Annotated in this window: 57 protein-coding genes (2 of these 57 running past the window's edge); 32 read left to right on the forward strand and 25 right to left on the reverse strand. The window is 63.6% G+C overall.

The features are described 5' to 3' along the window. Positions 1 to 628 carry the 5' portion of a penicillin-binding protein activator gene (locus tag EU803_RS01375; protein ID WP_129680121.1) on the reverse strand. Its footprint begins 548 nt before the window's first position, so 628 of the gene's 1,176 nt are visible here — the first part of the coding sequence; the start codon lies at positions 626 to 628; the stop codon falls past the left edge of the window. Between the two features lie 83 nt (positions 629 to 711). Here EU803_RS01375 and rsmI point away from each other — a divergent pair, with 83 nt between their 5' ends. The 4 genes from rsmI to EU803_RS01395 all read left to right on the forward strand — a co-directional run bounded on the left by rsmI (position 712) and on the right by EU803_RS01395 (position 3,933). Next, positions 712 to 1,578, forward strand: coding sequence for a 16S rRNA (cytidine(1402)-2'-O)-methyltransferase (rsmI, locus tag EU803_RS01380; protein WP_129679062.1), 867 nt, complete (start codon positions 712 to 714; stop codon positions 1,576 to 1,578). Beyond that, positions 1,575 to 2,006, forward strand: coding sequence for a YraN family protein (locus EU803_RS01385; RefSeq protein WP_242494250.1), 432 nt, complete (start codon positions 1,575 to 1,577; stop codon positions 2,004 to 2,006). Before rsmI ends, EU803_RS01385 begins: the two co-directional genes overlap by 4 nt. A gap of 77 nt (positions 2,007 to 2,083) precedes the next feature. Beyond that, the gene (gene gshB, locus EU803_RS01390; protein WP_129679063.1) at positions 2,084 to 3,025 is read left to right on the forward strand and encodes a glutathione synthase; all 942 of its coding nucleotides are present in this window, start codon (positions 2,084 to 2,086) and stop codon (positions 3,023 to 3,025) included. Further along, the gene (locus EU803_RS01395) at positions 3,025 to 3,933 is read left to right on the forward strand and encodes an alpha/beta hydrolase (RefSeq protein ID WP_129679064.1); all 909 of its coding nucleotides are present in this window, start codon (positions 3,025 to 3,027) and stop codon (positions 3,931 to 3,933) included. The genes gshB and EU803_RS01395 overlap by 1 nt, the downstream gene beginning before the upstream one ends. Here EU803_RS01395 and EU803_RS01400 read toward each other — a convergent pair. From EU803_RS01400 to EU803_RS01410, 3 genes are all read right to left on the reverse strand, one after another. Then, positions 3,903 to 5,417, reverse strand: coding sequence for a YifB family Mg chelatase-like AAA ATPase (locus EU803_RS01400; RefSeq protein ID WP_129679065.1), 1,515 nt, complete (start codon positions 5,415 to 5,417; stop codon positions 3,903 to 3,905). The two genes, EU803_RS01395 and EU803_RS01400, sit on opposite strands and share 31 nt — an antisense overlap. A gap of 49 nt (positions 5,418 to 5,466) precedes the next feature. Next, positions 5,467 to 6,339 (reverse strand): glutathione S-transferase, encoded by an 873-nt coding sequence (locus tag EU803_RS01405; RefSeq protein WP_129679066.1) that lies wholly within the window; start codon positions 6,337 to 6,339, stop codon positions 5,467 to 5,469. Positions 6,340 to 6,418: 79 nt separating this feature from the next. Beyond that, the gene (locus EU803_RS01410; RefSeq protein ID WP_129679067.1) at positions 6,419 to 7,006 is read right to left on the reverse strand and encodes a histidine phosphatase family protein; all 588 of its coding nucleotides are present in this window, start codon (positions 7,004 to 7,006) and stop codon (positions 6,419 to 6,421) included. 120 nt (positions 7,007 to 7,126) lie between these two features. On the opposite strand from EU803_RS01410, the gene EU803_RS01415 reads away from it, so the two are divergent. From EU803_RS01415 to coaBC, 3 genes are read left to right on the forward strand one after another with little or no spacing between them, the layout of a single operon-like run. Then, positions 7,127 to 8,005 (forward strand): RNA polymerase factor sigma-32, encoded by an 879-nt coding sequence (locus EU803_RS01415; protein ID WP_129679068.1) that lies wholly within the window; start codon positions 7,127 to 7,129, stop codon positions 8,003 to 8,005. Next, positions 8,002 to 8,766, forward strand: coding sequence for a ChaN family lipoprotein (locus EU803_RS01420; protein WP_129679069.1), 765 nt, complete (start codon positions 8,002 to 8,004; stop codon positions 8,764 to 8,766). The genes EU803_RS01415 and EU803_RS01420 overlap by 4 nt, the downstream gene beginning before the upstream one ends. A 57-nt stretch (positions 8,767 to 8,823) precedes the next feature. Beyond that, the gene (coaBC, locus tag EU803_RS01425; protein WP_129679070.1) at positions 8,824 to 10,023 is read left to right on the forward strand and encodes a bifunctional phosphopantothenoylcysteine decarboxylase/phosphopantothenate--cysteine ligase CoaBC; all 1,200 of its coding nucleotides are present in this window, start codon (positions 8,824 to 8,826) and stop codon (positions 10,021 to 10,023) included. 63 nt (positions 10,024 to 10,086) lie between these two features. Here coaBC and EU803_RS01430 read toward each other — a convergent pair whose 3' ends face one another. The 6 genes from EU803_RS01430 to EU803_RS01455 form a co-directional block, all read right to left on the reverse strand. Further along, positions 10,087 to 11,091, reverse strand: a complete 1,005-nt coding sequence (locus tag EU803_RS01430) for an oligopeptide/dipeptide ABC transporter ATP-binding protein (RefSeq protein WP_129679071.1) — start codon at positions 11,089 to 11,091, stop codon at positions 10,087 to 10,089. Further along, a complete protein-coding gene (locus EU803_RS01435; protein ID WP_129679072.1) occupies positions 11,088 to 12,092 on the reverse strand; it encodes an ABC transporter ATP-binding protein in 1,005 nt (334 codons plus the stop codon). The genes EU803_RS01430 and EU803_RS01435 overlap by 4 nt, the downstream gene beginning before the upstream one ends. Beyond that, positions 12,089 to 13,246, reverse strand: a complete 1,158-nt coding sequence (locus EU803_RS01440) for an ABC transporter permease (protein ID WP_129679073.1) — start codon at positions 13,244 to 13,246, stop codon at positions 12,089 to 12,091. The genes EU803_RS01435 and EU803_RS01440 overlap by 4 nt, the downstream gene beginning before the upstream one ends. A gap of 5 nt (positions 13,247 to 13,251) precedes the next feature. After that, entirely contained in the window at positions 13,252 to 14,256 is a 1,005-nt protein-coding gene (locus EU803_RS01445) for an ABC transporter permease (RefSeq protein WP_129679074.1), read from the reverse strand. A gap of 106 nt (positions 14,257 to 14,362) precedes the next feature. Further along, positions 14,363 to 16,402, reverse strand: coding sequence for an ABC transporter substrate-binding protein (locus EU803_RS01450; protein WP_129679075.1), 2,040 nt, complete (start codon positions 16,400 to 16,402; stop codon positions 14,363 to 14,365). A gap of 318 nt (positions 16,403 to 16,720) precedes the next feature. Next, complete coding sequence (locus EU803_RS01455) at positions 16,721 to 18,235, reverse strand: sulfatase-like hydrolase/transferase (RefSeq protein ID WP_129679076.1); 1,515 nt, start codon at positions 18,233 to 18,235, stop codon at positions 16,721 to 16,723. 235 nt (positions 18,236 to 18,470) lie between these two features. On the opposite strand from EU803_RS01455, the gene EU803_RS01460 reads away from it, so the two are divergent. Then, positions 18,471 to 19,202, forward strand: a complete 732-nt coding sequence (locus tag EU803_RS01460) for an inositol monophosphatase family protein (protein WP_242494251.1) — start codon at positions 18,471 to 18,473, stop codon at positions 19,200 to 19,202. Here the strand turns inward: EU803_RS01460 and EU803_RS01465 are convergent. Then, positions 19,195 to 20,058, reverse strand: coding sequence for a LysR substrate-binding domain-containing protein (locus EU803_RS01465; protein WP_129679078.1), 864 nt, complete (start codon positions 20,056 to 20,058; stop codon positions 19,195 to 19,197). The two genes, EU803_RS01460 and EU803_RS01465, sit on opposite strands and share 8 nt — an antisense overlap. A 98-nt stretch (positions 20,059 to 20,156) precedes the next feature. Between EU803_RS01465 and EU803_RS01470 the strand changes: the two genes are divergently transcribed. From EU803_RS01470 to EU803_RS01540, 15 genes are all read left to right on the forward strand, one after another. Continuing rightward, positions 20,157 to 21,332, forward strand: coding sequence for a 2-aminoethylphosphonate--pyruvate transaminase (locus EU803_RS01470; protein ID WP_129679079.1), 1,176 nt, complete (start codon positions 20,157 to 20,159; stop codon positions 21,330 to 21,332). A 21-nt stretch (positions 21,333 to 21,353) separates the two neighbouring features. After that, positions 21,354 to 22,601, forward strand: a complete 1,248-nt coding sequence (gene phnA / locus EU803_RS01475) for a phosphonoacetate hydrolase (RefSeq protein ID WP_129679080.1) — start codon at positions 21,354 to 21,356, stop codon at positions 22,599 to 22,601. Between the two features lie 12 nt (positions 22,602 to 22,613). Beyond that, complete coding sequence (phnY, locus tag EU803_RS01480; RefSeq protein WP_129679081.1) at positions 22,614 to 24,050, forward strand: phosphonoacetaldehyde dehydrogenase; 1,437 nt, start codon at positions 22,614 to 22,616, stop codon at positions 24,048 to 24,050. Between the two features lie 3 nt (positions 24,051 to 24,053). After that, positions 24,054 to 24,836, forward strand: a complete 783-nt coding sequence (locus tag EU803_RS01485; RefSeq protein ID WP_129679082.1) for a metallophosphoesterase — start codon at positions 24,054 to 24,056, stop codon at positions 24,834 to 24,836. Next, positions 24,836 to 26,179, forward strand: coding sequence for an aspartate aminotransferase family protein (locus EU803_RS01490; RefSeq protein WP_129679083.1), 1,344 nt, complete (start codon positions 24,836 to 24,838; stop codon positions 26,177 to 26,179). Before EU803_RS01485 ends, EU803_RS01490 begins: the two co-directional genes overlap by 1 nt. Continuing rightward, positions 26,176 to 27,012, forward strand: coding sequence for a DMT family transporter (locus tag EU803_RS01495; RefSeq protein WP_129679084.1), 837 nt, complete (start codon positions 26,176 to 26,178; stop codon positions 27,010 to 27,012). The genes EU803_RS01490 and EU803_RS01495 overlap by 4 nt, the downstream gene beginning before the upstream one ends. A gap of 94 nt (positions 27,013 to 27,106) precedes the next feature. Beyond that, positions 27,107 to 27,898 carry a DeoR/GlpR family DNA-binding transcription regulator gene (locus EU803_RS01500; RefSeq protein WP_129679085.1) on the forward strand — a complete coding sequence of 264 codons (792 nt, stop codon included), beginning with the start codon at positions 27,107 to 27,109 and terminating at the stop codon, positions 27,896 to 27,898. A gap of 9 nt (positions 27,899 to 27,907) precedes the next feature. Further along, positions 27,908 to 29,590: a Na/Pi cotransporter family protein gene (locus EU803_RS01505; protein ID WP_129679086.1), complete on the forward strand. Its 1,683-nt coding sequence runs from the start codon at positions 27,908 to 27,910 to the stop codon at positions 29,588 to 29,590. 69 nt (positions 29,591 to 29,659) lie between these two features. Then, positions 29,660 to 30,124, forward strand: a complete 465-nt coding sequence (gene dut / locus EU803_RS01510) for a dUTP diphosphatase (RefSeq protein ID WP_129679087.1) — start codon at positions 29,660 to 29,662, stop codon at positions 30,122 to 30,124. Further along, positions 30,121 to 31,155: a HesA/MoeB/ThiF family protein gene (locus tag EU803_RS01515; RefSeq protein ID WP_129679088.1), complete on the forward strand. Its 1,035-nt coding sequence runs from the start codon at positions 30,121 to 30,123 to the stop codon at positions 31,153 to 31,155. The genes dut and EU803_RS01515 overlap by 4 nt, the downstream gene beginning before the upstream one ends. Then, positions 31,130 to 31,903: a hypothetical protein gene (locus tag EU803_RS01520; protein ID WP_242494252.1), complete on the forward strand. Its 774-nt coding sequence runs from the start codon at positions 31,130 to 31,132 to the stop codon at positions 31,901 to 31,903. The genes EU803_RS01515 and EU803_RS01520 overlap by 26 nt, the downstream gene beginning before the upstream one ends. Positions 31,904 to 31,914: 11 nt before the next feature. Further along, positions 31,915 to 32,445: a prolyl-tRNA synthetase associated domain-containing protein gene (locus tag EU803_RS01525; RefSeq protein WP_129679089.1), complete on the forward strand. Its 531-nt coding sequence runs from the start codon at positions 31,915 to 31,917 to the stop codon at positions 32,443 to 32,445. Between the two features lie 63 nt (positions 32,446 to 32,508). Further along, positions 32,509 to 33,387: a LysR family transcriptional regulator gene (locus EU803_RS01530; RefSeq protein WP_129680128.1), complete on the forward strand. Its 879-nt coding sequence runs from the start codon at positions 32,509 to 32,511 to the stop codon at positions 33,385 to 33,387. After that, entirely contained in the window at positions 33,384 to 34,262 is an 879-nt protein-coding gene (locus EU803_RS01535; RefSeq protein ID WP_129679090.1) for a DMT family transporter, read from the forward strand. Before EU803_RS01530 ends, EU803_RS01535 begins: the two co-directional genes overlap by 4 nt. Before the next feature lie 64 nt (positions 34,263 to 34,326). After that, on the forward strand, positions 34,327 to 34,740 hold the full coding sequence (locus EU803_RS01540; protein WP_129679091.1) for a universal stress protein: 414 nt from the start codon (positions 34,327 to 34,329) through the stop codon (positions 34,738 to 34,740). On the opposite strand, the gene EU803_RS01545 is transcribed toward EU803_RS01540, so the two are convergent. Beyond that, positions 34,684 to 35,055 (reverse strand): metalloregulator ArsR/SmtB family transcription factor, encoded by a 372-nt coding sequence (locus EU803_RS01545; protein WP_129679092.1) that lies wholly within the window; start codon positions 35,053 to 35,055, stop codon positions 34,684 to 34,686. The two genes, EU803_RS01540 and EU803_RS01545, sit on opposite strands and share 57 nt — an antisense overlap. 104 nt (positions 35,056 to 35,159) lie before the next feature. On the opposite strand from EU803_RS01545, the gene EU803_RS01550 reads away from it, so the two are divergent. The 6 genes from EU803_RS01550 (at position 35,160) to EU803_RS01575 (ending at position 38,825) form a co-directional block, all read left to right on the forward strand. Further along, positions 35,160 to 36,056 (forward strand): DMT family transporter, encoded by an 897-nt coding sequence (locus tag EU803_RS01550; RefSeq protein WP_129679093.1) that lies wholly within the window; start codon positions 35,160 to 35,162, stop codon positions 36,054 to 36,056. 168 nt (positions 36,057 to 36,224) lie between these two features. Beyond that, a complete protein-coding gene (locus tag EU803_RS01555) occupies positions 36,225 to 36,596 on the forward strand; it encodes an AtpZ/AtpI family protein (protein WP_129679094.1) in 372 nt (123 codons plus the stop codon). Beyond that, complete coding sequence (locus EU803_RS01560) at positions 36,586 to 37,347, forward strand: F0F1 ATP synthase subunit A (protein ID WP_129679095.1); 762 nt, start codon at positions 36,586 to 36,588, stop codon at positions 37,345 to 37,347. The genes EU803_RS01555 and EU803_RS01560 overlap by 11 nt, the downstream gene beginning before the upstream one ends. Before the next feature lie 52 nt (positions 37,348 to 37,399). Next, positions 37,400 to 37,624 (forward strand): F0F1 ATP synthase subunit C, encoded by a 225-nt coding sequence (locus EU803_RS01565; protein WP_108827259.1) that lies wholly within the window; start codon positions 37,400 to 37,402, stop codon positions 37,622 to 37,624. Between the two features lie 84 nt (positions 37,625 to 37,708). Next, positions 37,709 to 38,260 carry a F0F1 ATP synthase subunit B' gene (locus EU803_RS01570; protein WP_129679096.1) on the forward strand — a complete coding sequence of 184 codons (552 nt, stop codon included), beginning with the start codon at positions 37,709 to 37,711 and terminating at the stop codon, positions 38,258 to 38,260. Positions 38,261 to 38,264: 4 nt separating this feature from the next. Continuing rightward, a complete protein-coding gene (locus tag EU803_RS01575; protein WP_129679097.1) occupies positions 38,265 to 38,825 on the forward strand; it encodes a F0F1 ATP synthase subunit B in 561 nt (186 codons plus the stop codon). A 23-nt stretch (positions 38,826 to 38,848) separates the two neighbouring features. Here EU803_RS01575 and EU803_RS01580 read toward each other — a convergent pair whose 3' ends face one another. From EU803_RS01580 to EU803_RS01640, 13 genes are all read right to left on the reverse strand, one after another. Next, a complete protein-coding gene (locus EU803_RS01580) occupies positions 38,849 to 39,733 on the reverse strand; it encodes a GGDEF domain-containing protein (RefSeq protein ID WP_165352747.1) in 885 nt (294 codons plus the stop codon). Between the two features lie 31 nt (positions 39,734 to 39,764). Next, complete coding sequence (locus EU803_RS01585) at positions 39,765 to 40,367, reverse strand: methanogen output domain 1-containing protein (RefSeq protein ID WP_129679099.1); 603 nt, start codon at positions 40,365 to 40,367, stop codon at positions 39,765 to 39,767. A gap of 23 nt (positions 40,368 to 40,390) precedes the next feature. Beyond that, on the reverse strand, positions 40,391 to 41,161 hold the full coding sequence (locus tag EU803_RS01590) for an FCD domain-containing protein (protein ID WP_129679100.1): 771 nt from the start codon (positions 41,159 to 41,161) through the stop codon (positions 40,391 to 40,393). Between the two features lie 106 nt (positions 41,162 to 41,267). Beyond that, positions 41,268 to 41,927, reverse strand: a complete 660-nt coding sequence (locus EU803_RS01595; protein ID WP_129679101.1) for an OmpA family protein — start codon at positions 41,925 to 41,927, stop codon at positions 41,268 to 41,270. A gap of 139 nt (positions 41,928 to 42,066) precedes the next feature. After that, a complete protein-coding gene (locus EU803_RS01600) occupies positions 42,067 to 42,903 on the reverse strand; it encodes a bifunctional helix-turn-helix domain-containing protein/methylated-DNA--[protein]-cysteine S-methyltransferase (protein ID WP_129679102.1) in 837 nt (278 codons plus the stop codon). Positions 42,904 to 43,085: 182 nt separating this feature from the next. Next, complete coding sequence (locus EU803_RS01605) at positions 43,086 to 43,973, reverse strand: 2-oxo acid dehydrogenase subunit E2 (protein WP_129679103.1); 888 nt, start codon at positions 43,971 to 43,973, stop codon at positions 43,086 to 43,088. A 9-nt stretch (positions 43,974 to 43,982) separates the two neighbouring features. Continuing rightward, entirely contained in the window at positions 43,983 to 45,407 is a 1,425-nt protein-coding gene (locus EU803_RS01610; RefSeq protein ID WP_129679104.1) for an NAD-dependent succinate-semialdehyde dehydrogenase, read from the reverse strand. A gap of 17 nt (positions 45,408 to 45,424) precedes the next feature. Then, positions 45,425 to 46,714: a biotin/lipoyl-containing protein gene (locus tag EU803_RS01615; protein WP_129679105.1), complete on the reverse strand. Its 1,290-nt coding sequence runs from the start codon at positions 46,712 to 46,714 to the stop codon at positions 45,425 to 45,427. Beyond that, positions 46,704 to 47,699 (reverse strand): alpha-ketoacid dehydrogenase subunit beta, encoded by a 996-nt coding sequence (locus EU803_RS01620; protein ID WP_129679106.1) that lies wholly within the window; start codon positions 47,697 to 47,699, stop codon positions 46,704 to 46,706. The genes EU803_RS01615 and EU803_RS01620 overlap by 11 nt, the downstream gene beginning before the upstream one ends. Before the next feature lie 11 nt (positions 47,700 to 47,710). Next, positions 47,711 to 48,697 (reverse strand): thiamine pyrophosphate-dependent dehydrogenase E1 component subunit alpha, encoded by a 987-nt coding sequence (locus EU803_RS01625; RefSeq protein WP_129679107.1) that lies wholly within the window; start codon positions 48,695 to 48,697, stop codon positions 47,711 to 47,713. Between the two features lie 60 nt (positions 48,698 to 48,757). Next, positions 48,758 to 50,056: a Xaa-Pro peptidase family protein gene (locus EU803_RS01630; RefSeq protein WP_129679108.1), complete on the reverse strand. Its 1,299-nt coding sequence runs from the start codon at positions 50,054 to 50,056 to the stop codon at positions 48,758 to 48,760. A gap of 62 nt (positions 50,057 to 50,118) precedes the next feature. Further along, positions 50,119 to 50,928 carry an SDR family NAD(P)-dependent oxidoreductase gene (locus EU803_RS01635; protein WP_129679109.1) on the reverse strand — a complete coding sequence of 270 codons (810 nt, stop codon included), beginning with the start codon at positions 50,926 to 50,928 and terminating at the stop codon, positions 50,119 to 50,121. A 10-nt stretch (positions 50,929 to 50,938) separates the two neighbouring features. Beyond that, positions 50,939 to 52,648: an extracellular solute-binding protein gene (locus EU803_RS01640; RefSeq protein WP_242494253.1), complete on the reverse strand. Its 1,710-nt coding sequence runs from the start codon at positions 52,646 to 52,648 to the stop codon at positions 50,939 to 50,941. A gap of 325 nt (positions 52,649 to 52,973) precedes the next feature. Between EU803_RS01640 and EU803_RS01645 the strand changes: the two genes are divergently transcribed. The 3 genes from EU803_RS01645 to EU803_RS01655 all read left to right on the forward strand — a co-directional run. Next, on the forward strand, positions 52,974 to 53,927 hold the full coding sequence (locus tag EU803_RS01645; RefSeq protein WP_129679111.1) for a sugar ABC transporter substrate-binding protein: 954 nt from the start codon (positions 52,974 to 52,976) through the stop codon (positions 53,925 to 53,927). 85 nt (positions 53,928 to 54,012) lie between these two features. Then, positions 54,013 to 54,807 carry an SDR family oxidoreductase gene (locus EU803_RS01650; RefSeq protein WP_129679112.1) on the forward strand — a complete coding sequence of 265 codons (795 nt, stop codon included), beginning with the start codon at positions 54,013 to 54,015 and terminating at the stop codon, positions 54,805 to 54,807. 34 nt (positions 54,808 to 54,841) lie between these two features. Then, a protein-coding gene (locus EU803_RS01655; RefSeq protein ID WP_129679113.1) for an ABC transporter permease crosses the window boundary here: on the forward strand, positions 54,842 to 55,768 show its 5' portion. It continues 48 nt past the right edge of the window; the window shows 927 of its 975 coding nt (coding positions 1-927); the start codon lies at positions 54,842 to 54,844; its stop codon lies beyond the right edge, outside the window.

Consider the following 55,768-nt stretch of genomic DNA (forward strand, 5'->3'; position numbering starts at 1 on the left):
GATAAGAGGCCACACCGGCAACCGTGCCGCCCGCGCGGGTCACGGCACTGGCGATCGCATCGCGTCCTGCCATGCCGGGGATGTCGTCCGAATGGACGATGGTGATCCGGTCGTCACCCTGCGCCACGGCGTAGCGGGCCAAACGGTTCGCGGTGTTTTCAAAGGTCGCCCCAAGGACAAAGACGTTGCCCCCGGCAATCGCGGTGTTGTTCGAAAAGGCAAGAACGTTGATCCCGCGATTGGCGACCGCAAGGCCCGCCGCATTTGCAGATTCGGCGTAGAGCGGACCAAGGATGATCTTGGCCCCGTCGTTCACGGCCTGGGTCGCGACGGCGGCGGTGGTCGCAGGATCGGCCCCGGTGTTGTAGACGCGCAGGTCGATCTGCGCACCCTGAAGGTCCGCAATCGCCATGCGGGCCGCGTTTTCAAAGTTTTGCGCCAGGAAGGCGTCGGACGAATTTCCGGACCCCGCAGGAACCAGAAGTGCGACCTGCACCGGGCGCGACGTGTTGATGCTGGGGCCGCCGCCGCCCATCGGGATCGGTTCACAGGCGGCAAGCCAGACCATCGCGGCCATGGCAAGGATTCGGGCAGCCGCCTTGCGGGCGGCGGACAAACAGGCAAACATCGACACACTACTCCCCTTGTCGTGGCCCGTCCCCTGGGCCAGATGCGGGTCTATCATAGTGGCGGGGGGCGAAGGGTCTAGGCATGAATTTCGTGAAACAGCGGCTGGCGCCGGGCCTTTACTTCGTCACGACCCCCATCGGAAACGCGCGGGACATCACCTTGCGGGCGCTGGATGTGCTCGCCTCGGCAGATGTGATCGCCGCCGAAGACACGCGGACAGCGCGAAAACTGATGGATATTCATGGGGTTCCGCTGGACGGGCGCAGGGTTGTCGCCTTTCACGACCATTCCGGCAAAGCCGTCACCGACCGGATCATCGCGCAGGTATCCGCCGGGCAATCCGTCGCCTATGTCTCTGAAGCGGGCACGCCACTTGTTGCCGATCCGGGCTATGAACTGGGCCGCGCGGCGATCGAGGCGGGGCTGGATGTGATCGCCGCCCCCGGAGCCTCGGCCGTATTGACCGCGCTGGCGGTGTCGGGTCTGCCGACAGACCGGTTCCTGTTCGCCGGGTTCCTGCCGTCCGGTGCGACACAACGGGACACCGAACTGGCCGCCCTGCGCGATCTGCCCTTCACCATCGTCTTTTATGAATCGCCGAAGCGCGTTCACGACTTGTTAGTGTCGATGTGTAAAATCTTAGGCAATGACCGGGATGCCGTCGTGGCCCGCGAATTGACCAAGAAGTTCGAGGAAATCAGCCGTGGCACCCTGTCCGAACTTGCCGATGCCTTTGACGGGCGGTCGGTGAAGGGTGAAATTGTCGTTCTTGTCGGCCGGGCCGGGGCCCGCGTGGTCGAGGACATGGATATCGAGGCGGCCTTGCGTGACGCGATGCAGACCATGCGGGTGAAGGATGCGGCCACCGCCGTGGCGGGGGCGATGGGCCTTCCCCGGCGGCAGGTCTATCAGCTTGCCCTCAGTCTCGGGAAAGAGGACGACGGGTGACGCACGATGACTTGTTCCACGACTACGCGCCGCGACGGAAGCTGGCCGATCCGGTTGGACGAACGCGCCGCGACAAGGGCAAGACCAGCTATCTGGCCGGGCTCGCTGCCGAAGATATCGTCGCCCGCCACTACGACCGGGCCGGGGCCAGGGAAATCGCGCGGCGCTGGCGCGGCAGGGGTGCCGAGATCGACCTGATCTGCCATGACGGCCAGTCCTACCTTTTTGTAGAGATCAAGACATCACGCAACTTCGAGGCGGCGCAGGCCCATTACACCCGCCGCCAGTCGGAACGGATCGTCCTTGCCGCGCAGGAATTTCTGGGCGGGCGCGAGGGCGGGTTGCTGAACCCGATGCGACTTGATCTTGCCTTGGTGGATCGGACTGGCGCGGTGCGGGTGATCGAAAACGCGGTCTGGTTCGACTGACCGGCCGGGCGCTGGACCATTGAACCGCCGCCGCCCATGCGCCATGTATCAGGCAACCAAGTGAAAGGACCGCGGATATGCCGCTTAAGGTTGCCATACAGATGGACCCGATCGCGCCGATCAACATCGACGCCGACAGCACCTTCCGGATCGCCGAAGAGGCGCAGGCGCGGGGGCACGAGCTGTTCTACTACACCCCCGACCGGCTGGCCTATCAGGAAGGCCGGGTGACGGCGCGGGGTTGGCCGCTGACCGTGCAGCGAGTGAAGGGCGACCATTTCCGGCTGGGCGAGGAACAAGAGGTCGACCTGTCGGACTATGACGTTGTCTGGCTGCGGCAGGACCCGCCCTTCGACATGGGCTATATCACAACGACCCATATCCTTGACATGATCCACCCCGGCACGCTGGTCGTGAATGACCCGTTCTGGGTGCGGAACTATCCCGAAAAGCTGCTGGTGCTGCAATTTCCGGACCTGACCCCGCCCACGGCCATCGCCCGCGATCTCGACACGCTGCGCGCCTTCCGGGCCAAGCACGGCGATATCATCCTCAAACCGCTTTACGGAAACGGTGGGGCGGGGGTGTTCAAGCTGACCTCTTCGGACGGGAACCTTGCCTCGCTTCACGAGATGTTCACCGGCATCAACCGCGAACCGCTGATCGTGCAGAAATTCCTGCCCGATGTCAGCGCGGGCGACAAACGGGTGATCCTTGTCGATGGCGAGCCTGTGGGCGCGATCAACCGGGTGCCGGCGCACGGCGAAACCCGGTCGAACATGCATGTGGGGGGACGGCCCGAAAAGGTCGCCCTGACCGACCGCGACCGTGAGATTTGCGCGCGGATCGGGCCGCTGCTGAAGGAGAAGGGCCAGATCTTCGTCGGGATCGACGTGATCGGCAACTGGCTGACCGAGATCAACGTGACCTCGCCCACCGGCATTCAGGAGTTGGAGCGGTTCGACGGCACCAATGTCGCCGAAAAGATCTGGCAGGCGATCGAGGCGCGGCGCGGCTGATGTCCCTGCGCCTGAAGCTCTATGCCCTTGGCAACCGGCTGACGCTGAAGCCATTGTTCGCGCGGGTGAAGGACCCGGCCCGCGATGGGGCAAGGATCGACAGGCTGGCGGCGATGGCGGGCGGCTATCCGCCGCTGTCCCTGCATTTGCGGCGGCCCTTGGGCGGCAGGCCGGGGCATTGGATTGCCGGGCCGGGGACACGGGCGGACCGGGTTATCCTTTACCTTCACGGCGGGGCCTATTTCGCCGGGTCGGGGATTACCCATGGCCCGATGCTGGCGCGGTTGTCCGGATATGCCGGGGCCCCGGTCTTTGCGCAGGACTACAGGCTGTTGCAGGACGCGCCGTTTCCGGCGGCGCATGACGATGCCCTTGCCGCGTGGGACGACCTGATTGCGCGTGGTTGGTCGCCCGACCGGATCGTGCTGGGTGGCGACAGCGCGGGCGGCGGGCTGATGCTGGCCCTGCTGGCAACACTGTGCGGGCGTGGAACACCACCTGCGGGGGCGTTCGCCCTGTCGCCCTGGACGGACCTGAGCCTTTCGGGCGACAGCATTGGCAAGAACGCCCGTGCCGATGCGGTTCTTCCGGCCCACCGGATGAAAGAGGCGGCGGCGGCCTATCTGGACGGGGCGTCGGCGGATGATCCGCGCGCGTCGCCGCTGTTCGCGGATTTTCCCAACCCGCCCCCGGTTCTGTTGCAGGTGGGCAGCCCGGAAATTCTGGTAGACGATACCTATCGGATGGCCAACCGGTTGCGCGATGCCGGTGGCGACGTTCTGGTCGAAACCTGGGACGGGGCGCCGCACGGCTGGCACATGGGCGCGGCCTGGGTGCCCGAGGCACGGGCGGCGCTGCGCCGGGTGGGGGCCTTCGTTCAGACCTCTTTCGACAGCGCCAACCGGTAGCTGACCGCCTCGGCCATATGGGGTTTGCGCACGGCATCTGCCCCGTCCAGATCGGCGATGGTGCGGGCAACGCGCAGCACCCGATGATACCCCCGTGCGGACAGCCCGAATTTCTCGGCCACACGCACCAGCAGGTCCTTGCCTTCCGGGTCGGGGGTTGCGGCCTCTTCCAGCGCCTGACCTTCCAGATCGGCGTTCACCCGCATCCCGTCTTGTCCCTTGAACCGCGCCGTCTGCACGTCGCGCGCCGCCGCGACCCGCGCGGCGACCGTTTCGGACGCATCCCCGGACGCGGGCAGGTCAAGGTCGGTATAGGCCACGGGGGGCACCTCGACCCGCAGGTCGAAGCGGTCCATCAGCGGGCCGGAAATCCGGCCAAGATAATCCTCGCCGCACTGCGGGACGCGGGCGCAGGCGCGGGCCGGATCCGACATGTAGCCGCATTTGCAGGGGTTCGCGGCGGCGACCAGAAGGAACCGGCAGGGGTATCGGACATGGGCGCTGGCACGGGCGACCATGACCTCGCCCGTTTCAATCGGCTGGCGCAGGGTTTCCAGAACGGTCCGGGGGAATTCGGGGAATTCATCCATGAACAGCACACCGTTGTGGGCCAGGCTGATCTCGCCCGGTTTCGCACCGCGCCCGCCGCCGACGATGGCGGGCATCGACGCGGTGTGATGCGGTTCGCGGAAGGGCCGGGTGCGGCTGATCCCGCCTTCGTCCAGAAGCCCGGCGATGGAATGGATCATCGAGGTTTCCAGCGCCTCGGTCGCGGTCAGGGGCGGAAGGATGCCGGGAATTCGGGCGGCGAGCATGGACTTACCCGATCCCGGCGTGCCGACCATCAGGATATGGTGGCGTCCGGCAGCGGCGATCTCCAGCGCCCGTTTCGCCCGTTCCTGCCCCTTCACATCGCGCAGGTCGCGCCCGCCGGTCATGGTCGCCACCTCGCCGGGTTCGGAGGGGGACAGCGGGGCCTGCCCGGTGAAATGACGGATGGTTTCGGACAGAGAGGCAGGCGCGATCACCTCGGTCCCGCCTACCCATGCGGCTTCGGCCCCAACGCCCTTGGGGCACAGCAGGCGTCGGTCTTCGGCGGCGGCGGCCATGGCGGCGGGCAGGGCGCCGGTGACGGGCACGAGCGTGCCATCCAGAGACAATTCCCCCAGCGCCACGGTTTCGCTGACCAAATCCTTGGGCAGGATGTCGAGCGCGGCCAAAAGGGCTAGCGCGATGGGCAGGTCGAAATGCGATCCTTCTTTGGGCAGGTCGGCGGGCGACAGGTTCACGGTGATCCGGGACGAGGGCAGCGATATCCCAAGCGCGTTGATCGCGGCGCGGACCCGTTCGCGGGCTTCCGACACCGCCTTGTCGGGCAGGCCGACCACGGCAAAGGCGGGCATGCCGGAGCTGACGGCGCATTGCACCTCGACCAGCCGGGCCTCTACCCCTTCGAATGCCACCGTATAGGTGATCGCGCCCATAAACGTCCCCGTTAACCACGTCCTGTGAAATGGTTAACGGGGCTTTGGTTTACGAATGGTAAATGGTCATGAATTCAGGGAAGGCTTCGGGGTCGTTGATGGTCTTTGCGCGACAATGGGCATTACAGAACCCGAACCGCCGCCCGTCCAGCTCCATCACATGGGTGACCGGATCGCCGGAATAGGGGCAGGCGGTGTTTTCGCTGTCGGTCCCGTCGACGGCCCGGGCGGAAAGCGGCACGGGGCCGGGCCAGTCCCGCGTTGCCAACCCCAATTGGTATTGCGCCGGTTCGATGGTTTCGGTCAGGGCCAGTGCGCGCCAGCGGCGGAACGACGGGTGGGCCAGATGGGCCGCGACATACTCCGCCGCCGCCTCGCTGACCGGCAGGCCATATCCTGCGAACCGGGCCGCGACCGGGGCATAGAATGCATCAGCCAGCGAATAGGCCCCGAAAAGCCACGGTCCATGGCCGCCGAAATTCTCGCGGGCATAGGCCCAAAGCTGCTCAATCCGGGCAAGGTCGCGTTGCACCGCGTCGGATGGGGCAAAGCCGACCCAAGAAGTGCGAATGTTCATCGGGCAGTCGCCGCGAAGCGCGGTGAACCCCGAATGCATTTCCGCGACAAGGTTTCGCGCCGTCGCCCGGGCGGCCGGATCGGCGGGCCACAGACCGGCCCCCGGGTGCCGTTCGGCCAGCGTTTCGGCAATCGACATCGTGTCGGTCAGAACGATGCCCGCATCGGTGCGTACTGCGGGCACGGTTCGGGCAATTCCCAAGGGGGCAAGGTCATCCTGCATGGTGCCCGAATAGAGCCCCACCATCTTGAACCGATGGTCGATGCCAAAGGCGTGGTACATCAGCCAGCCGCGCAACGACCAGCTGGAATAGCTGCGGTCGCCGATGAAAATCTCGTCACTCATGATCCGTCTCCGATTGCTTTGGCCGGACCATAGGGCCGGTCCGCGCAACACTGGAAACGATCATTTGTTGGGGTGTCCATCACGGATGGTGATTGATCCGCCCGACGCGCCAGCCGCCGCCCGCGAACGTCATTTCGGTCACGGATAGGGGGTTCACATGCATCTTGATCGCCTCGTCGGGCCGGTTGCCAAGCGCCCGCTGCAGGGCCACGAGGATCACGCCGATGTGGGACACGGCGACAATGTCCTTGCCCTTGTGCGCCATGTTCATCCGGTCGATGAACATGTTCACCCGCAGCGCCACGCGGTTCCAGCTTTCGCCGTTCGGGGCCGCCGCCATGCCGGGGGTTTCCCAGAAGGCCGCAGACAGCTCCGGATCCGCTTCCGCCGCCTCGGCGGCCGTGATCCCGTCCCAGTCGCCAAAGTCGAATTCGCGCAGCTCTGGCGCCATGGTCAGGGGTGCGCGCCCCGCCCCAAGCCGCAGCGCCGTGGCCGAGGCCTGTCGCAGGGTCGAAGTCAGCACGACCGCGCCGAAGGGCAAAAAGGCCGACATCCGCCCGATCGCGGCATGGTTGGACAGGTCGGGGACCACGTCGCGTTGGCCGACGAAACCGTCCTCGTGTGTCGGGCCGTGCCGGACCCAGAACCAGCGGGTTGTTTCCACCATGTCCGCCCCTGAAATCCCTTTGTGAATTGGTCAGAAATAATGATCCGGGCCAAATGTCCCTGCGTAACACCCTGTGACTAGCACGAGACAGGCCAGCGAAACAGCGGGGGAGCGCGAAGAATGGCACTCGATATGGGAAATGACCGGAGAATGTCGCGGGCGGCGATGAAAGCCGAACTGCTGGACGCTGAAACCGAGGCGGCGCTGGCCTATGCCTGGCGCGACCACAGGGACGAACAGGCCCTGCATCGCCTGATCACCGCCTATATGCGGCTGGCCATTTCCATGGCGGCCAAGTTCAAACGCTACGGCGCGCCGATGAACGACCTGATCCAGGAGGCGAGCCTCGGCCTGATGAAGGCGGCGGACAAGTTCGACCCCGATCGCGGCGTGCGGTTTTCGACCTATGCGGTCTGGTGGATCAAGGCGTCGATTCAGGACTATGTGATGCGCAATTGGTCGATGGTGCGCACCGGCTCCACCTCGTCGCAGAAATCCCTGTTTTTCAACCTGCGCCGTGTTCAGGCCCGGATCGAACGCGAGGCGATGGCGACGGGAGAGGAGCTTTCGACCGATGTTCTGCATGACCGCATCGCGACCGAACTGGGGGTGAGCGTGGCGGATGTGGAGATGATGTCGGGGCGTTTGGGCGGGTCTGACTTCTCGCTCAACGCGACGCAGTCCACCGACGACGAGGGGCGCGAGTGGATCGACACCATCGAGGATGACGGACCGGCGACCGAGGACCGGGTCGAACATGCCCATGACACCGAAACCCTGCGCCAATGGCTGCTGACCGCGATGTCGGCGCTGAATGACCGGGAGCGGTTCATCCTGCGGGAACGCCGGTTGCGCGACGATCCCCGGACGCTGGAAAGCCTGGGCGAGGAGATGGGCCTGTCGAAGGAACGCATCCGGCAGCTGGAGGTTGCGGCCTTTGCCAAGATGCGCAAATCGCTTGAGGGTCAGTCGAAGGAAGTGTTCAACTTCCTCGTATGAGGTTCCTTGTCCCCGCTGTTGTGATCGCGTTTTCGGCCGGACTGGCCGGGGCGCAGGACGTGGTGATTATCGGCGAGGTGCATGATAATCCTGCGCATCACCTGACGCAGGCCGAAATGATCCGCGATCTGTCGCCCTCGGCCGTCGTTTTCGAGATGATCTTGCCGGAGCAGGCCACGATTATTGCTCAGATGGGCCGGGTCGATCCTGAGGCGATAGGTTGGGCCGACAGTGGCTGGCCCGCCTTCGACCTGTATCAGCCGGTTTTCGATGCTGTCGGCGCGGTCCCGATTGTCGCGGGTGGCGCGCCACAGACAGAGGTGCGGCGCGCGATTTCGGACGGTGCGGCGGCGGTCTTCGGGCCGGATGCCGCGCGGTTCGGGCTCGACCACCCGCTTGATCCGGCAGAGCAGGCCGCGCGCGAGGCGGGGCAGGCCGAGGCCCATTGCGACGCCCTGCCGCCCGAGATGCTGCCCGGCATGGTCGAGGCGCAGCGGTTTCGGGACGCGGTTCTGGCGCGGGCCGTTCTGGAGGCGGTGGAGGCCCACGGCACCCCGGTTGTCCTGATCACAGGCAACGGACATGCGCGGGCGGACTGGGGCGTTCTCGCCCTTCTGGCACTGGCCGCCGCCGGTCTGGAGGTGGAGACCATTGGCCAGATCGAAGGCCCGCTGGCCGAGGACGACCGGCCATTCGACCGTGTCCTTGTCGCCCCGCCGGTTGATCGCGACGACCCCTGCGCGGTGTTTTCCCAAGGCTGATTGCCCTTCGCCCCTGCAGTGCCTAAGTTTGGCCGAACCTAGTCAAGGACACCGGCCATGTTGCAGGGAAAACGCGTTCTTCTGATTATCGGTGGCGGCATCGCCGCCTTCAAATCGCTGGACCTGATCCGGCGGCTGAAGGAACGCGGCTGCGCGGTGACACCAGTCTTGACCGCCGCCGGGGCGGAGTTCGTCACGCCCCTGTCGGTGTCGGCGTTGGCCGGGGTCAAGGTGCATGATGCCCTGTTCGATCTGACCTCCGAGGCCGAGATGGGCCATATCGAACTGAGCCGGTCCGCCGATCTTGTGGTCGTCGCCCCGGCCACGGCGGACCTGATGGCCAAGATGGCGGGCGGGCTGGCGAATGATCTTGCGTCCACCCTCTTGCTGGCCACGGACAAGCGGGTGCTGATCGCGCCCGCGATGAACGTGCGAATGTGGGACCACCCGGCGACCCAGCGTAATCTGGCAACGCTGCGCGGCGACGGGGTTCTGACCGTTGGCCCGAACGAGGGCGACATGGCTTGCGGCGAATATGGGCCGGGGCGCATGGCCGAACCGCTGGAAATCGTGGCGGCAATCGGGGCCGCGCTGGCCGATGGGCCGCTGAAGGGCAAGCATATCCTTGTAACATCTGGCCCGACCCATGAACCGATCGATCCGGTCCGCTATATCGCGAACCGGTCATCCGGCGCACAGGGCACGGCGATTGCCGCCGCCCTCGCAGCGCTGGGGGCTGAGGTGACATTCGTGACCGGCCCCGCCGATGTGCCGCTGCCGCAGGGCGTGCGGGTCGTGCGTGTGCAGACTGCCCGCGAGATGCTGGAGGCGGTGCAGGGTGCGCTGCCCGCCGATGCCGCTGTCTTTGCGGCGGCCGTGGCCGACTGGCGGGTGGCCAGTGCCTCGGCCAGCAAGATCAAGAAGGACGGCAAGGGGCTTCCGACGCTCGAATTTGCCGAGAACCCCGATATCCTTGCCACCGTCAGCCAGATGACCGAGGGACGGCCCGGTCTGGTCGTGGGGTTCGCCGCCGAAACCGACGATGTGATCGGCCACGCCACGGCCAAACGGGCGCGCAAAGGATGTGACTGGATCCTCGCCAATGATGTCAGCCCGGAAACCGGGATCATGGGCGGGACGGAAAACGCGGTGACGCTGATCACCGCCGAAGGGGCCGAAGATTGGCCGCGCATGGGCAAGGATGAGGTCGCCCGCAGGCTGGCCCAGCGGATCGCTGACGCCATCACGGTGGGTTGAAACCCACCTTACGTGCCTTGGGGGATGATGGCGTATGGTGGGTCTTGACCCACACCGCCAGTCTCAGGCCGGGACAGCCTCCAGCAATTCCCGCCAGCGGTGGCAGCTGACGCTATGCCCGTCCCCGGTGTTTTCAAGCGATGGCTCCTCGCTCCGGCAGCGGTCGATCGCATTGGGACAGCGGGTGTGGAATTTGCATCCCGACGGCTGGTTCAGGGGCGAGGGGATTTCCCCGGTCAGCTTTTGCGCGCTGCCCCGGTCGTCCGGGTCAAGCGAGGGGATCGCCGAGAACAGCGCCTTTGTGTAGGGGTGGCGCGGCGCGGCGAATAGTTTGCGCGTCGGCGCGGTTTCCACCAGCCGCCCCAGATACATCACCGCCACATGGTCGCAGGTGTGGGCGACGACCGAGAGGTCGTGGCTGATGAAAAGGAAGGTCAGGCCCAGATCGGCCTGAAGCTGTTTCAGCAGGTTCAGAACATCCGCCTGAATCGACACATCCAGCGCGGCGACGCTTTCATCCGCCACGATGAACTGCGGCCCGGCCACCAGCGCCCGCGCGATGGAGATGCGCTGCCGCTGCCCGCCGGAAAAGGCGTGTGGAAAGCGGCGCAGGTGTTCTAGGTTCAGACGGCATTTGGCGGCGATCTCGCGCACGCGTTCGTCTGTTTCGGCCCGACCCTTGGTCAGGCCCATCACTTCGAGCGGTTCGGCAATGATGTCGCGCACGGTCATCCGGGGCGACAGCGCGGCATAGGGGTCCTGAAAGATCAGCTGCGCCCGCTTGCGGTAATCCTTGAGCGCGGCCCCGTCGAGCGTGGACAGGTCATAGTCCACTTCGCCGTCCGCGTAGCGGGCATGCCCGCCCGTGATCGGCGCGGCCTTGAGAAGCGCCCGGCCCAACGTGGTCTTGCCCGATCCGGATTCGCCTACCAGCCCGAAGAATGAACCGCGTTCGATATCCAGCGAAACGCCGTTCACGGCGTTCAGGATGGTCTTGTTGAAGATGCCCTTACCGATCTGGTAGCCAACGGTCAGGTCGCGGGCGGAAATCAGGATGTCATCGGTCATTTCCCGGTCTCCTTCGGATCGTGCAGGTGGCAGGCGACGCGGTGGTCCGGGTCGATCCAGATATCCTGCGGCAGGCGGGTCTTGCACATGTCGCCCATGAACTCCTGACAGCGGGTGTGGAAGACGCAGCCCGAGGGCCGTTCCAGCGGCGAGGGGATATCGCCCGGCACCGGCACCAGCGGCGCGTCAAGATCGTCAAGCTGGGGCAGGGCGGCGATCAGCCCGCGGGTGTAGGGGTGTTTGGGGTTGCGGATTACTTCGCGCACCGGGCCTTCCTCGACCACCCGGCCCAGATACATGACGCAGACCTTGTCGGCGGTCTGCGCCACGACGCCAAGGTCATGGGTGATAAAGATGATCCCCATGTGAAATTCGTTCACGAGGTCTTTCATCAGGTCGATAACCTGCGCCTGAATGGTCACGTCCAGCGCGGTTGTCGGTTCGTCGGCGATCAGCAGTTTGGGCTTGGTCGACAGGGCCATGGCGATCATCGCCCGCTGCCGCATCCCGCCTGACAGTTCAAAGGCGAACTGGTCGATCCGTTTGGCGGGGTCCGAGATCCCCACCCGGTCCAGCATTTCAATCGACAGCGCACGGGCCTGCGCCTTGGACATGTCGGAATGCAGCATCAGCTGTTCGATCATCTGGCTGCCGATGGTGATCGCGGGGGCGAAGCTGGCCATCGGTTCCTGAAAGATCATCGAGATCGCCCCACCCCGGACGATCTTCATATCGGCGGGCCGCTTGAGCGACAGCACATCGACCTCTCCGTGGTCGTCGGTGTGCAGGGTGATCTTGCTGCCCTCGTCATAGACGGCGTTCCGGGCGTTCAGGTGCATCAGCGCCTTGGCGGTTACCGATTTGCCCGACCCGCTTTCGCCGACCAGCCCCATCACCTCGCCTTTCTTGAGCGAGAAGGACACGTCGTCCACCGCCTTGACCAGCCCCTCGTCGGTGCGGAACCGCAGCGTCAGGTTCTTTACGTCGATCAGTGAAGTCATTTGTGCGTGTCCGAATAGGGGTCTGCGGCATCCCGAAGCCCGTCGCCCACGAAGACGAAGGCCATCACGAGGGCGATGAAGAAGATCACCGGGATGAAGTACCATTGATAGTTCAGAAGGACATCGGCCGAGGTCACGTTCTGCAGCATGACGCCAAGGCTGTTGACCGGGTCCTTCAGCCCCAGCCCGATGAAGGACAGCGCCGTTTCGGACAGCACCATGTAGGGGAAGGAAATTACCAGATCGACGATGATGTAGCTGGTGAAGCTGGGCAGCAGATGCTTGCGGATCACATGGCCGGGCCGGGCGCCGCACAATTGCGCGGCCAGCACATATTCCTGGTTCCGTTCGGTCAGAAGATGGGTCCGCACCCGCCGGGCGAGCGTGGGCCAGCCGATCAGCCCGAGGATCAGGGATATGTAGAAGAACCGCGCCTCTGCCGTCATTTCAGGGGGCATGAAGGCGGCGACCGCCATGAACAGCGGGATTGCAGGGACGGTTCGGACCGCATCCGTGACCATCTGGATCACGCTGTCGATCCAGCCCCCGTAATATCCGGATATGCCGCCGATGATCAGCGCCAGAACGAAGGCGATAAAGACCCCGATTGTCCCCACCTGCATCGAGGTCCAGATCGCGTGGAGCGTTCTGCTGAAGATATCCTTGCCGCTGGAGTCGGTGCCGAAGATATGCACAAACCCGCCTTCGGTCCTTGTGGCGAACAGGTGGGTGTCCATCGGGATGACCCCGAACAGTTTGTAGTCCCAGCCCTCCTCGAAGAAGTAGATGTAGTGACGCTGTTCGGTGTCGATCTTGGTCACCCAGCGGAAGTTGGTGGCCATCGACCGTTCCCGTGTGACCCCGTAGACGAAGGGGCGGAATGAACAGCCCGCGTCGTCACAGAACTGCGGAATCTGCGGTGCGCCGTTGGTATAGTCCTTGTTCCGGCCGGCGATGGTTGGGTCGTAAGGGGACAGGAAGGGCGCGAAGATCCCCGATAGGAGCAGGGCCAGAAGAACCCAGGCGGCGATCATGGCGGCCCGCTGTTTCTTGAACCGGGCCCAGATCAGCTGTCGCTGCGACGCGGTGAAATAGGCCTCTTTCGCCTTCTGGTCGGCGCCGAATTGCGGGGTGTCGGTGGTCTGGTCAGTCATTTCGGTCACCGCATGATGGACTTGCGGACGCGCGGATCAAGCACGGCCAACAGAACGTCGGTCAGGAAGTTCAGCGTCACGATGGACGCGGTGAGAAGGAAGATGATCGCCCCGGCAAGCTGTTGGTCGTTGGAACGCGCCAGCGCCTCGATCAGAAGCGCGCCTGCGTCGGTCAGCACGAGGATCAGCGCCACGATTGGCAATTCGTTGAAGATACGGTTCAGGTCAAAGCCAAGGCTGTTGACGATCGGACCCAGTGCGTGCCGGGCCGGATAGCGCCACAGAAGCTTGCGGCCATGGACCCCGCGCGCGGCCGCGGCGGTCACGTAAAGCTTGCCCACTTCATCCGACATCAGCGCCCGAACGGTTTGCAGGGCAAAGGCGGTGGCCGACCAGCCAAGGATGAAGATCGGCAGCCACGCGTGTTTCATCAGGTCGACGAACTTGTCCCAGCCCCAGGGCGCGTCGCGGTATTCGTTTGAAAACAACCCGGTCAGCGTTTCCCCGAACCAGACCGTTGAAAACAGCATGATGACCAGCGCCAGAAGGAAGTTCGGCATGGCAAGGCCGAAGTAGCTGACGATCCGCAGGGTGTTGTTGAGGTAGGGGTTGTTGGTTGCCGCCGAGATCATGCCGACCGGGATCGCGATGGCATAGGCCAGCACGAGAGAGGCAAGGCAGATCGACAGCGACAGCCAGAATTTCGTGCCCAGAAGCTGGGCGATGTTGACCCGCAGGATACAGCTGTCGCCGAATTCGCCCTGAAAGGCGCCGACGATCCAGCTGACCCAGCGTTCCATGAAGGGCCGGTCCAGCCCAAGCCGCTGGCGCTCGACCTCGATATCCTCGACCGAAATGCCGGACCCTTGGGTGTTCTTGAAGGCAAGGTAGCGTTCGGCGCAGTCGCCGGGCACCAGTTCCATCAGGGTAAAGACAACAAGCGACACGATGATCAGCGTGATCATCGCCATGCTGGCGCGTGTCGCCACGAATTTTCCGAATTGAAGCATCTTGCGTGCGCGCCCCGTGTCCCCGTTTGAATGGCCGGTTTCGGCCTTGGTGGCGGCGGGCGAAACAGGTCGCCCGCCGCGGGTTCAAGTTGACAAGGCCGGGGCCTTATTCGTCAAGCCACCACTGGGTCGCCCGATAGGGATAGGTCCGGTAGTACTCGTAAGAGTGGGTCTTGAAGTCTGCAAAGTTCTGCAGGCTGTTGTGGTGATACAACGGCGCCGGTGCGTTGACCGTGCCGATGAACAACAGGTTCTCGACCATGTTCTTCACAAGGTTCTGACCAAGTGCTTCGAATTCGGCGCTGCCCTGAGCGGCGGACTGGAACGCGTTGATGTCGGCCATCAGCTGCTTGACATAGTCCGGCGGTTCAACGCCCGACGCGCCACCGCTGTCGACCCATTCGGCCCAGAGCATCCCGTTGCGGACGCCAAAGTAGTTTTCGAACGGCGGCACCCACAGTTCGTTGTTGCCCAGAACGATCGCCAGCGGCTGCGACTTGCGCCACATCACCACGTCAAGCTGGTTGGACGACTGTGCCGACCGGTATTCGTCCGGGGTCACTTCCTTCACCACCGACTGGACGCCGACATCGGCCCAGTATTGCGCGACCAGTTCGACGGTCTGCCCGGCGATACCCTGAGTCGAGAAGTTCATGTTCAGAACCAGTTTCTCGCCATTGGGCATTTCACGGAACCCGTCGCCGTCGGTATCGACCATGCCCATGTCATCAAGCAGGGCATTGGCCGCGGCGGGATCGTATTCCGCCTTGTAAGACAGCCATGCCTCGTCGATGAAGGCGGGCAGTGGCGAGAAGCCGACGTATTGCTGCGGGGTGCCAAGGCCGAAGAAGCCGACCTCGTTCAACTCGTCACGGTTGATCGCGACAGACATCGCCTCGCGGAACCGCAGGTCACCAAAGGTTGCCCGGCGGGCCGGATCGTCGTGGGTGACGTTGAACCCGAAGGCGCCGATGGTGATTTCAGGACGCAGGTCGATGGTGTAGTTCCCGGCTTCCTGATTTTCCAGAAGGATCGGGGCCGAAGCAAGCTGCAGCGACTGGGCCTTATAGTCCACTTCGCCGTTGACCAGCTTCAGGATCCGCACCTCGTTGTCGTTGATGTAAACTTCGTCCTGTTCCGAGATATAGGGAAGCTGCTGACCGGTCGGGTCAACCTGGAAGAAGTAGGGGTTGGCGACAAGGTGACGGCCTTCGGTGGTGTCCGTCACGTAGATGTGGCTTTCCAGCGTCGGCACGGTTGCCTTGGGCAGGCTGTCCGCGATGTCGGGACGCGACAGCATCGGCGAGGGCGTGTCCGTCCAGTCCGAGTTGCCCCAGTAGGCCTTGATCGCGTCATAGCCATTTTCGAACCCGAGGCTTTGGGCGTAGGCGTCCGCGTCCGGGTTGATGTCGGGGTGGAACTGGCCAAGGAAGTGCCGCGGCTGGAACCCCTGACCAAAGTGCGTGGCGAAGTGGGCCAGAAGGCCGGGCTTCGGCGCGGGCAGGTTGAACACCACCGTGGTTTCATCCGGGGCGTCGACGGTCATCCGTTCGCCGGCGACGGTGACATAGTCCTTCCAGGTTTCGAAGATGTTCGAATCCATGTGCAGGTTGTCATACCAGAACTTCACGTCGGCGCTGGTGAAGGGCGCGCCGTCCGACCATTTGTGGCCTTCCCGCAGATGGAAGGTCAGCTGGGTGAAGTCGTCATTCCATTCCCAGGATTCCGCGACGTTCGGCACGATGGTCTGAAGGTCGTCGGAATAGCGCACAAGGTTGACGTGGCGGACCGACAGGAAGTCCGAGGTGCCAGCCTCGGTCGCGTTCGACAGGACATCCAGCGTTCCGCCGTAACGGCCGATGCTGTCATAGGGCACCATGACCAGCGGGTTCGACGGCAGCCGGTCTTCCAGCGCCGGCAGGTCGCCGTTGCCCTGAATGCGGGCGTTCAGCGCCGCCGCATCCGGGTTCGACGAAAACGACATGTCGCAGCCTGCGGCCGCTTCGAATTCATCAAGGTTGTATTGCTGCGGGAATGCGCCTTCGGCGACCCCCTGCATATCGGCGAGGGTGATCGCCGGGCAATTGGCGTAGGCGGCTGCCGGTATCAGCAGCGAAGCTACGCCTGAAAGCAGATATTTCTTCATGTTCTCTCCTGTTGTCAGACAAGGTTGTCGTGCGGGTCTGTTGTTTTCTTTGCGACCCACCCCAAGCCGAGCCATGTCATGCTAGGGTCGGGGCGTGGTTTTCGTTAGGTCCAATTGGATCGCTGTTTCGATCCAGACTGGCCTGATCGGTCGACCGGCGCGAAGTGGTTTTGGTCCGTCACATCCCCCTTTCCTGCGACCCACCCGGTCCGGGCCGCGATGGCCGCCGGTGGCTGGTCTGCCCGGAAACTGAAACAACCGTGTGACGCCCGGGCTGCGCCACGCTGTGATTGCGCCCCGCGTTGGCGGGGCCTTCGCTTAGGGCCCTGATCGGCGGCGGGCGCCGTCGGGCGTTATCATTGTCTGGCTGAACCGGCCCTGTGCATGGGTCATCCGGTGGTCGATCAGCCGGCGGGACAGGTCCAGCAGGATCGGCCCGGCATCAGGATCATTGGCGATGTTCCGCGCCTCGCCCGCCTCTGCATGGTCGAACAGGATCTGCGGCAGGCCGCCATTGAAATGCACCAGCGTGAACCGTTCGCCGCGCAGCACCGACAGGTTGCAGCGGTCGCTGTCCAGTCCCAGATCGGCCTGCCAGCGGGTCGGGCTGATCGGATCGCCGAAATCCAGCTCGGAATAACTATGGCTACGCCAATCGGCGGGCTGCGCCCCGTCCAGAAACGGCCGCAGGCTGCGCCCGTCCATCGTATCGGGGATATCAAGCCCCAGAAGATCAAGGATCGTCGGCGTCACGTCGATGCTTTCGGTCGGGGCGTCGATTCGTGCGCCGGCATTGGCCCGGTGGTCGGGATCGCAGATGATCAGCGGCACGTGATAGGCGCTGTCGTAATAGCTCATCTTGCCCCAGCCGTGGTGGTCGCCCAGCAATTCACCGTGGTCTGCGGTCACGACCAGAAGCGTATCTTCCCACTGTCCGCTGTCCTTCAGAAAGGCGACAACGCGGCCAAGGTGGTGGTCCACCTCGGTTGCCAGCCCAAGGTAAATCGACCGCAGCATCGCGGCAGTCTCTTCCGTTTCGGGCAGATCGGGAAAACCTTCGACGTTGGACGCCAAGCTCTTCGCCGCCAGCGCCGAGGCGTTGAACGGATGCTCCGCCGCCTCGGCCTCTTTGTCGCGGGGCTGCGCAGGGTGGGGCAGCGTGGTGGGGTCATACATCCGGTTGTAAGGCGCGGGCGCGACAAGTGGCGGATGCGGCCGGATATAGGTCAGATGCGCGAACCAGCCTTTCGGCCTTGCGCGCAGGTCGTCGATCAGCCGGTTGGTCAGAAAGGCCGTGTCGCTGTCGTCCGCGCTGTAGATCGCCGGATCGTCCGGGCGGTCGCCCTTGGGCCGGAAGATATCCGGGTAGGGCGGTACATCGTAGCCCTTGGCCAGAAGATCGGCGCGCCAGGGCCAGCTTTCCTCCAGCCGCATTTCCACGGCCTCGACGAACCCCGGCATGACCTGTTCATAGGACTTGAGAACGGGATCACCTACCGCGTGAACACGCGGGTCCGCCGCGCTGTCGGTATAGCCATAAAGCAGCGGCAACCAGCCACCCTTGCGGACCTCGGTCGCGATATTCGGCGTGTCATGGGGCAGAGGGGTGCCGTTACGCACCGCCCGGTGGTTCATGGCGTATTGTCCGGTCAGGATCGACGCCCGAGAGGGGCCGCAGGGGTTAGTGACCGAATAATGCCGGTGAAACGAAACCCCTTCCGCCATCAGGCCGTTCAGTGTGGGCAGGTCAACATGACCGGCCAGCGCGCCGTGCAGACAATCCGCACGCAGCTGGTCGATGATGACGAACAGGACGTTTCGACGGTGGTGCACGTCAGCCCTCTTTAGGTGTCTTCGAATCGAAGCAAATACGCTCTGCCGAGTCGGATCAAGAAAAACGTGGATATTTGTGGGAATTTATGCGCAAATACACGCGACATGATCCAGAATGGGTGTGGAAGTGCCCGAATCTTCCTCGTTTTCCACAAATAACCGCTCTGACTCGGCGCGGTCCGGTGCCAGTGATGCGCCCGAGGCCATTCGGATTCGCGATCGGGCCGTCGAGTTCTTGCGTTCCGCAGCGCCGGTCGCGCTTGGGCATTTCCGGCAGGTGCTGGACGTCGACCACAAGGCCGACCAGAGCCCGGTGACGCGGGCGGACCGGGCCACGGAACGGGCCATCCGGGACAGCATCGCGGCGGAATTTCCCGAGGATGGCATTTTCGGGGAAGAGTTTGGACGCGTCGCTGGGGACAGCGCCGCCCTTTGGATCATCGACCCGATCGACGGCACCCGCAGTTTCATTTCCGGGCACCCGCTGTTTGGAATGCTTTTGGCCCGAATGGCGGCCGGGGTCGTGCAGGCCTCTGCCGTGGCCCTGCCGGCGGTGAATGAATTCTACGCGGCGGCGCGTGGCGGCGGGGCGGTCCTGAACGGCCAGCCGATCGCCGTCTCTAGCTGCACCGATCCGATGGCGGCGACGATCTATGTCAACGAAGGCGAACGGCTGTGGCGGACCGAACCGGACCTTCTGTCCAGGCTGATGCAGCTTGGCCAGAATCGCCGGTTTTCCTACGACTGCGCACCCTATGGGCTACTGGCCTCCGGGCATGTCGATGTGGTCGTCGATTGCGGGCTGGAACCCTATGACTACCTGCCTGTATCGCTTCTGGTGGAAGAGGCGGGCGGGGCAATCACCGACTGGCAGGGGCAGCCCTTGACGCTCGAGTCGGACGGGCGGGTGGTCGCGGCGGCAACGCCCGCGCTTCATGCGGCGCTGTTGCAGCAGGTGTTCAGCTAGCGCCGTCGATTTCCCGCAGGAAGGCCCGGATCACCGGCAGGTCACGCCGCATCGACAGGTTGACCAGCGTTTCGGTCATGGCCAGCGACATGCCCGACAGGGGCACCCGTTCGATCCGCGGGTCATAACCAAGTTCAGCTTCGGACACGAAACCGATGCCCGCACCCGAGGCGACGACCTCTCGCATGGCTTCGCGGCCCTCCACCTCGATCACTGGGGTCAGGCGCGCGCCCGCGGCCCGGGCGGCGGTTTCCAGCGCGGCCCGGGTGCGCGACCCCGTCTCGCGGAACACAAGCGGCATCTGGCGCAGGTCTGACAGGGACAGGCTGACGGTTCCGGGGGGCAGGAACCCGCGCGCGACGATTGCGACAATCGGGGTTTCGCCAAGATCGCGGCAATCAAGGTCCGGGGCCGGGTCAAGGCTGCCCAGAATGCCAATCTCGGCGTCATAATTGCGCAGGGCCGCCAGCACCTGTTGCGAATTGCCGGTGGTCAGGCGGACAAAGACATCGGGGTGCCGGGCCCGAAAGGCGCCCAGCGCGTCGGTCACATGCAGGGCCGAATCCGCCACGATCCGCAGGGTGCCCGTGACCGCCGCCCGTGCCTGTTGCAGGTGGCTGGCGATCCGGTCTTCCACCTCGAAATACTGGCGGGTCAGCAGCAGCAGGTCCTCGCCCGCAGGGGTCAGTCGCACGCGGCGCCCATCCCGCGAAAACAACAGGACATCGTGATCCTGTTCCAGCCGCTTGACCTGATCCGACAGGGCCGGCTGGGTCTGGTGCAGGGCAGCTGCGGCGGCGGAAAACCCACCGTGAACCGCCACATGGTGAAACGCCCGAAGCTGACTGTAGCGCATCTATATGCAATCCTTATAAATGGATAGGATATAAAGATTTTACATATAATGCGAAGTCCCGCAACCTGACCAGCAGTTGCCACCCGAGGGAGCGCGCTATGACCGCCTTTCCACCCCCCAAGATGGGAGAGCCCTATCTGCTGACCCCCGGTCCGCTGACCACCGCCTATGAGGTGAAGCAGGCCATGCTGAAGGATTGGGGCAGTTGGGACGATGATTTCCGCGCCATGACCCGCGATCTGCGCCGCCGTCTGCTGGACATGCTGGGCCCGGGCGGGGAAGATTTTGACTGTGTCCCGATGCAGGGGTCCGGGTCGTTCTGCGTCGAGGCGATGCTGGGCAGTTTCGTGCCCCGCGACGGCAAGGTGCTGGTGCTGGCCAACGGGGCCTATGGGCTGCGGGCGGCAACGACGCTGGACTATCTGGGCCGGGCAAAACATCTGCTGGACAAGGGCGACTACCTGCCGCCGCGTGGCGCAGAGGTGGCAGAGATCCTCGCCGCCGATCCGGCGATTACCCATGTGCTGGCGATCCATTGCGAAACCTCCAGCGGCATCCTCAACCCGATCGAGGAGATTTCAGAGGCGACCTATGCCGCTGGCCGCAAACTGTTGATCGACAGTATGTCGGCCTTTGGTGCCCTGCCGCTGGAGCCGGGCAAGATCCGCTATGAAGCCTTCGTCTCGTCGGCCAATAAATGCATCGAAGGGGTGCCGGGGTTCGGCTTTGTCATTGTCCGCAAGACCGAGATCGAGGCGGCGAAGGGCAACAGCCATTCTCTGTCGCTGGACGTTCACGCGCAATGGGCAACGATGGAAAAGACCGGCCAATGGCGGTTTACCCCGCCGACCCATGTGGTCGCGGCCTTTCTTGAGGCGCTGAAGATACATGCGGCTGAGGGTGGGGTTCCGGCCCGTGGGGCCCGCTATACCCGCAACCGCGACGTGATGGTCGGGGGGATGCGCGGCCTCGGGTTTGAAACCCTGCTGGCCGACCGCTGGCTGTCGCCGATCATCGTGACCTTCTTCTGCCCGGCAGACCCGAAATTCCACTTCCCCACCTTCTATGACCTGATGAAGGCGAAGGGGTTCATCATCTACCCCGGCAAGCTGACGGTGGTGGACAGTTTCCGCGTCGGCTGCATCGGCCGGATGGATGAACATGTCATGACGCGGGTGGTTGACGCCGCCCGCGATGCGCTGGCCGAGATGGGTGTGGAAAACGCCGCCCCGCCCGCCGCCGCGCTTGAAGAACGCAAGAAACTCGCAGCCTGAGAAGACGAAGGACCAGACCTGATGACCATTTCCACCGAGGTGACGGCGAACGACCGCACCTATCCCGCCCCCAAGACCTGCGCCATCGCGATCTGTCTGGACGGATGCGAACCTGAGTATCTCGAGGTGGCCATCGCCGAGGGGCTGATGCCCACCCTAAAGCGGATGCGCGAAACCGGGACCGACAGGCTGGCCCATTCGGTGATCCCCTCGTTCACCAATCCCAACAACCTGTCCATCGCCACGGGCCGCCCGCCCGCGGTGCATGGCATCTGCGGCAACTTCCTGTTCGATCCGGACACCGGCGAAGAGGTGATGATGAACGACGTGCGGTTTCTGCGCGCGCCGACCATCTTCAGCAAGTTCTACGAGGCTGGCGCGCGGGTCGCCATGGTGACGGCCAAGGACAAGCTGCGCGCGCTTCTCGGGTCGGGCCTGAAATTCGACGAGGACCGGGCGGTTGCATTTTCGTCGGAACGGTCGGGGACAACCACGAAGGCCGAGCACGGCATCGACAATGCCAGCGACTGGCTGGGAATGCCGGTGCCAGAGGTTTATTCGGCAGAACTGTCGGAGTTCGTCTTTGCCGCCGGGGTGAAACTGCTGCGCGAATGGCAGCCCGACATCATGTATCTGTCCACCACCGACTACATCCAGCACAAGTTTGCGCCGGATGAACAGGGGGCCAAGGACTTCTACGCGATGTTCGACCGCTACCTGACTGAACTGGACGCGCTGGGTGCCGCCATCGTGGTGACGGCAGACCACGGGATGAAGCCCAAGCACGACGAAGACGGCGAACCGGCGGTGATTTATGTGCAGGACCTGATGGACGACTGGCTGGGCAAGGACGCGGCCCGCGTCATCCTGCCGATCACCGACCCCTATGTCGTGCACCACGGCGCGCTGGGCAGTTTCGCCACCGCCTATCTGCCGGACGGGGCCGACCGCGCGGACATCATTGCCCGTCTGAAGGCCCTGCCGCAGATGTTGGAGGTTCTGACCAAGGAAGAGGCGGTCGCGACCTATGAACTGCCCGCCGACCGGATTGGTGACCTGACGATGATTTCCACCGTGAACATGACCATCGGAACCTCGGCCCACCGGCACGATCTGGCGGCGCTGAAGGAACCGCTGCGCAGCCACGGCGGGCTGACCGAACAGGAGGTTCCCTTTATCGTGAACCGGGTCATGCCCGACCTACCGACCGCCCCCGCCCTGCGGAATTTCGATGCGTTCTTCTACGCCACCCGCGCCGCGGCCCTGTAAGGAGATTTGCCAATGGACATTCGCAACGAAGGGATGCGCATCGGCGGCGAGGTTGTGTTTACCGACAAGGTGATCGAGGTCCGCTATCCCTATACCAACGAGGTGGTCGGCACCGTCCCCGCCGGAACCGCCGAACACGCCCGCCGCGCCTTCGAGATTGCCGCCAATTATCAATCGAAGCTGACCCGCTACGAACGCAGCGAGATCCTCAAGAAAGCGGGCGAAATCATCGGCCAGCGCCGGGATTACCTTGCCAAATGGCTGACGCTGGAACTGGGCATCTGCCACCAGCACGCGATCTATGAAACCAAGCGGGCGCAGGATGTCTATCAATTCGCGGCCGCAGAGGCATTGAAGGACGACGGAGAAATCTTTTCCTGCGACCTGACCCACAACGGCAAGGCGCGGAAGATCTTTACCAAGCGCGAACCGGTCCGTGTGATTTCGGCGATCACCCCGTTCAACCACCCGCTGAACATGGTCAGCCACAAGATCGCCCCGTCGATTGCCACCAACAACACGATGGTCTGCAAGCCGACGGAGCTGACGCCGCTGACCGCGCTGACGCTGGCGGATATCCTGTACGAGGCCGGGTTGCCGCCCGAGATGTTCCAGGTGGTGACCGGACTGCCCGCCGATATCGGGGACGAGATGATCACCAACCCGAACATCGACATCATCACCTTCACCGGCGGGGTGCCGGTGGGCAAAATGATCGCCGAAAAGGCGGGCTACAAACGCACCGCGTTGGAACTGGGCGGCAACGACCCGCTGATCATCCTTAACGATCTGGACGATGCCGATCTGGACAAGGCCGCTGCCATTGCCGTGGCGGGCGCGACGGGCAATTCCGGCCAGCGCTGTACGGCGGTCAAGCGTATCCTTGTGCAGGACAGCGTGGCGGACCGGTTCGTGCCGATGGTTCTGGAAAAGGCCAAGGCGATCCGGTTTGGCGACCCGCAGGACCCCGCCACTGAACTGGGCTGCGTCATCCATGCCCAGGCGGCTGAACTGTTCGAAAAGCGCGTCTATATGGCTGCCGAACAGGGGGCAAAGGTGCTGTATGATCCGGGCCGGAAAGGGGCGCTGCTGCCGCCGATCGTCGTGGACCACGTGCCCCACGAAAGCGAATTGGTGATGGAAGAGACCTTTGGCCCCATCGTCCCCATCGTGCGCGTTCCCGATGACGACGCCGAGGTGATGCGAATCTCCAATTCTACCGCCTTTGGCCTGTCGTCCGGCGTCTGCACCAATGACTTCCGCCGCATGCAGGCCTTTATCGAGGGGCTGAATGTGGGCACGGTCAATATCTGGGAACAGCCCGGATACCGGATCGAAATGTCGCCCTTTGGTGGGATCAAGGACAGTGGCAACGGGGTAAAGGAAGGGGTCATCGAAGCGATGAAGTTCTTCACCAACGTCAAGACGTTCTCTCTGCCCTGGCCCTAGACGATGGTCTTCGCGCACAAGATCGTCTGGATCACCGACCTGCACCAGACGGTTTCGGGGCAGGTCGAGGGTGTCAACAGCCGCGGCCGGCTGGAACAGGTGATCGAACAGATCAATCGCGATCACCCGGATGCCCTGTGCTGTGTCGCCTCTGGCGATCTGTGCGACAAGGGGGACATAGAAGAGTATCAGGCGCTGGCCCGGACGGTTGGCGCCCTGACTGTCCCGTTCGTGCCGATGATCGGAAATCACGACAGCCGGGACAATCTGTTGGCCGCGCTGCCGCCGGTGGACCCGCTTGCGGGCTATTATCAATTCCGGGTCGATCTGGCGGGTGGGCTGACGCTGTTATGCCTTGATACCCATCTGCCGGGTAGCGACGCGGGTCAGATGGATCAGGCGCGTCTGGACTGGCTGGCGGACCAGTTGCGCCAGACGGTGGACCGGCGCGTTCTGGTCTTTGCTCATCATCCGCCCGGGCCACTGGGGCTGGGCCTGTTGGATGACATGCCGCTTCTGGACCACGAACCGTTCGTGGCCCTTCTGGCCGCCGCCCCGCAGGTCGAACACCTGTGCTGTGGCCATGTGCACCGCCCGGTCTCCGGTGTGATCGGCGGCGTGCCGTTTACGACGCTCCGGTCGATTGCGCATCAGACCAGACCCCCCCAGAGCCTTCGGACGTGGGACGATTTCGTCGCGACCGATGAACGCCCGCAATATGGGGTGATCCTGATCGGGGCGGACCGAGTCGTCATTCAATCCATCGACATCGAAAGCCCGGTCTGATGCGGCATACCGAAGGCGAGGCAAATACATCCGCCGCGCGGGCCGAATGGACGGCACGAGAGGATGATCCCGCGACCCGCGCCCTGCTGGACCGGGACGCGGACGCCTTTTTGCACCAGTCCTTGTCGTCGCCCTGTGTATCGACCATCGCCCGGGCCGAGGGCATCTGGATCGAGGATACCGCCGGACGCCGATACATGGATTTCCATGGCAATTCCGTGCATCACATCGGCTATGGCCACCCGCGCCTGATCGAGGCGATCAAGGACCAACTGGACCAGCTGCCGTTCTCGCCGCGCCGGTTCACCAATGACGTCTCGGTGCAACTGGCCGAACGGCTGGCGGCGCTGGCCCCCGGTGATGGCTGGCGGGTCTTGTTCACCACCGGCGGGTCCGACGCCAACGAGGTCGCCCTGCGGATCGCGCGGGCGGCGACGGGCCGGTTCAAGACGCTCAGTTTTTGGGATGCGTTCCACGGGGCGGGCTTTGGCGCGGCCAGTGTCGGGGGCGAGGCGACCTTTCGTAGCCATATCGCCGGGCCGCTGTTGCCGGGGGCGGAACATATCGCGCCGTTCCACTGCTATCATTGCGCCTATGGTCATCCGGGGCCGGAAGGTTGCGGGTTGGCCTGCGCGAAGATGGTTGACTATGTTCTGGCGCGCGAAGGCGATGTGGCCGCCGTGATTGCCGAACCGATGCGCGCGGTGCCGGTCGTGCCGCCGCCGGGTTACTGGAAAGCGGTGCAAGAGGCCTGCCACCGGCACGGCGCGCTTTTGATCATGGATGAGATTCCCACGGGGCTGGGCAAGACGGGCCGCATGTTCGCCTTTGACCATGACGGGATCATCCCGGACATCGTCACGCTGGGCAAGGCGCTTGGCGGTGGGGTGCTGCCAATTGCGGCGGTGATGGCGCGCGAGGGGCTGAACGTGGCAGGCGATTTCGCCATCGGCCATTATACCCATGAAAAGAACCCGGTGACCGCGCGGGCGGCACTGACCACGCTGGAGATCATCGAAGACGAGGGGCTGGTGGACCGGGCGGCCATGCTTGGTGCCCATGCGATAGGCCGCCTGACCGAGGAACTGGCGGAATGCCCCGTCGCCGGGGATATTCGTGGCCGGGGTCTGATGTTCGGGGTCGAAATCGTGTCGGACCGGGATGCGCGGACGCCAGACCCGACCCGGGCCGAACGCATCTACTATGCCTGCCTTGAACAGGGGCTGTCGTTCAAGATCAGTGCCGGAAACGTTCTGACCCTGTCGCCGCCCCTGACCATCGACCGGGCCGATCTGGACCGGGCGCTTGATATCGTGATCGCCGCGACGCGGGCCGCCGCGTGAGCGTTGGCGTCATCGCAATCGTCCTCTGCGCGGCCTTCCTGCACGCGCTTTGGAATGCGCTGGTCAAGGGGGCGGGGGACCGGACGGTCATGCTGGGTCTGATCGCGCTGGGCCATGTGATCCCCGGTGTGGCGCTGGCCGCCAACCTTCCCGCGCCCGCCCCCGAGTCTTGGATCTATATCCTTGCCTCGACGGTCATTCACTGGGGTTATTACTACCTGCTGAATGCCGCTTACCGCAGTGGCGATCTGTCCGTGGTCTATCCCGTCGCGCGGGGGGCCGCGCCCTTGATCATCGCCCTTACTGCGTGGCTTTGGGTCGGAGAGGCGCTTCCGCCGGTCGCCTGGTTGGGGATCGGGGCGATTTCGCTGGGGATCTTCATTTTGGTCCGGCCGGGGAAGGTGGCGCAGGTCCCGCCTGCCGGGTTGCTTGCTGCCTTTGGCACCGCGCTGACCGTTGCCGCCTATTCCATCGCGGATGGGGTCGGGGTGCGGTTGTCGGGGCAGGCGTTGTCCTATGTCGCCTGGTTGTTCACGGCAGAGGTGTTCGTGGCCGCCTATGTGCTGGGCACACGGGGCGCGCGGTTGCGGGCGATGGGTGGGCGGACGATTGTGATCGGGATCGCGGGGGGCGTGATCTCTGGCACGGCCTATGCGCTGGCTCTCTATGCCAAGACGCTTGCACCGCTTGGCATGGTCTCCGCGATGCGCGAAACCTCGGTCATCTTCGCGGCCCTGTTCGGCGTCTTGTGGTTTGGCGAGGGGCCGAAAGGGCGCAGGCTGTGGTCGGCGGCAATCGTCGCCGGGGGGATTGTCCTAATCGGGCTGGCCTAAAACCCACATTCACGCACAAAAGCGCGTGAAATCCCGTGGTATTCTCTGGACATTCGTGGGAATTGGGTGCGAGACTCTGCCAAGGAGGCCCGAAATGGTCAAGCCAGCCGAACCTCATGCCACCCATCGCGAGGTGGAGCTTCTGGATACCCTGCGCAGTCTGGGCGGATCGGCCCGCACGGCGGCCCTGGCCGAGGCGCTGGGCGTGTCCGAGGAAACCATTCGCCGCACGGTCAAGGCGCTTGCCAAGGGCGGATTGGTGCAGCGGGTTCACGGCGGGGTTTACCTGACGAACAAGGATGCGCTGTCGCCTGTTGCGTCACGTCTTGGCAAGCAGGCGGACGAAAAGCGCCGGATCGCCACCAAGGTCGCGGGGATGATCCCCAACGGGTCTTGCGTGTTTCTGGATGTGGGATCGACCACCGCCTTTGTCGCCGAGCAATTGAAGGACCACCGGGATCTGACCATCGTGACCAACGCCATCACCCCGGCGCAGTCGCTGGTCGGGCGGGGCGGCAACCGCGTCTATCTTGCCTGTGGGGAACTGCGCGAGGTTGAAATGGGCACGTTCGGCGCCGACACGGTGGATTTCGTGCGCCGGTTCAACATAGACACCGCCGTGCTGAGCGTTGATGCCGTGGATGCCCGCAACGGGTTCCTGCTGGCCGGCGCGTTCGAGGCGGAAGTGGCGCGCGCCGTCACCGAATGCGCCCGCCGCCGGATCGTCGTCGCGGACCATTCTAAATTCGGCCAGACCGCGCCGATCATCGCCTGCGCGCCGGAAAGCGTGGACATGCTGGTCACCGACCGCCCGCTGAAACCGGTGTTCGAGGCGCGGATGACCGATTGGGGCATTGAAACCGTTGTCGTGAAAAGCCGGATCTAGGGCACGGGCATGGCGATCTTGACCTTCCTTGTGCAGCTGGCCGGGGCGACGATGCTTCTGCTGTTCGCTGTGCGCATGGTTCGCACGGGGATCGAACGGGCTTTTGGTCCCGCCTTTCGCCGGCTTGTCACGGATCCCGGCCATCCTGCGCGGGCGGTCGGGCTGGGGTTGATCCTGGCGATCATCCTGCAAAGCTCTGCCGCCGTCGCCCTTCTGGTGGCCGGTTTCGCGGGTGCGGGCGGAGTGACCTTTGGCACCGGGTTGGCCGTTGTCCTTGGGGCCGATCTGGGCTCTGCCCTGCTGATCCAAATCCTGTCGCTGCGGCTGGACGCGCTGGTGCCCATCTTGCTGGCGCTGGGCGGGTTCTTTTTCCTGAAATCGGAACGACGCGACCTGCGGCAGGCCGGGCGGATCATCCTTGGCATCGCCTTTATCCTGATCGCGCTGCGGTTCCTTCGCGAGACCATGGAGCCGATCCGCGACAGCGGGGTCCTGCCCGCCCTGTCGGCCTATCTGGAGCGGGATTTCGTCTCTGCCTTTCTCGTCGGGGTGGCGCTGGCCTTTGTCATGCATTCCTCGGTCGCGGCGATCCTGATGATCGTGACCGTGGTCGCGATGGGGGCATTGCCCCCCGGTGTCGGCCTGTCGATCCTGCTGGGCGCGAACCTTGGGTCGGCGCTGATCCCGGTCTGGCTGACGCGGGGGATGGCCCCGGCGGCCCGGCGCATTCCGCTTGCCAACCTCTTGCTGCGCGGGACGGCGGCGGTGCTTTTGCTGCTGGCGGTCAACCTGACGGGGCTTGCGGTCTTTGGCCACGGGATGGCGGCGGGGCAGGAATTGATCCTGCTTCACATCGGGTTCAACGCGCTTGTCGTGATCCTCGGGCTGCCGCTTGGACGGGTGGTGGACCCGATCACACGGACGCTTTTGCCGGATGTTGCCGGGACCAGTTATACAGAGGTGCCGTTGGCCCATAAATCGGTGCTGGACCGCAGTGTTTTGGACCGACCGGCTGTCGCGCTCGCCTCGCTTCGGCGGGAAATCCTGCGAATGGAACAGGTTGTTGAAGAGATGATGACCCCGGTCATGGGCCAGTTCACCGACTACGACAGGAACCGGGCGCAGGCGATCCGGGCGAAAGACCAGATCGTAAACGATGCCTTTGACGCGGTACGTCAATACGCGGCAGACATCGCACAGGACCGGATGCGCAAGGCCGATCAGAAGGAACTGCGCGATCTTTTGGAATACGCCATCGCGCTGGAGGCGGCGGGCGATATCGTCGCCAAATCGCTGATCCCGCTGGCCGCTGAAAAGGACGAAAAGGCAGTGCGGTTCACCTCGGATGGGCTACGGGAACTGCGGACCATGCATGACCGGGTCTTGCAGAACATGAACCTTGCCTCCCGCGTGCTGGTGTCGAACGACGTGGAAAGCGCACGGCTTCTGTTGTCGGAAAAGGACGAGATGCGGCACCTGCACCGGGCGACCCGGAAAAAGCACCTCAAGCGGCTCAGCTCGGGCGAGAAGGTCAGCATGGAATCGTCGGATATCCATCTGGAAACTGCCCATGCGCTGAAAGAGTTCAATGGCCAGATCGCGGCGGTCTCCTATCCGATCCTGTTCCGCGAAGGGCAGCTTCTGGATACGCGGCTGATTACCCGGATGGACGAGGAAGAGACCACCCGCTAGGCCCACCGCCTGTTGCATCCGCCCCGGACCAAGCCCTAGAACAGGGCGACACTTGGGGGGAGGCGGACAATGCCGACGATCAAACTGGACTGGCTGGAAGATGCGGACCGGGCGGTGCCCTTGCCCAGCTACCAGACGGCCGGCGCCGCCGGGGCCGATATTCGCGCCAACTTTCCGCCCGATGCGCGCGAAGGCGTGACCCTGTCGCCGGGTGCGCGGGCACTGATCCCGACGGGGCTGCGCATGGAGATCCCGCAGGGGTTCGAGGTGCAGGTGCGCCCCCGGTCCGGACTTGCCCTGAAGCAAGGGCTGACCATTCCCAACAGCCCCGGCACCATCGACAGCGACTATCGCGGGCCGGTGGGGGTGATCGTGCTGAACGCGGGTGACGCGCCGGTGACAATTGCCCATGGCGACCGGATTGCGCAGATCGTCGTGGCCCCGGTGGTGCAGGCTGCGTTTGAAATGGCCGACACCCTGACCGAGACCGAGCGCGGCGCGGGCGGTTTCGGATCGACCGGTGTTGCGGGATGATCCCTGTCCTTGCCATGGCCGCGGTCCTTTGGGGGATCGGGGCGGCGATGGGCGCGCCACACCGCGCCCGCTGGGTCATGCTGGGGGTGCTCTTCGCGGGTGTCGCCGCGATTCAGATCGCCTTGCCCGAAGGGGCCCCCCTGCGCGAGGCGACAGGCGGTGATATCCGGCTTTGGCTGTTGCTGGCCGGGTTCGCGGCGGTGGCGCTGACCTATCGCGCCCTGTTGCGCCGGGTCCGGGCGCGGGCGCAGCAGGTCACTGTTGCCCCCGCGCAGACCGGCACGTTTTCCGAGGCCGAACTTGGCCGCTATGCCCGGCACATGTTGCTGCGCGAAATTGGTGGGCCGGGGCAGAAAAAGCTGAAACAGGCGCGGGTCCTGGTGATCGGGGCGGGGGGCCTTGGATCGCCCGCGCTGCTGTATCTTGCGGCGGCGGGTGTCGGGACCATCGGCGTGGTGGATGACGACAGAGTGGACGGGTCGAACCTGCAGCGGCAGGTGATCCACACCGATGCAAGGATTGGCCAGCCCAAGGCCTTTTCCGCGCTGGAACAGATGGTCGCCATCAACCCGTTCATCACTGTGAAGCCCTACATCCGGCGGCTGGACGAGGCCGCGGCAGAGACGCTTTTCGCCGACTATGACCTGATCCTTGACGGGACCGACAATTTCGACACGCGCTATATGGTCAACCGGATCGCGGCGCGTCTGGGCAAGCCGCTGATCTCGGCCGCGATGACCCAGTGGGAGGGGCAGATCAGCCTTTATGACCCGGCTAAGGGTGGCCCTTGCTATCAATGCGTCTTCCCCGAGGCGCCCGCGCCGGGATTGGTGCCCACCTGCGCCGAGGCGGGGGTGGCCGGTCCCTTGCCGGGCGTGATCGGGTCCATGATGGCGCTGGAGGCGGTCAAGGCGATCACCGGCGCAGGCGAAGGCTTGCGCGGACGGTTGATGATCTATGACGGGCTCTATGCCGATGCGCGCGTGATGACGGTGAAGCGGCGGGATGATTGCCCGGCTTGCGGGGGCTGATGTGCTGCGGATAATCGGCCATTTCAGCGTGATCGCCCTGCTGACTGTTCTGACCCAGCTTGGAGGGATTGCGTGGCTGGCGTCGTTGGTTTTTCGGCGTCGGCTTTTGGCATTTCTGGCGGTTTACGCAGCGGTTTGGGGGGTGGCCTTTGCCCTTGCCCCCCTTACGGGGCGCGAGGCCCTGCCCTGTTTTGGCAAACCGCTCAGGATGCAGTCGGCGTTCTACTGTGTGACGATGCGAAATTATGTGACACCGGACCTGGCACAGGTCGCGGCGGAGGCGGCCCAGGCCGTCGATGCCGCATATCCCGGAACCGTCACACTCGCGCTGGACGGCGGGTTTCCTTTTCTGACGGGAATGCCGCTCTTGCCGCACCTGTCGCATGATGACGGTGAAAAGTTGGACCTTGCATTCTATTATCAGGACACCGAAGAGGCCTACTTGCCGGGCCGAACGCGGTCGCCGGTCGGGTATTGGGCGTTCGAGCTGGCCGAAGACGACTACTGCCCAAGAACCTTCCCGACCTTGAGGTGGAAAATGGCCTTTCTGCAACCGCTCTGGCCGGATCGTTCGTTGGAGGAGGAACGAACCGCCGCCCTGATCCAGCACCTGTCGGAGGATGCCAGGGTTGCAAAAATCTTTGTCGAACCGCCCCTTGCCCAGAGTTTGGGGGTGGCGGGGGCCAAGATACGGTTCCAAGGATGTCGCGCCGCCCGGCATGACGACCATGTCCACATTCAGCTTTGAAGGACAGCACAATGGATGCAACCTCTGCCCATCAGGACAGCCTTCCGATCAGCTCTGACGCGCTTTTGGCGCGGTTGCATGACTGGGGGCTGTCCTATCGTCTGCACACTCATGTTCCGCTGCGCACCGTCGAAGACTCGCAGGCGGTCGAGCATGAATTCATGGTGCCCGGGGAAAAGGCGCTGCGGATCAAGAACCTGTATCTGCGGGACAAGAAGAAGCGGAACTATCTGGTGACGCTTGAGCAGACCCGCGACATCGATCTCAAGGCGCTGGCGGCAGAGCTTGGCGGCGGCACCTTGTCCTTCGGATCTGCGGACCGGTTGATGGAGCATCTGGGCATCCGCCCCGGCGCGGTCAGCCCGCTGGCGATGATCAACGGCGCCGAAAGCGGCGTGACCTTCTACATGGATGCCGCCGCGAAAGAGGCCGAGGTGATTTACATGCACCCCCTCGTCAATGACCGGACAGTGGCCATGTCGCGGGCCGATACGATGGCCTTCTTTGACAGGATAGGTGTGACCGTTCACTGGTTGCCTTAGGTCTTTGCGCTGGATTTCCCGAAGGGTCGGGGTAGGGTGGCGAAAGGGAATACAGGGATGGCCATGGATCATTGGGACGAGGTTCGCACCGCCTATCAGGTTGCACGGCTGGGCACGGTCAGCGGCGCTGCGGATGTGCTGGGCGTGCACCACGCCACCGTCATCCGCCACATCGACGCGATCGAGGAACGGCTGGGCGTCAAGCTGTTCCAGCGCCACGCGCGGGGCTACACCCCGACCGAGGCGGGCCGCGATCTGTTGCAGGTGGCCGCCGCGACTGATGACCAGTTCACCCAGCTGGCGGGCCGGATCAAGGGGCAGGGCGAGGGCGTCAAGGGCGATCTGGTTGTTACCTCGATCGAGGCGATGTCGCCCATGCTGACCCCGGTCCTGACCTCGTTCCGCGAGGCATGGCCAGAGATCCGCATCCACTACGTTACCGGCGACAGGCTGTTCCGTCTGGAATACGGCGAGGCGCATGTGGCGATCCGCGCGGGCAAGGCCCCGGACCAGCCCGACAACGTCGTGCAGAAGTTCGTGACCCAATCCGCCCATCTGGTCGCCGCGCCCTGCTATGTGGAAAAACACGGGCTGCCCAAGGACGAAGCCGACTTTTGCAATCACCAGTTCATCGGACCCGAAGATCGGGCAAGTCGGGCCCCGTTCAACCAATGGCTGGCCGAGGTCGTGCCGGACCGTTGCATCGGGTTCCGCACGTCGAAGAACCGGCTGGCGCTGGATGCGGTCCGGGCCGGGGCGGGGATCGGGTTTGTGACCCGCTGGGACTACGAAAACAACCCTGACCTGATCGAGGTGATCCCATCGCGCGAAGACTGGGGCGCGCCCTTGTGGCTTGTCACCCATGTCGACCTGCACCGCACCTCCAAGGTGCAGGCCTTCCTGACCCATCTGAAAGAGGCCGCCGCGGGCTGGTCCACATGACGCCAATTCCTGCGCGCGGGCATCTTGCGATGCTGGCCTTTTCGGTCCTCGTGGCCGGGGCGTTTTCGCTGGGTGCGCGGGCGGCGAACCTGATCGACCCGGGGGCCATCACGGCGGCGCGGTTCTGGATCGCCGCGGCGATTGTCGGCGCGGCCGCCTGGATGACGGGCGGGCTGTCGGGCGGCGGGGTGCGGGCGCCCTGGCGCTACCTGATCCTCGGCGGGGTCTTTTCGGTCTATTTCGTGCTGATGTTCGAAGGGTTGAAAACCGCGCAGCCGGTCAGCGCGGCGGCGGTCTTTACCCTGACACCGATCATGGCGGGGGTGTTTGGATGGATCGTCCTGCGGCAGGTCCTGTCGCTGCGCATTCTTGCCGGGCTTGCGCTGGGGCTGGCGGGCGCGCTTTGGGTGATCTTCCGGGGGGACATGGCGGCGCTGCTCGATTTCGCCGTCGGGAGGGGCGAGGTCATCTACTTCTACGGCTGCATCGCCCATGCGCTTTACCCGTCTCTGGTGCGGCTGCTGAACCGGGGGGAAACTGCCACGCAGCAGACCTTTGGCACGCTGGTGGCGGGCGCGGTTCTTCTGACGCTCTGGGGCTGGCCCGCGATCCGGGCGACGGATTGGGCGGGTCTGCCGATGATCGTCTGGGTGACACTGGGATATGTCGCGGTGTTTTCCTCGGCGGCGACCTTTGTTCTGTTGCAATATGCGGTGCGCCACCTGCCGTCGTCCAAGGTCATGGCCTATACCTACCTTGTGCCCAGCTGGGTGATCCTTTGGGATGTGGCGTCCGGTCTGGGCTGGCCGCCCGCCACCCTGTTGATCGGGATCGGCATGACCGTTGCAGCGCTTCTGTGGCTCTTGCGGGCTTGATCCCTGTCAACGCGGGCCCTGCGCCGGGCCGCTATGGTCATCCCGCAAACATAGGGAGGACAGGATGTTCGAACATATCATGGTGCCGGTCGATCTGCACCTGACACCAGAGGTCGAACGGGCACTGAACGTAACCGCCGATCTGGCCCGTCATTACGGGGCAAAGGTCACGCTGGTCAGTGTCGCCGGGTCCGTCTTCACCGATGCGCCGCATTCAAAGGTCGATGCGGCTCCGGTGTTGCAGGGGCTGGCCGCAGATATGACGGGCGCGGGTGACCTGAGCGTCGAAACGAAGCTGATCTTTTCCACCGATGTGCCCGCCGAGGTCGACAAGGCCCTTAGCGCGGCGGTCGAGGAAACCGGGGCGGACCTTGTCATCGCCGGAAGCCATATTCCGAATTGGGTGGACTACCTGATCGGATCACACGCCGGAAAGCTTGCCAGCCACTCGAAGGTCTCCGTCTTCGTCGTCCGTTGATCCGAGTTCGGTTTCAAGGAACCTCTCGAAGGCATCTAGGTCGAGGCTTTCCATCTGCCCGAACCCTTGCATCCAGACGCTTGCCTCGCGCAGGGCGTCAGGTTCCAGTTTGCACCATTTCACCCGGCCCCGCTTTTCCTGACTGATCAGGCCCGCGTTTGTGAGAACGGTCAGATGCTTGGAGATCGCCGCCAGCGACATGTCAAAGGGCTCTGCCACGTCTGTCACGGCCATATCGTCCTCCAGCAGCATGGACAGGATCGCCCGACGGGTCGGATCGGCGAGGGCTGCAAAGACGGTATCAAGCGGGTTCATGGCGCGACACTACTCTGCCCGGTGAGGCAGGGGAAGGCGGGCAATCTGTCTTGGACAGTCTGCGAAAACCTGCCATGACCCGGCGCAGGGTTTGGGGGTGCAAGATGCCGCTGCGATATTGGCTGATCATTCTGGCGTTGGCCTTTGCGTGGGGATCAACGTTCTTTTTCAACGAGATTCTTCTGCGGGAACTCGGTCCGGTCTGGGTCGCGGCCGGTCGGGTGTCACTGGGTGCGCTCGGGTGTTGGGTCTGGTTGGCTTTGCGAGGGCAAATCGGTTGGGTCGGCTGGCCGATGGTCGGGCACCTGTTCGTCTTCGGATTGCTGCAATACGCGGTGCCTTTGGCCGTTTATCCGATCGGGCAGCAATACATCACCTCGTCCGCCGCCGGGATCATCAATGCGATGACCCCGATCATGGTCGTCACCGTCAGTCATTTCTGGCCGGGCGGAGAGCGGGCGACGGTTTTGAAATCCATCGGCGTCGGGCTTGGGTTTGCCGGGATCGTGCTTTTGACGCTGCCGTCGCTTCACGGCGCGGCGGCCTCTTCCCCCGGAGGACTTCTGTTCACGATCCTTGCCCCATTTTGCTATGGGCTGGCCATGAGTTACCTGCGGAACCTAGACAGCTTGGACCGCGTCGCATTGACGGCATGGTCCTTGGCACTCGGTGCATTGGTTCTGCTCCCGCTCGCCCTAATGGCCGAAGGCGTTCCACATATTCAAAGGGCGCAGACTTGGGCGGCGCTCTTGTTCGTCGGGTTCATTCTGACAGCCGGAGCTTTCCTTCTGCTATTCTGGCTTGTTCCGCGGGTCGGGGGGACCTCAGCGTCGTCGATACCTTTGATAGCCCCGGTGTCGGCCCTGCTACTCGGCGTCCTTGTCCTCAAGGAAACCGTGCTGCCGATCCAGTATCTGGGCTTTGCGGTGATCTTTTGCGGTCTCCTGTTCATTGACGGGCGGTTGGTCAGGGGGCTGCGGAAAGATCAACCAAGCGGTTGAATATGCGAATTCGGCCGTGATGGGGCCAAGGACGGGGTGCGGCGTGCTGTCCCGCCCGGCGTCGCGACTTACTAGGTGTCGTGATATCAATAGGTTAGATGGTGTTGACGCCCCCTGACCCCGCGCTTGACTCATTCCCCTGTGGCCACTAGCAAGGCCACAACTTTCATGAGGGGCAAAAGCGCCTTGTCCGACCGCCGCGACCTATCCGAAGCCGACCGTCTGAAGGCACTGGAAAACCGGATCGCGCAGATGAAGGGCGGGGCCGCGGAAGAGCACCACATGAAGAAAGACTATTCGCAGGCAAACCTTGCATGGCGGATGGTGGTAGAGCTTGTAGCCGGTCTTGGGATCGGCTTTGGCATCGGATACGGGCTGGATGCGCTGTTTGGCACAACCCCCTTCTTGATGGTGCTGTTCATACTTCTGGGCCTTGCGGCGGGTATTCAGACCATGCTGCGAACCGCCAAGGAGATCGAGGGTTTAAAGCTGGCCGAAACGGCCGGGGATGACAGGAAAGACGAACGCAATGGCGACTGAGACGCACGGCGCAGAAGAAAGCAGCAGCCTGGTTTTCCACCCGATGGACCAGTTCATCGTGAAGCCGCTGTTCGGTGAAGGGCCGATCCACTGGTACACGATCACCAACGTGACCCTTTGGCTGGCGCTGGCCGTTGTCTGTGTGATCCTTCTGATGGTTGTCGGCACCCGCGGCCGGGCAATCGTCCCCAGCCGGACCCAGTCGATCGGCGAAATGGCCTATGGTTTCGTCTACAAGATGGTTGAAGACGTGGCCGGCAAGGACGCCGTGGGCTTCTTCCCCTACGTGATGACCCTGTTCATGTTCATCGTCATGGCCAACTTCCTTGGCCTTCTGCCGATGTCCTTCACCACGACCTCGCATTTCGCCGTGACCGTCATTCTGGCGATGCTGGTCTTCCTGACCGTGACCATCGTCGGTTTCGTCAAGAACGGCACCAAATTCCTCGGCCTCTTCTGGGTGTCCAGCGCGCCGCTCGCGCTGCGTCCGATCCTGGCCGTGATCGAGCTGATCTCGTACTTCGTGCGCCCGGTCAGCCATTCCATCCGTCTTGCCGGTAACGTCATGGCCGGTCACGCGGTGATCAAGGTGTTCGCGGGCTTCGCCGCGATTGCCGCGATCAGCCCCGTGTCCGTGCTGGCGATCACCGCGATGTACGGTCTCGAAATCCTCGTGGCCTTCATTCAGGCCTACGTGTTCACCATTCTGACCTGCGTGTATCTCAAGGACGCTCTGCATCCGTCGCACTAAGGTCTGAACCACTTCTCGAAACTTCCAAAATCAAATCGTAAGGAGATATCCAATGGAAGGCGAACTCGCACACATCGGCGCTGGTCTGGCTGCAATCGGTTCCGGCGCTGCCGCAATCGGGGTTGGCAACGTTGCTGGCAACTTCCTCGCTGGCGCTCTGCGCAACCCGTCGGCTGCTGCGTCGCAGACCGCCACCCTCTTCATCGGTATCGCATTCGCCGAAGCTCTGGGGATCTTCTCGTTCCTCGTCGCGCTTCTGCTGATGTTCGCCGTCTAAGCGATCCGCTGATCCTTACGCGCGGGGCGGGCGGCCAATCTGGTCGCCGCCCCGTTGACTGAACAGGGTTCGACGGAGGCCACGATGGCAACTGAAACTCACGGAGCCGAAACGCTCAGCACCTGCGTGGATTCCCATGGTTCTGCCATTGGTATGCCGCAGCTGTGCTTCGACTGGTTCCCCAACCAGATTTTCTGGCTCGCGATCACGCTGATCGTGATCTTCTTCGTGCTGTCCCGCATCGCCCTGCCGCGCATTGGCGCGGTTCTGGCCGAGCGTGCAGGCACGATCACAAATGATATCGCCGCCGCGGAAGAGCTGAAGCAGAAGGCCGAGGAGGCGGAAGCCGCCTATCACAAGGCCCTTGCCGACGCCCGTGCCGAGGCAAATGCCATCGTCGCCGAAGCCCGTGCCGATATTCAGGCCGAGCTTGACGCCGAACTGGCCAGGGCCGATGCCCAGATTGCCGCCAAGGCGGCCGAGGGCGAGAAAGCCATCGCTGAAATCCGCAAGGATGCCACCAAGAGCGTGACCCAGGTTGCCCGTGCGGCCGCTGCGGAAATCGTGAACGCGCTGGGTGAGAAGGCCGACACCAAGGCAATCTCTGCCGCGGTCACCGACCGGTTGAAGGGGTGAGACCATGAAGAAACTCATGACAACTGCCCTTCTGTCGCTGGCTGCGTCGCCGGCCTTCGCCGCCTCGGGCCCGTTCTTCTCGCTTGGCAACACGAACTTCATCGTGACGCTCGGCTTCCTCGTCTTCATCGGGGTTCTGTTCTACTTCAAGGTTCCGGGCATGATCGGGGGTCTTCTTGACCGCCGCGCCGAGACCATCAAGTCAGAGCTGGACGAAGCCAAGGCGCTGCGGGAAGAAGCCCAAAGCCTGCTGGCCTCTTACGAGCGCAAGCAGAAAGAGGTTCAGGAACAGGCCGACCGCATCGTTGCGACCGCCAAGGACGAAGCCGCCGCAGCCGCCGAGGCCGCCAAGGCCGAGATCAAGGCATCGGTTGCCCGCCGTCTGGCAGCCGCCGAGGACCAGATTGCCAGCGCCGAAACCGCCGCTGTCCGCGAAATCCGCGACCGCGCTGTTTCCGTGGCCATCGAAGTCGCCCGCGATGTGCTGGCTGGCCAGATGACCGCGACGCAGGGCAACAAGCTGATTGACGAGGCAATTGCCACGGTCGAAACCAAGCTGCACTGATCACGACGCGCAGGCGTATGAAATCAGGGGCCCGGTGCGGAAACGCGCCGGGCCTTTTCCTTTGCCACCTGCTTTGCCAGATACATGTCCCGGTCGGCCCGGTCGATGGCGGCTTCGGCGCTGTCCCCATCGCCCAGCCATACCGTGAAACCAACCGACGCGGAGAGCGGACTTCGGGCATCCTGCCCCGCCAGAACAGAGTTCAGCTCGGTGCGGAACCTCTGTGTCGCGTCAGGAGGTAGCGCGGCTGACATTCGGACCGCGAATTCGTCGCCGCCGAACCGGCCCACTCTGTCCTGCGGTCGCGCAAGGCCAAGAAGTGCAGTGGCGAGCCGCCGGATCGCCGCGTCACCGACCAGATGTCCGTCACGGTCGTTGATGCGCTTGAGGCCATCCATGTCGACCATGGCCAGGCTGAAGCCGCGGCCATTGGCGATGTCACGCTCCAGGCTTTGAACGAAGGCCTCGCGCGTGAGGACGCCGGTCATCGGGTCATGCCGAATGCGGGTCGCAAGCGTCGAATACTCTTCGGTCAGGGTCGACAGATTGCGACGCAGCTGAATGTTCTTCTGTCGGGCCTTTTCGATCCGGCTGTGGATCAGGCCGCGCAGCCGCGCTTCACCTGACAGGCGCAGTCCGATCAGCCGTTGACTGGCAAAGGCGCCCCCGATCCGCCAGCCCGTGGCCTCGACGGTCGGGCCCGGATGAAGCGCGAGGGCCAGCGCATGCGGCGCGGTGCTGGCGAAGCAGGGGGCGATCAATTGGGCGATGACGTCGGGCGCGTCGGTGAGGTCGGCCAGATTAATCCCGACGCACAGCCCGAACTCTCGGCGCGCCGCGCTGTTGGCCGCCCGCACGACAAGATCGCCGTCCAGAATGGCGCAGGCCTCTGCGCTGAAGCGGACCATCTGATCGAGCGCGCAAAGGTCCGAACCGTGCCTAGTCCGAGTAATAAGTTTGACCACCATCCTCGATTGCCTCTGCTTCAGATCCAATGTCGATGATCACTCGGCATCCGCCATGCCCCCGCGCGATTGTTTTTGCCGCCGTTACATGTGCGGACCCCATGCGGTTGGCGGCGAGATGCCCGAAGACATTCAATGTCATCATGCAAAGCGGGGTCTTTCCAACGACCATGCGGCCGAAGGGGCAGCGGTCATTGACGAGGACGATACGGGTGTCGGTGATGCTTTCGACGCTGAAATTGCCGCCAATGCGCCGTTTGAAATCGACAAGCTCTTCGGCCAATCGATGAAGATCCTGACAATTCTGCCCCGGCCCAAGGGCCGCGTCGTAGGACTGCCCCACCTTCCGCGCGATTTGGGTGCCAATGGTCCCGACAAAGCCTTCGGACAAGTCGGTTCCAATCACGTCCTGCAGGAGGTCCGTTAAATGGGCGAGAATATCACGAAAGAACCCTTCGGGATTGACCTGTAGAAAACGCTCCTCTTCCTCGGTCAGCCCCGAAAGCGGAGAAATACTATGAACAGGTTCCACCATAAGAGACTCCCTGCGCTCAGGGTGCCGGGAAAAGGTTAACAATACCTTTTCACTGCGGGTGGATGTCAGGGCCGGTCAAGCTCGTGCTGATACCGTTTCTGGGCCAGAGCCTCGTTCCGGTCGGCAGTTTTCTGGTCTGACAGGGCCTGTTCGACGAAATTCATATGCGCCTCTGCGGCGGCCCGCGCGGCCTCGGGGTCGCGCGCCTGAATGGCGATATTGATTGCCCGGTGTTGGTCCAGAAGGCTGTCGCGGGTCATCCGCTGCTTGAACATGACCTGACGGTTATAGAAGACACCTTCCCGCAACAGCTGGAACATGGACCGCATCATGTGCAGCATGATGACGTTGTGGCTGGCCTCGATGATCGCAAGGTGGAAATCTGCGTCCAGCGCGGCCTCTTCCGACGGGTTCCGTTTCTTATGGGCGGCTTCCATTTTTTGAAAGATGGTGTCGATCACCTTCAGATCGGTGTCGGACCCAAGCCGCGCGGCCCGGGCGGCGGCCATGCCCTCCAGATCGCGGCGGAACGAGATGTAATCGAACACTGCCTCGTCGTGGCTGGAGAAGAGCTTGACCAGCGCGTCCGAAAAGGCAGAGCCCAGCACATCGGCCACGAAGACCCCCGCACTGGCGCGGCTGACAAGAAGGCCGCGATCCTGGAGATCGGACAGGGCCTCGCGCAGGGAAGGGCGCGAGACGCCCATCTTGTCGGCAAGATCCCGTTCCGAGGGCAGCCGCTCGCCGGGCCGCAGGATGCCGCGAAGGATCAGCGCCTCGATCTGGCGCACCACACCTTGGGACAATTTCTCCTGTCGGATCTTTTCGAATGGCATACGGCACCTCTCTATTGGTCAAAATATATGACCAAAACGGAGTGCACTCAAGCCAAAGCAAAACCCCGGCCCAATGGGACCGGGGTTTCAGGCAAATGCAGTGGGATCAGCCGTTCGGCGTGATCACGATTTCGACCCGCCGGTTCTGCTGGCGGCCTTCCGGGGTCAGGTTGGTGGCAATCGGCTGGTCCTCGCCCCGCCCGATCGACCGGATCCGCGAGGGCGCGACGCCCGCGTTGATCAGGACCGACGACACCGCCTGCGCCCGGCGCTGGCTGAGGTTCAGGTTGTAAGAGGCATCGCCCACGTTGTCGGTGTGCCCGATCACGTTGACCGTGGTGTTCGGGTAAGAGTTGAGGCTTTGCGCCACGGTATACAGATCGTTCTGCAGGGCGCCGGTCAGGGCGGCGCTGTCGGTTGCGAACAGAATGTCCTGCGGCAGCGTCACGATAAGCTGGTCACCGGTGTTCACGATCCGGGCGTTGCCGCCCATCTGGGCGCGCAGCTCGGCCTCTTGCCGGTCCAGCTGGGCCCCGCCGACCGCACCAAGGCCGCCGCCGATGATGGCGCCCACTACCGCGCCGCGCCGACGCTCTTCTGTGTTGTCGCCCGCGGCGGCCCCGATCAGTGCGCCGATGGCGGCCCCAGCTGCCGCGCCCTGTTGGGTGTTGCGGTTGGGATTGTTCGGGTCGGTCATTTCCGTGCAGGCGGTCGCGGTCAGAAGTGCGGCACCGGCCAGGCCGAGGGAAAGCTTGGAAATCGTCATTCTATCTATCCAGTTCTGTTGTTGCCGGGACACGGGCAGGCGCGCCCCGAGCGATCAGGAACAGGATATGGCGGATCGTTTGCTGATATCCAATATCAGGCGGCGTCCTGCCCGAAATGCGCCGATTTCCGCCATTCGTTTAGGCCGCGCCGGTGCGGGCGCTTTCCCAGGCAAGGATGGCGCGCTTGACTGGCAGTCCCCAGTGATAGCCGCCCAAGGCTCCCGATTTCCGAAGGGCCCGGTGGCAGGGAATCAGGAAGCTGACCGGGTTGCGCCCCACCGCCGTGCCGACGGCCCGCACGGCCCGGGGGTTGCCGATGGCCCCCGCGATTTCGGAATAGGTGGTCACATGGCCGGTCGGCACCTGCAACAGCGCCTCCCAGACCTTCAGCTGGAACGGTGCACCAATCATATGCAGATGCGCCTCTCCCTTCTGGGCAAAGGAGGCATCGACCCAGCCTTTGATCGGGGCCGGGTCGTGGACGAACGTCGCCTCGGGCCAGCGACTGCAAAGGTCTTCCATCCCGTCGTCCAGCGTGCATTCGGACAGGAATCCCAGCCCGCACAGCCCCTTGTCGGTGCCCATGGCAAGGGCCGGGCCAAAGGGCGTGTCAAAGACTCCGTGCCGGATGGTCAACCCGCCGCCCGCCTGCGCATAGGTGCCCGGCGTCATCGCTTCCCAACGGATGAACAGGTCGTGCAACCGGCCCGATCCGGACAGGCCCACCGCATCGGCCACGTCCAGCGTGGTGAACCTGTCGCGCAGCAGCGCCTTTGCCTGCCCCAGCGCGAGGTATTGCTGATACCGCTTCGGAGAGACTCCGGCCCATTGGGAAAACAACCGCTGAAAATGTGCGGGCGACATGTTCATCTCGGCCGCAAGATCGTCGAGAGAGAGCGGCACCCCGGCATTCGCGTCGATCAGGTCGATGGCGCGGCGCATGACGCCGTAGTGATATGATTGATCCGTGTCCATGGGCGGATATTACGGTCGCAGCGCGAGCGGCGCGACCCGGATTTTGCGGTTTTGCGGGTCTATGACAGCAGGGTCAGCCGGTCGCATCCGGCCATGGCACCGACTGAAAATGAACGCGCCGGCCTGATCTCACTCAAGCCGGCGCGTCCGATGTTCTTCACGGTGTCCTGACCGGTTCGGTCTTACGCCAGCATGTTGCGGGGATCGGCGATCAGACCGCAGTAATGGGTCATGAACCGGGCCGCGTCGGCGCCGTTGATCACCCGGTGATCGTAGGACAGGTCCAGCGGCGCCATGGGAACCGGGCGCGGGGTGTCGCCGTCCCAGACGGTGATGGTCTCGGTCCGGGTGATCCCCAGAATGGCGACCTCGGGCGGGTTGACGATCGGGGTAAAGGCGGTGCCGCCGATCCCGCCAAGGTTGGTGATCGTCATTGACGCCCCGCCCATTTCATCCGGCCCGATCTTGCGGGCCTGGGCACGGGACGCGAGGTCGGCGATTTCCGCGCCGATCTGCCACAGGCCCTTCTTGTCGGCGTCCCGGATCACCGGCACCATCAGCCCGTGCGGAGTATCCACCGCGATCCCGATGTGCACGAAATCCTTCAGCACCAGGGTCTGGCCATCCGGAGTGAGCGAGGCGTTGAACCGCGGAAAGGCCCGCAGCGCGCGCGCAAGCGCCGCCACGTGGAAGGCCAGAGCGGTCAGCTTGACCCCGCGCGCCGCGGCGTCGGGCTTCCATGCCTTGCGCAGCGTTTCGATCTTCGACACGTCGGCCCGGTCGTGATGGGTCACGGCCGGGATCAGCGATTGCGCCGCCGCAAGGTTGCGGGCGGCCACCTGCGCGAAGCGGCTGAGCGGTTCTTCGGTCACCGGGCCATACTGGCTGTGGTCCACATCCCAATAGGAGGTATCCCCGGCGGGCGCGGCTGTCGCTGTCGCCGGCACGGTCCCGGAGATATCCTCGGGCCCGATGGTCGTGCGGCCCAGCTTGCGGGCCAGCGCGTCGATGTCGACGTTCTTTTCCAGCGCAAGGCGTCGGGTCGAGGGGCTGGCAATGGTTTCTGACATGGGGGCCTCCTACCAGCTGGCCGAGATGTATTGGGTTTCCATGAATTCAAGCATGCCTTCATGCCCGCCTTCACGGCCCAGACCGGATTGCTTGGTCCCGCCAAACGGGGCCGCCGGGTCGCTGACAAGGCCGCGGTTCAGGCCGACCATGCCATAGTCCAGCCGCTCGCAGACCTGCAGGGCGCGCTTGAAGTTCTCGGAAAAGACGTAAGCCACAAGACCATATTCAGTGTCGTTGGCGCGGCGGATCACGTCCTCCTGATCGGTGAAGGTCTGGATCGCGGCGACGGGGCCAAAGATCTCGTCACGGACGCATTCGGCATGTTCCGGCACGTTCGACAGAACGGTGGGCGGGTAGTAGAACCCGGTGCCGTTCGGGGTCGATCCGCCGCATTCCACCTTGGCGCCCTTGGCCACCGCATCGGCCACGAATTCGGCGACCTTGTCGCGGGTATCGGCGTTGACAAGCGGGCCGACATCGACCGAGGGGTCGATGCCGTCGCCCATTTTCAGGGCCGACATCCGCTCTGTTAGGCGGCGGGTGAATTCCTCGGCGATGTCCGCGTGCACGTAAATCCGGTTCGCGGCGGTGCAGGCCTCGCCCAGGTTGCGCATCTTGGCCAGCATGGTGCCTTCGATGGCCGTGTCCATATCGGCATCTTCGAACACCACGACGGGCGCGTTGCCGCCCAGTTCCATCGCCGGCTTCAAAACCTGATCGGCGGCACCTTTCAACAGCTTGCGGCCAACCCCGGTCGACCCGGTGAAGCTGACCACCCGCACACGCGGGTCATGCAGCATGTGATCGACCAGCGCCCCGGTGCGGCGCGAGGGCAGCACGTTGACAAGGCCAGCGGGAACGCCTGCTTCTTCCAGAAGCGGCATCAGCGCCAGCATGGTCAGCGGGGTTTCCGAGGCGGGTTTGATGATCACGCCGCAGCCTGCGGCCAGTGCGGGGGCGATCTTGCGTGTGCCCATGGCAGCCGGATAGTTCCACGGCGTCACCAGCACCGCCAGACCGGCGGGCTTATGCTGTACCACGATCCGTGCGCCACTTGCGGGGGCATGGGTGATCAGCCCGTCGGCGCGGACGGCTTCTTCAGCGAACCAGCGGAAGAATTCGGCGGCATAGGTCGCCTCGCCCATGGCGTCGGCGCTGGCCTTGCCGTTTTCAAGGGTGATCAGGCGGGCGAATTCCGGCAGGCGGGCGGTCATCAGTTCCCACGCCTTGCGCAGCACTTCGGACCGCTGGCGCGGGGTGCGCGCGGCCCAGTCGGCCATCGCCGCCGCTGCCGCGTCCAGCGCGTCATTCGCGTCGTCGATATCGGCCGAAGCGACCGAGGCAAGCACCTGTTCGGTGGCCGGGTTTATCACGTCGAACCGTTCGTCCTTGGTCCGCCATTCGCCGTTGATGTAAAGATCGGTATAGTCCATGTCGGCCTCCGATAGGGTCAAAGCAGGTGGCGAAGTGGCTGTTCCACCCGCCCTGCAAAATCAGTGAGAAGTTGAATGGCTGCCTGTGGGGACAGCGACGCGGGATCGCATTCCAGCGTGATGGTCAGCCCTGCGCCCGAATTCGTCAGGGTCAGCACAGGTTCAGGACCGGCGCCCATCTCGACGCTGCGCAGCGGGCTGCCCCGCAGGTCGCGCAGGATCAGGTCCGGGGCGTCTTCGGTTTCGGCAACCCCGGACAATGTCCGGCCTGCAGGCGTTGCAAAGCTGCGGGTCAGACCGGCGCGTTCAATGGCAACCGTGGCCCCGGCCGCCAGCGAAGCCCCCGCCAGGCCGGCAAGGATGGCATCGGCATCGTTCACGCCATGGGCCTCGGACATCCAACGTTGGAAGCCGGGCAGACCGTCCTCGGCCACTTCGGCGACCAGACGGCGCGCGCTTGCGGCTGCGGCGGCGGTCGGTGCCTCGGACGGCAGGGCGCGCAGCACCTCGATATCCTTGACGTGATAGGGCTGCGGATGACCGGCCTTGGCAAGGCGGGTCAGGTCCAGCCCTTGTTCAGCGGCCAGTCGGCGCGCCTTGGGAGAGGCCAGAATCCTGTCGGTCGATGACACTGCGACCTGCGGCTTCGGTGCCGGAGCAGGGGCCTTGGGGGCGGTCACTGTCTTGGCAGGCGCCGGTGCGGCGGCTGCCGGGGCCGGTGCGGAGGCTGCTTCTGCCACGGACCGGGCAACCGGTGCGTCGGGCTTGGCGGCCGAGATGATGGCAACCGGATCGCCGACCGGCACCTCTTCGCCGGCCTGCGCAAGTGTGGCGGCCAGGAACCCATCAAGCCCAGCGGGCACTTCCATCGTGCTCTTGTCGGTCTCGACCTCGAACAGCACATCATCGGCCGCGACCGCATCGCCCGGGGCCTTTTGCCAGCTGACCAGCAGGCCGGTGTCCTGCGCCATGCCAAGTTGCGGCATGGTCACGGTCTTGCCTTCGGGCAGATCATCGGCCGGGGCCGCTTCCGCCGTCGGGGCGGGGGCGGCAGGGGTGTCGTCGTCGGCGCTTTCGGAAATCCGGGCGATGACGGACCCCACGGGCACGTCTTCGCCTTCGCCTGCGACGACGCCCGTCAGGAAGCCATCGGCCTGCGCCTCGACCTCCATCGTGGCCTTGTCGGTTTCCACTTCGAACAGGGCGTCGCCCTTGGCGACCGGATCACCGGGCGCCTTGAGCCAGGACACGATCTTGCCCGCGTCCTGCGCCATGCCAAGCTGCGGCATTGTCACGTCATGCGGCATGGATCATCTCTCCGGCGCAAAGCTTGCGGGCGTTTTCGGCGACGCCTTCGGGGGTGGGGACGGTAATGTCTTCCAGCGCGGGGCTGAACGGCACCGGCACATCCATCGCACCCATCCGCAGAACCGGCGCGTCCAGATGATAGAAGGCCTTTTCGTTCAGGCGGCTGGCGATCTCGGCGGTGACGCCATAGCTTTGGTGGCCCTCGTCGATGACGATGGCGCGGCTGGTCTTGCGGACGCTTTTCAACAGCGCCTCTTCATCCAGCGGCACGATGGTGCGCGGGTCGATGACTTCTGCACTGATGCCCTCGGCGGCCAGCATTTCGGCGGCCTTTTCGGCGACCTGCACCATGGAAGAGGTGGCGATCAGGGTGATGTCCGAGCCTTCACGCTTCACGTTGGCGACGCCGAAGGGGATCAGGTATTCTTCTTCCGGCACGGGGGCCTTGTCCTGATACATCAGTTTGTCTTCGAAGATCACGACCGGGTTGTTGTCGCGGATTGCCGTCTTCATCAGCCCCTTGGCTTCGTAGGCCGAGGACGGCATCGCGACCTTCAGCCCCGGAATATGGGCCACCAGCGCCTGCAGCGACTGGCTGTGCTGCGCGGCGGACCGGCGGGTCGCGCCAAGGTTGGTGCGCAGCACCAGCGGCACGTTCAGCTTGCCACCGGACATGTAGTGGGTCTTGGCGGCCTGGTTGCACAGCTGGTCCATGATCAGGAAGATGAAATCGCCGAACATCAGATCGACGATGGGCCGGGCCCCGGTCATCGCAGCGCCCACGGCCATCCCCATGAAGCCGGGTTCGGCGATGGGGGTGTCGATCACGCGATCCGTGCCAAATTCCTCGACCAGACCCGACAGCACCTTGAACGGCGTGCCGGCCTCGGCCACGTCCTCGCCCATGATAAAGGTTGTCGGGTCGCGGCGCATTTCCTCGGCCAGTGCTTCGTTCACGGCCTGCGACAGGGTAATTTCTCGCATTGTCTCTCTCCTCAATCCGCGAACACGTGCATGTCGACTTCGGACACATCCGGGTATTTGGCGGCCAGCGCATATTCGACCGCGTCGGCGGCGTCCTTTTCCACTTCGGCGTTGATCGCTTCGATCTCGTCTTCCGAGGCGATGCCTTCCTGCACGAGGAAATGGCGGAACCGGGTGATCGGGTCGCGGTTTTCCTTCCAGTCCTTTTCTTCGGCCTTGGACCGGTAGTATTCGCGGTTGATGTCGCCGACGTGGTGCCCGTGATAGCGGTAGGTCATCAGTTCGATGAAGAACGGGCCTTCGCCCTTGCGGGCGCGGGCAACCAGTTTCTGGGTCAGGTCATTGACGGCCAGAACATCCTGTCCATCGACCTGATGGGCTTCGATCCCGAAGGCTTCGGCCCGGGCGGTGATCGACCCGGCGGCGATTTCCTCGGTCTTGGTGTATTCGGAATAGCCGTTGTTTTCGCAGGCGTAGATCACCGGCAGGTTCCACAGGGCGGCCATGTTCATGACCTCGTACAACAGCCCCTGCGCGGTGGCCCCGTCGCCGAAGAAACAGACAGTCACATCGTCCGACCCCTGCAGCTTGGCCCGCAGCGCGGATCCGGTGGCGATGCCCATCGACCCGCCGACGATGGCGTTGGCGCCAAGGTTGCCGTGGCTTTGATCGGCGATATGCATCGACCCGCCCTTACCGCGGCAATAGCCTTCTTCCTTGCCCAGAAGTTCGCAGAACATTTCCTTGAACTCCGCGCCCTTGGCCACGCAATGCCCGTGTCCCCGGTGGGTCGAGGTGATCCGGTCACTGTCGGTCAGCGCCTCGCAGATGCCGACGGCCACGGCTTCTTCGCCGGAATACATATGCGTCAATCCCGGCATCTTGGCCGAGAGGTAAAGCTGGTTCGCGTTGTCTTCGAAGCTGCGAATGCGGACCATTTGGCGATACATGCGCAGATAGTCCTCCGTGTTGGTCTTGGCTTTCTTGGCGGGGCTCATCGGTGGTGTCCTTGAAACAGAGGGCAGCCCGGGCGCATGTCCTGCGCCCGGTGTCAGGTGTCAGTAGCGGTTGGCAATCGGCAGTTCCTCGGCCGGGAACAGGCTGATCACTTCACAACCGGTGTCGGTCACGACGACCTCTTCCTCGATCCGGGCGGCAGAATAGCCGTCGGAGGCCGGGCAATAGGTCTCAAGTGCGAACACCATCCCGGTTTGGATCTCCATCGGGTTGTCGAGGCTGACCGCGCGGCTGATGATCGGACGCTCGTGCAGGGCAAGGCCCAGACCGTGGCCGAATTGCAGACCGAAGGCCGACAGCTCGTCCGGGAAGCCGAATTCCTCGGCCTTGGGCCAAAGCTTGGCGACCTGATCGGTGGTCACGCCCGGTTTGATCGCCTGGATCGAGGCGTCGATCCATTCACGGGCCTTAACGTAGGCGTCCACCTGGCACGGAGTCGACCGGCCGATGTTGAAGGTCCGGTAGTAGCAGGTCCGGTAGCCCTGATAGGATTGCAGGATGTCAAAGAATGCCTGATCGCCGGGGCGGAACTGACGGTCGGTGAAGTTGTGCGGATGCGGGTTGCAGCGCTCGCCCGAGATGGCGTTGATCGCCTCGACGTCGTCTGATCCCCATTCGTAGAGAAGCTTGTTCGACATGGCGACGATTTCGTTTTCGCGCACGCCGGGTTTCAGCTCTTCGTAGATCATGTGGTAGACGCCATCGACCATCGACGCGGCCTGCGTCAGAAGCTGGATTTCGTCCCAGTTCTTGATCTCGCGGGCCGACAGCATGATCTGCTGGCCGTCAACGACGTTCAGCCCGGCCTCTTTCAGGGCTTCGAACATGGCGGTTTCGGCATAGTCGACGCCGACCGGCATTCCCTTCATGCCGGCGTCTTCGATCAGCCCGGCAATTTCTTCGGCGTATTTCTTCATCAGGCCAAAGCTGGGCGGGATGGTGCCGCGCATGCCGACGACGCCCGCATGGCAATTGTCAGGCACCAGCCAGTCGGAATATTTGCGGTGGTGCACAGCGGCCGAACCGAAATCCCAGACGTGCGGCGCGTCATCGCCGGTCAGCAGGGCAAAGCGGCACATCTTGTCGCGTTCCCACTCACCGATCTTGGTGGCGGTGACGTAGCGGATGTTGTTCACATCGAACAACAGAAGCGACCCGGCGCTGCTTTTTTTCAGGGCTTCGCGGGTCCGGCTCAGCCGGTAGCGGCGCAGGCGGTCATGGTCGATCCGGCGTTCGAAATCGACAGAGCTGTGGCCCCAGGCCGGAATCCGGCCTTCCCATTGCCAGTTCGGTTCCAGATCCTGCGGTGTCAGGACGTTCGGTGTCAGTGCGCGAGACATGAGGTTCTCCTTTGGGCACGTCTGTCGCGCCCATTTGCGTGAAAAATCAAAAGCTTCGTTCGTTACTTGGTGACCCAGCCACCATCGATGGAGATCATCTGACCGGTCATGTAGTCGCTGTCGTCAGAGGCGAGGAACGAAGCCGTGCCGATGATATCCTTGGGGTAGGACACCCGCTTGATCACCAGGTTGTTCTCGACGATGTCGTCATAGGCCTGGCCAGCGCGTTCCTTGAACCCGATCTCGATCAGGTCCTTGTCCAGCTGTTCCCAAAGCGGGGTGATCACCACGCCGGGCGCGTAGCCGTTGACGGTGATGTTGTGTTCGGCCAGACCCAGCGCGCCGCATTCGGTCAGCGCCAGACAGCCGTATTTCGAGGTGCAGTAGACGGTCACATCCACCAGCGGCTTGCGCGAGGCGATGGAGCCCACGTTGATCAGCTTGTAGGGGTGATCTTCCATCGGACCCTGGGCGATCATCTGGCGGGCCACTTCCTGCATCCCCAGCCACATCGCCTTGGTGTTGACGTTCATGATCATGTCCCAGTTGTCTTCATCGATATCCATGAAGAACCGGGGCTTGTTCAGGCCGGCGTTGAACAGGCCGACGTTGATCGACCCGAAAGCCTCGACCGTCGCGGCCACCGCGGCGGCGTTGTCTTCGCGCTTGGTCACGTCCATCTTGACCGCGATCGCCTTGCCATTGCCTGCGGCGTTGATGCCGTCGGCAACTTTCTGGGCTTCATCCAGATCAAGATCGCCGATGCAGACATTCGCGCCCTGCGCCGCGAAGGCTTCGGCATTGGCCGCGCCCATGCCGCGGGCGGCGCCGGTGATCAGGATGTTCTTACCTTTGAGGCGATTGGGGTCCATGGTTTCCTCCCTAAGTGACCGATTGTCGCAAGACGGCTTCGGCGCGTTCTTGCGCCCGTGCCAGTGCATCCGCCGGGCGGGTAATCCCGCGCAGCATGTCGTGAAGTTCCGTGCCGCAGATCGAAATGATGTCCGAGATTTGCGGGATCGGTGGCCGTGGCCAGAATTGCAGCTCATCCCGCCAGGACATCTGGTCGACCAGTTCAAAGATCGGGGACAGGCGCCGGACCTCTGGGTCGGCACCGACCGAATAGCGCGGCGCTGTGCGGCTGCCGTTCTGGGCATAAAGCTTCTGCGCGGCGGGCGAGGTAAAGGCGATCAGCCCCTCGACGGCGTCGCTGAGCCGTTCCTCGGCCAGATTGGTCGGGATGCACAGAACATAGCCGCCCACCGGCGCGATCGGCACGCCCGACGGCCCATGCGGGTGCGGCAGGTAGCCGGTATTGCCATGCGCCGAACAGGTCTGGTCCAGCTCGAAATAGGGGGCCAGCAGGGTATAGCCATAGGCCATCGCCACGCTGCCGTTGGCATAGGGGCGGACACGTTCGTACCACGACATCGACAGGATGTCGGGCGGCGAATATTCCATCAGTTCGACCAGATACTCCGCCGCCGCCAGCGCATTGGCGCTGTCCAGCATCGGCCGGAACCCGCCGCGATCAAGATGGTCGGCATCGAACCCGCCCGCAATCTCGGGCAGGTCGACGATGGGCTGGCCAAAGTCAGCACAGGTCATGATGAAGGTGTGGCCAAGCGCGGTCCCCCGCGCCGCGTTCCATGCCACGCCGTATCGGCCATGACGCGGATCGTGGAAGTGCTTGGCGGCTGCGATCACGTCGTCTGTCGTGGCGGGCGGCTGCAGCCCGGCTTCGGCGAACCAGTCCTTGCGATAGAACATCATCTCGGGCGTTGTCTGGCTCGGCACACCGTAGGGCACCCCGTTCCAATGTGCGGCGCGCCAGCCTGCGGTGTGGAAATCGCTTGGGTCCAGCCGGTCGACGTTCATTACCTCGGCCAGCGGCCGGACAACGCCCTTGGCGACGAATTCGCCCAGCCACGGCAGATCGACGGCGATCAGGTCATAGCGGCTTTTGGCCCGGGTGGCGTTGCGCAGGGCCTCTTCCCGCAGCCGGTCGATGGAAAAGGCGCGTTGGCTGATATCGTTTCCGATGATCTGTTCGAACTGCCGCTTTAGGTTCTCCATGACCATGAAGGTCGGGTCACCATGGACAAGAATCCGCAACCCGCCCGACAGCTTGAGCGAGCTGGGCAGGGCGCTTGGCGGCGGGATCAGAGCCTGGCCGGGCTGATAGGACCCGCCGAAATAGTAATCCTTGGCCTCGGTCGACTGTTCGACATTGCCATAGGTCGCCCGCGCGATCCGGTCGATCCGGTCGGCAAACTGGTTGAAGCTTTGCAGAAGCGTCGGGCTGGGATGCAGGGAAAAGCTGCGCCCCGATTTGGTCCGATGCCGCTGTTCGATCAGCCCGGTCTCCATGATCTCGGCCAGTTTGCGGGTTCCGGTCGCATAGGGCACACCCGAGGCGGCCACCATCGACGACGGGGAAACGATCCGGCCCTCTGCATGGCTGTTCAGCAGATGCAGGATCATGTTGAGATGTGGATTGGGCGTCGTCGGCTCGACCGAATTGTCAATCTCCAGTAAGATATCCTGAAGAAACGTCACAACCCGCGACAATTCCGGTGTCGCCGCCATCATGGAAACAGCATCGGCCCCTGACGGGGCGCGACGTCCAGATTGGATATTTTTGGCGACCTGATGTTTCACGGACTTTGACAGTTTTGGATTGCGGGGGCGATGACGCGAGTCGGCCATTGCGGCTCCTCCTAGAATGTTCAGATTGATATCCGACCAGTATGGCGATTAGGTCCAATTTGGATATCAAAATTATCAAAATGGATAAATTGTGCAGATCGAACGGGACGAGAATCGCGCTGTATGAGGGCCAGATTGCTCCGGGGCGCTGTGCACCGGGCTGAGAGGACAGCTGCAATCGTCATTCAGATGAATTGGGAGGACCCAAATGAAACTTTCGACCAAACTCGCCCTAGCCTGCACCACCGCCATGATCGGTGGCGCCGCTGCGGCCGAAACCATGACCATCGGCATCACCCAGAACAACGTGGGTGTGGACAGCTACCAGACCACCTACGAGCAGGCGTTTATCGCTGCTGCCGAAGCCAACCCGGACGTCGAAGTTGTCGTTCTGGACGCGGGCGGCGACGTGGCCCGCCAGATCGCCCAGATGGAAGACCTGATCCAGCAGGAAGTCGATGCGATCATCATCTGGCCGACCAACGGCGAAGCCGTGATCCCCGCCGTGCGTAAGGCCCATCAGGCCGACATCCCGGTCATCGTGACCAACTCGAACATCGCCGAAGCCGGGTTCGACTTCGTGGCCTCCTTCTCGGGCCCGGACAACATCACCCAGGGTGCGCGTTCTGCCGAAATCATGTGTGACCGCTTCAAGGCGCTTGGCATCGAGAACGAAGCCAAGGTCGTGCACATCACCGGCCAGCCGGGCTACACCACTGCCATCGAACGCGCCCAGGGCTTCAACGATCGTCTGCCGGAAGTCTGCCCGAACGTGGTGCAGATCGACCAGCAGCCGGGCGACTGGAACCGTGAAAAGTCGCAGCAGGTCATGGAAGCCTTCCTTGTCCAGTATGACGACATCGACGGTGTCTACTCGGGCGATGACAACATGGGCGTTGGCGCCATGAACGCTGCGATCGCCGCAGGCCGTGTCGACGGCATCACCTTTGTCGGCGCCACCAACTTTGCCGTGGGCTATGAAGCCATGGCCGCTGGCACCTACTGGGGCTCGATCTACCAGTCGCCGGTTGATGACGCCGAAGCCGCGCTTCAGACCGCCATCGACGTGCTGAACGGTGAAGAGGTTCCGTTCCTGAACTACTTCGACACGCCGAAGATCACGCAGGACAACATGGGCGAATTCACGAAGCCCGTCTTCTGATCTCCTCCCGAGTGTGGGGCGGACAGCCTGTCCGCCCCACATTCGACACACTTCAATTTCAAGAACTTACCAAGGGGGCAGCACCATGCGTGTGGCTGGACGTTCCTGCATTGTAACCGGGGCTGCGCAGGGTATTGGCCGCGCCATCGGCGAGGCGCTGCTGGATGAGGGGGCGAACGTCCTCTTTGCGGATATCAACGCCGCGAAAGTCGCCGAAGTCGCCGAGGCGAATGCCGAACGCGCCGCGACGAATGGTGCGAAGGTCACCCATGCGGCGGTGGATGTCACCAACCGCGAAACTGTCCGGGCCATGATCGCCCATGCCGTTGAAACCTTCGGGCGGCTGGATGTGAAATTCAACAATGCCGGCGTCAACAAGCCCCTGAATTTCCTTGATGTGACCGAGGACAACTGGAATTTCATCATGGGCGTCAACGGGCTTGGCTGCATGATCGGAATGCAGGAAGCGGCCCGCCAGATGATCGCCCAGGGAACCGGCGGCAAGATCATCAACACGGCCAGCATCGCCAGCCGACAGGGCTTTGACAACGTGGCACCCTATTGTGCCAGCAAGTGGGCCGTTGTGTCGCTCACGCAGTCGGGCGCGCGCGATCTGGCAAAACATGATATTACCGTGACGGGCTTTGCCCCGGGCGTCGTTGCCACCGAGATGTGGGAACAGGTCGACAAGGACCTGATGGAGATCGGGGCCGCCGAGCGCCCCGGGCAGGCGATGGAGGAGTTTTCGTCCGAAATCCTGAAAGGGCGTGTTGCGACCCCGCGGGACATCACCGGTACGACAACGTTCCTTGCGTCGAGAGACAGCGACTACATGACCGGCCAGATCGTGATGATCGATGGCGGAATGACGCTGGTATAGCCGCAGATCGCGGCATGCCAGAAGGGGAGGAAAGATGGCAGAGCTGACAAAAAAGGGCATCGGCGGATTTATCGCCCGGCACGGGATTCTCGTCGCCTTCGTCCTGTTCATGGTGGGCTTCGCACTGGCGAACCCGCGATTCATAGCGATCGAAAATATTTCCGGCGTGATCCGGTCTTCGGCGATCATCGGGGTCATGGCACTGGGGGTCACCTTTGTGGTCATCGGTGGCAACCTCGATCTCAGCGTCGGGTCGATGATGTCGTTCTCGACCATCGTGGTGCTGGATCTGCACGACAAGCTAGGGCCGACGCTGGCCATCCCCGCCATGTTCGCCATGACCCTCGCCTTGGGGGCGTTCATCGGGTTCCTTGTGGGTTATCTGAAACTGAATTCCCTGATCGTGACCTTGGGAATGCTATCGGCCATTCACGGTCTGACGCTGACATATTCCGGCGGCAAGAACATGGATATCGACGACAAACAGGGCACCTGGTTCAGCATCTTCGGGCAGGGCAACGTGGCCGGTATCCCGGTGCCGATCCTGATGTTTGCACTGCTGGCCGTAGTCCTGACACTCCTGCTGTCCAAGACGCCCTTTGGGCGCAAGGTTTATGCGGTCGGGGGCAATGGCACCGCCGCGACCTTCTCGGGCATTCCGCGGGCGCGGGTCGTGTTCATGACCTACATGATCTCGGCCTTCTGCGTGGCCACCGCCGGTCTGATCCAGGCAAGCCGCTCTCTTGGCAGTCAGAATACCGTGGGGCAGGGGCTGGAGCTTGAGGTGCTGGCCGCGGTTATCCTTGGGGGTGCCTCGCTTCTTGGCGGGTCCGGCACCGTGTTCAAGACGGTGATCGGCGTGCTGATCCTTGGCTTCATCCAGAACGGTCTGCTCCTGATGGGGCTCGCCTTCTACGCCCAATATGTCGTGACATGGGTGATCATCATTCTCGCGGTCTGG

The sequence above is a fragment of the Loktanella sp. IMCC34160 genome (assembly GCF_004145845.1).
Taxonomy (GTDB): domain Bacteria; phylum Pseudomonadota; class Alphaproteobacteria; order Rhodobacterales; family Rhodobacteraceae; genus SELP01.

Coding starts and splice junctions, on each gene's coding strand:
- EU803_RS01530 (WP_129680128.1), top strand. CDS start 32,509: ATGGATCATTGGGACGAGGTTCGCACCGCCTATCAGGTTGCACGGCTG.
- EU803_RS01525 (WP_129679089.1), top strand. CDS start 31,915: ATGGATGCAACCTCTGCCCATCAGGACAGCCTTCCGATCAGCTCTGAC.
- EU803_RS01465 (WP_129679078.1), bottom strand. CDS start 20,058: ATGCGCTACAGTCAGCTTCGGGCGTTTCACCATGTGGCGGTTCACGGT.
- EU803_RS01395 (WP_129679064.1), top strand. CDS start 3,025: ATGTCCCTGCGCCTGAAGCTCTATGCCCTTGGCAACCGGCTGACGCTG.
- EU803_RS01405 (WP_129679066.1), bottom strand. CDS start 6,339: ATGAGTGACGAGATTTTCATCGGCGACCGCAGCTATTCCAGCTGGTCG.
- EU803_RS01490 (WP_129679083.1), top strand. CDS start 24,836: ATGCGGCATACCGAAGGCGAGGCAAATACATCCGCCGCGCGGGCCGAA.
- phnY (WP_129679081.1), top strand. CDS start 22,614: ATGGACATTCGCAACGAAGGGATGCGCATCGGCGGCGAGGTTGTGTTT.
- EU803_RS01445 (WP_129679074.1), bottom strand. CDS start 14,256: ATGCTTCAATTCGGAAAATTCGTGGCGACACGCGCCAGCATGGCGATG.
- EU803_RS01645 (WP_129679111.1), top strand. CDS start 52,974: ATGAAACTTTCGACCAAACTCGCCCTAGCCTGCACCACCGCCATGATC.
- EU803_RS01440 (WP_129679073.1), bottom strand. CDS start 13,246: ATGACTGACCAGACCACCGACACCCCGCAATTCGGCGCCGACCAGAAG.
- EU803_RS01545 (WP_129679092.1), bottom strand. CDS start 35,055: ATGAACCCGCTTGATACCGTCTTTGCAGCCCTCGCCGATCCGACCCGT.
- EU803_RS01570 (WP_129679096.1), top strand. CDS start 37,709: ATGGCAACTGAAACTCACGGAGCCGAAACGCTCAGCACCTGCGTGGAT.
- EU803_RS01435 (WP_129679072.1), bottom strand. CDS start 12,092: ATGACTTCACTGATCGACGTAAAGAACCTGACGCTGCGGTTCCGCACC.
- EU803_RS01560 (WP_129679095.1), top strand. CDS start 36,586: ATGGCGACTGAGACGCACGGCGCAGAAGAAAGCAGCAGCCTGGTTTTC.
- EU803_RS01605 (WP_129679103.1), bottom strand. CDS start 43,973: ATGTCAGAAACCATTGCCAGCCCCTCGACCCGACGCCTTGCGCTGGAA.
- EU803_RS01410 (WP_129679067.1), bottom strand. CDS start 7,006: ATGGTGGAAACAACCCGCTGGTTCTGGGTCCGGCACGGCCCGACACAC.
- EU803_RS01470 (WP_129679079.1), top strand. CDS start 20,157: ATGACCGCCTTTCCACCCCCCAAGATGGGAGAGCCCTATCTGCTGACC.
- EU803_RS01595 (WP_129679101.1), bottom strand. CDS start 41,927: ATGACGATTTCCAAGCTTTCCCTCGGCCTGGCCGGTGCCGCACTTCTG.
- gshB (WP_129679063.1), top strand. CDS start 2,084: ATGCCGCTTAAGGTTGCCATACAGATGGACCCGATCGCGCCGATCAAC.
- EU803_RS01415 (WP_129679068.1), top strand. CDS start 7,127: ATGGCACTCGATATGGGAAATGACCGGAGAATGTCGCGGGCGGCGATG.
- EU803_RS01580 (WP_165352747.1), bottom strand. CDS start 39,733: ATGGTCCGCTTCAGCGCAGAGGCCTGCGCCATTCTGGACGGCGATCTT.
- EU803_RS01400 (WP_129679065.1), bottom strand. CDS start 5,417: ATGGGCGCGATCACCTATACGGTGGCATTCGAAGGGGTAGAGGCCCGG.
- EU803_RS01565 (WP_108827259.1), top strand. CDS start 37,400: ATGGAAGGCGAACTCGCACACATCGGCGCTGGTCTGGCTGCAATCGGT.
- EU803_RS01430 (WP_129679071.1), bottom strand. CDS start 11,091: ATGACCGATGACATCCTGATTTCCGCCCGCGACCTGACCGTTGGCTAC.
- coaBC (WP_129679070.1), top strand. CDS start 8,824: ATGTTGCAGGGAAAACGCGTTCTTCTGATTATCGGTGGCGGCATCGCC.
- rsmI (WP_129679062.1), top strand. CDS start 712: ATGAATTTCGTGAAACAGCGGCTGGCGCCGGGCCTTTACTTCGTCACG.
- EU803_RS01600 (WP_129679102.1), bottom strand. CDS start 42,903: ATGGACACGGATCAATCATATCACTACGGCGTCATGCGCCGCGCCATC.
- EU803_RS01520 (WP_242494252.1), top strand. CDS start 31,130: ATGATTGCCCGGCTTGCGGGGGCTGATGTGCTGCGGATAATCGGCCAT.
- EU803_RS01575 (WP_129679097.1), top strand. CDS start 38,265: ATGAAGAAACTCATGACAACTGCCCTTCTGTCGCTGGCTGCGTCGCCG.
- EU803_RS01635 (WP_129679109.1), bottom strand. CDS start 50,928: ATGGACCCCAATCGCCTCAAAGGTAAGAACATCCTGATCACCGGCGCC.
- EU803_RS01540 (WP_129679091.1), top strand. CDS start 34,327: ATGTTCGAACATATCATGGTGCCGGTCGATCTGCACCTGACACCAGAG.
- EU803_RS01500 (WP_129679085.1), top strand. CDS start 27,107: ATGGTCAAGCCAGCCGAACCTCATGCCACCCATCGCGAGGTGGAGCTT.
- EU803_RS01550 (WP_129679093.1), top strand. CDS start 35,160: ATGCCGCTGCGATATTGGCTGATCATTCTGGCGTTGGCCTTTGCGTGG.
- EU803_RS01515 (WP_129679088.1), top strand. CDS start 30,121: ATGATCCCTGTCCTTGCCATGGCCGCGGTCCTTTGGGGGATCGGGGCG.
- phnA (WP_129679080.1), top strand. CDS start 21,354: ATGACCATTTCCACCGAGGTGACGGCGAACGACCGCACCTATCCCGCC.
- EU803_RS01650 (WP_129679112.1), top strand. CDS start 54,013: ATGCGTGTGGCTGGACGTTCCTGCATTGTAACCGGGGCTGCGCAGGGT.
- EU803_RS01625 (WP_129679107.1), bottom strand. CDS start 48,697: ATGAGCCCCGCCAAGAAAGCCAAGACCAACACGGAGGACTATCTGCGC.
- EU803_RS01640 (WP_242494253.1), bottom strand. CDS start 52,648: ATGATGGCGGCGACACCGGAATTGTCGCGGGTTGTGACGTTTCTTCAG.
- EU803_RS01590 (WP_129679100.1), bottom strand. CDS start 41,161: ATGCCATTCGAAAAGATCCGACAGGAGAAATTGTCCCAAGGTGTGGTG.
- EU803_RS01505 (WP_129679086.1), top strand. CDS start 27,908: ATGGCGATCTTGACCTTCCTTGTGCAGCTGGCCGGGGCGACGATGCTT.
- EU803_RS01420 (WP_129679069.1), top strand. CDS start 8,002: ATGAGGTTCCTTGTCCCCGCTGTTGTGATCGCGTTTTCGGCCGGACTG.
- EU803_RS01610 (WP_129679104.1), bottom strand. CDS start 45,407: ATGGACTATACCGATCTTTACATCAACGGCGAATGGCGGACCAAGGAC.
- EU803_RS01485 (WP_129679082.1), top strand. CDS start 24,054: ATGGTCTTCGCGCACAAGATCGTCTGGATCACCGACCTGCACCAGACG.
- EU803_RS01535 (WP_129679090.1), top strand. CDS start 33,384: ATGACGCCAATTCCTGCGCGCGGGCATCTTGCGATGCTGGCCTTTTCG.
- dut (WP_129679087.1), top strand. CDS start 29,660: ATGCCGACGATCAAACTGGACTGGCTGGAAGATGCGGACCGGGCGGTG.
- EU803_RS01620 (WP_129679106.1), bottom strand. CDS start 47,699: ATGCGAGAAATTACCCTGTCGCAGGCCGTGAACGAAGCACTGGCCGAG.
- EU803_RS01630 (WP_129679108.1), bottom strand. CDS start 50,056: ATGTCTCGCGCACTGACACCGAACGTCCTGACACCGCAGGATCTGGAA.
- EU803_RS01450 (WP_129679075.1), bottom strand. CDS start 16,402: ATGAAGAAATATCTGCTTTCAGGCGTAGCTTCGCTGCTGATACCGGCA.
- EU803_RS01555 (WP_129679094.1), top strand. CDS start 36,225: ATGAGGGGCAAAAGCGCCTTGTCCGACCGCCGCGACCTATCCGAAGCC.
- EU803_RS01615 (WP_129679105.1), bottom strand. CDS start 46,714: ATGCCGCATGACGTGACAATGCCGCAGCTTGGCATGGCGCAGGACGCG.